Raw genomic sequence first — 57671 nt, 5'->3', positions numbered from 1 at the left:
AGGATTCTGTAATTACCTTCCATGAAGGCCCCGCTTTTAAAGATGATGGTCCTTTCCGTGATCAGCAAATTGATCTGACATTGAACATTCCTTTCGACAAACAATTTATCATCACCCGTAATTTGTGGTTTTCAATATCACACGGATACGGCAGCAATCGCCATTTAGATTCTTACGATCTGAACGATGACGATGTAAATTGGGAGCAACTACGCTGGACGATTAAACGGGATTCCGGCCTGGTCTGTATCAATTTGCCCGCAAAATATATTCGTTCAGATAATGACGATGACAATAACAGTAACGGTGCTTATTCTTTTGACGACGAAGACAGCGACATGGATATGGGAGAACGTGGAACATATATCAAACAATTTCCTGTAAAAGATTTCAAGAGAATTGATATCGGCGGAGCTTATGTCGTGGTAGTAAAACAAGGTGCCGAGTTTAATGTCTCTGCGGATGGCGAAGAAAAAGATGTTGACGATCTGAAAATTTATGAAGAAGGCGGTGTTTTGAAGGTAAAAAGAAACTCTCCTTTCAATCTTTTTGATAATGATTGGAAACGCATCGGAATTATTATCACGATGCCAACGATCGAAAGTGTTTCTTTATCAGGAGCTAACAAGACAAGAATTGTAGGTTTCAAAGGACTTCAAAAGCTGGATGTTGATGTTTCCGGTGCTTCAAAAACTGAGATTGATGTTGAAACAAATGAGCTGTCGGTTGGACTTTCGGGAGCTTCCAAAGCAACTTTGAAAGGTTCAGCGAAGTCAGTTGAAGTCGATTTGTCGGGTGCTTGCCAATTGGACGGGGTTGGAATGAATATCCAGAATGCGGATGTACATGCGTCAGGAGCTTCAAAAGCAGATTTCGGACGGGTTGATAATATGAAAAAAGATTTGAGTGGCGCAAGTAAAGTAGATGTTCAGCAATAATGTAAGCGTGCATGCAACCTTCAAAGAAGATTTGTCATCATTCAATCACATTAACCAAAACATTAAAGAATCACAGTCATGAAAAAATTATTTTTATTCGGAATCGTCTGCCTTTTATCCACTGCAATGGCGTTGGCTCAGGAAAGTAAAACTTTTCAACTTTCAGGCTTCAACAAACTTGCCATGGGAAGCGCTTTTAAAATTGATGTAAAAAAAGGCAGCCAGTTTAGTGTAACAGCTTCCGGACAGCCAGATGATATCAAAGACCTGGAAGCGAAAGTTACTTCCGGTATTTTGAAAATAGGATATCGTGGAAACAACTGGAACAAAAGCAGGAAAACGGTCAATATCAATATCACAATGCCAGCGTTGGAGGCAGTAGACTTTTCTGGAGCTTCAAAGGTGCAGGTTGGAAATTTTCCCAACTCTAAAACGATGGCTGTTGAGGTTTCCGGCGCATCCAGCGTTACAATGAACTTCTCAGCTCCCAAAGTTTCAATGGAATTATCCGGGGCATCTTCATTAACAATGATTGGTCAGTGTGATATTCTAAGTGGTGAAGTTTCAGGTGCATCGTCTTTCAAGGGAGAGAATTTTCCTGCCAAAGAAGTTAATATCGAAGCATCCGGAGCGAGCAGTGCTTATGTGATAGCTAATGCAACAATCCATGCCGATGCAAGTGGCGCAAGCCGAATCCGTTATAGCGGAAGTGTGAAAAATATCCATTCGAATACTTCCGGTGCGAGTTCTGTGAAGAGAGATTAGAAATTTGTTTTTATAGAAAAGTACAAAAAGCCGGCTTTGTCCGGCTTTTTGCTTTTAAGATATTCTGTAAATTCATACGAAAGTTATTTCTTACGTGATATATTTATGGACATTCTTACCTTCGCATCTAATTTAAAACGTTAAAGAAAAAGTTGCATCCTTCCATTTTGTGAAAGGCATGCTTATTTTACCCACTATACTTTAATATTCATGAAGCGTAATCAGTATCCAATGAAGCGCATTTGTACCTGTTTGATTTTCTTTATTTATTCTGTAATTTCTATTGGCTCCGTTAACTCTCAGACCCTTTCCGGGAAACGATATATGCCTCCCTTGGGCGTTTTCAGTTTAACAGGCGGTATGGGTGTTGCCTATTACATGGGTGAACTGCAAAGTGGAGTCTCTGAACATTTGGGTCTTGGCCCGTCAGTATCGGTTGGCGCGCTGTATCGCCTGACAGAACATTTCAGTGCGCGGGGAGAAGTAAGATTCTACGGTGTCTCAGCAGACCAGAAAAATTCTGCAAATAATCAGCAAAACTTATCTTTCAGGACACGAAATCCTGATTTGAATGTTGGAATACAGGCTGATTTATTTGCCTATAATCGTCATGAAACATTCAATCCATATCTGCTTGGCGGTGTTGGCGTAACTTATATGACTCCAAAAGCAGAACTTGATGGTAAATGGATTAGTCTTGCTCCCTTGCAAACGGAGGGTGTAAAGTATAATCGTCTGCCTTTGGTTTTTATGCTCGGCGCAGGATTTTCGAAGCAGATCGCCGAACGCTGGAGTTTGGGAATGGAGCTTGTCAACAACTTTGTCAATTCTGATTATCTGGATGACGTCAGTACAGTTTATCCGGATTTTAATACTTTATCCAGTGATCTCGCACGCCAGCTTTCTGATCGTTCTTCTGAAATAGGAGCAATTCCACAGGAACCTGGCTGGCACCGGGGAAGACCCGCACGAAAAGATATGTATCTGTTTCTGCAGGTTCGTGTCAATTATTTAATCGGAACAAGAAAAGAAGCGCACGAACGCAAAAGTGTACGTTGTCCGCGTTTCTAAAATAAATTATCAAAATCAGCCCAATGTTAAAAGCAAAAACCCCGCAGCAGTCGGAGGTGACCATGACTGAAATGGTACTTCCCAACGATACTAATACGCTAAATAATTTAATGGGGGGGCGCTTGCTTCACTGGATGGATATTTGTGCAGCCATATCCGCTCAAAAACATTCGAATCGTATTGTTGTAACCGCTTCTGTCGATAACGTTTCTTTCACAGAACCAATCCGTTTAGGGAATATTGTTACCATGCATGCCCGCGTTACCCGCGCTTTTAATTCTTCGATGGAAGTTTTTCTTGAAGTGTGGGCGGAGGATATTCCCGCAGGGTTGCGTGTCGCCACGAACCGTGCATTTTATACTTTCGTCGCTGTTGATCAAAACGGAAGACCAATTGAAGTTCCGCCGTTATTAGCCGAAACAGCAGCTGACCAGGAATTATTTGTCAGCGCTTTACGTCGCCGTCAGTTGCGATTGGTTTTAGCCGGAAGAATGAAGCCTTCCGAAGCGATTGAATTAAAAGCCTTGTTCGAAATACAGGAAGAAAAGCCATAACCCATCTTTTTTTGGTAATTTTGCCAAACCATAAGCGGTCTGCCGTTGTTGGTTGATTGTTTTCTCGTGGGGTTTGCATAGGATACGCGCTTCACAGAAAATTATTTATAAAACGCTTTCATTTATTTTTTATAAAAAATGGCAAAAGAGATCATATTTTCGGACAAAGCTCCTGCTCCAATCGGCCCGTATAGCCAGGCTGTAAAAGTTAACAACACGTTATATGTTTCAGGGCAGATCGCTTTTGAAGCTTCTCAGTCGGGGAGTATCAAAGTGGAAACAGGCAAGGTGATGGAAAACATCGGGCATATTTTAAAAGCCGCCGGGCTGGGTTACGAAAATGTCGTAAAATCAAATATCTATCTGAAAGATATGAATGACTTTGCCGTGGTGAATGAAGTTTATGGTCAGTTTTTTACCAACGAACCTCCTGCTCGTGAAACTGTTCAGGTTGCCCGTTTACCAAAAGATGTGAATGTTGAGATTTCCGTGATTGCGGTGGAGTTATAGTCGGGAAGTTGTCGGGAAATTGTCATGTGTTGTAAAGAAGTAGTCAGGGCTCGTCAACGATAAATGACAATTTCCTGACAATAAATGACCACCCTTGACTACACTTGACCACTTCCTGACAGATATATTTAAAGTTGAAATATTAATAATGAATAAATTACCAGTTCGGGTGAGATTCGCCCCAAGCCCAACAGGACCACTCCATGCAGGAGGTGTCCGTACCGCCTTATATAATTATCTGTTTGCCCGCCAGCAAGGTGGACAAATGTTGCTTCGTATTGAAGATACTGATCAGAATCGTTACGTTCCCGGAGCAGAAGCCTATATTCTTGAAGCACTGGAATGGCTTGGCATCGAAATTGATGAAGGACCGCAAAATGGTGGACCTCATGCGCCATACCGTCAGTCGGAAAGAAAAGAAATGTACCGTCAATATGCTGAAAAACTTATTGCGGACGGCAAGGCTTATTATGCTTTTGATACTGCGGAGGAACTGGATGTGATGCGCAAGCGTCTTGAAGAAGCAAAAGTTGCTGCCATCCAGTACAACGCCATTACCCGTCAGGAAATGAAAAATTCTTTGACGCTTTCCCCGGCAGAAACCAAAGCGCGTCTCGAAAGTGGCGAGCCGTATGTGATCCGGATGAAAATTATGCCGAAGGAAGATATCCGTTTCAACGACCTGATCCGCGGATGGGTGGTTGTTCATTCTTCACAGATTGACGATAAGGTTTTGTTGAAATCTGATGGTATGCCGACTTACCATTTGGCCAATATTGTGGATGATCATTTGATGGGAATCACGCACGTGATCCGTGGCGAAGAATGGCTTCCGTCTGCTCCTTTGCACGTTTTACTTTACAGATATTTAGGCTGGGAAAGCACCATGCCCCAGTTTGCGCATTTACCATTGTTATTGAAACCTGACGGAAACGGAAAACTTTCAAAACGTGATGCAGATCTTGGCGGTTTCCCTATTTTTCCATTGCAGTGGACGGATCCGGTAACGGGTGATGTGGCAAAAGGTTTCCGTGAAGAGGGATATTCCCCGGAAGCAACAGCCAATTTCCTTGCTTTGCTTGGCTGGAATGCAGGTACTGAGCAGGAGATTTTCAGTATGGATGACATGATCAAATCTTTTAGTTTCGATCGTGTTCATAAAGCCGGTGCAAGATTCGATATCCAGAAAGCAAACTGGTTCAATCAGCAATATCTGAAATTGAAAGATGATGCTTCGATCGTGGCTGAAATTAAACCACTTTATGCAGCAAAAGGAATTGAAGTAAATGACGGCCAGCTGATCCAGATTGTGCATTTATTGAAGGACCGTGTTCATTTAACAAAAGAGATTGTTACGGAATCAGAATTCCTTTTCAGTGCTCCGGAAGTTTATGATCAGGATGTTGCGATAAAAAAATGGAATGAGGAAGCTGTGAGCGCTATTTCCGGATTTAAAGATGCACTTGGAGATTTTGAAGGAGATTTTGTAGCAGACAATATCAAACACGTGCTTGCCGGAAAAATGGAAAGTTCAGGTATCAAAATGGGAAAAATAATGCAGGCATTACGTCTTGCGGTGACCGGTGCAGGGGCCGGCCCTGATTTGATGGTGATCATGGAAATTTTAGGAAAGCAAGAAGTAATCAGCAGATTATCGCAGGCGCTTGACCGTTTGCCTGCGCAAATTCGCCTGGCATAAGTCGAAAATTACCGTTCGATCAATTTGCTTTGTCAATGGGTTTATAGTCATATAATTTCGTAACAGTAATTTAGTTTACTGGCCTTCGGGCCGATAGCCAATTAATATTATGGCCAAAAAGAAACAACCTGATTCCGCTAAACCTGCAAATGAGAAACCTCGTGTGCACAAAGATCTGGACGGTTTTGACATCCAGATAAATTCGTTTGGAGAGATAACCACGAGCTTTGATATGGATCGTATCAACCAGTTTTTGAACAAAAACGTGGACGATAAGAAACTTCGTGACCGGGAAGATATTCCGGGAAGGAAAACCAAAAAAACAAAGGCTAAAAAATCCGGGGAGGAAGAAGAGGAATAGGGAAGTAATGTTTGTTTACGGCATACCTGCGTGATTTACTTATTACATATAAACTTCTAAAGCTAAATGATCTCACACGAAATCGATTACAAAATTATTGGCGATGATATTCAAATCGTTGAAATAGAACTCGATCCTAACGAAACGGTAATTGCCGAAGCCGGTGCTATGCTTTTTATGGAAGATGGTATTCAGTTTGAAACCAAGATGGGTGATGGATCTGAGGCCAATCAGAGTATTATGGGTAAGATTTTTCAGGCGGGTACGCGGGTGCTGACTGGTGAATCACTTTTCATGACACATTTCACAAACCGCGGTGTTGGGAAAAAAAAGGTCGCTTTTTCTGCACCATACCCCGGAACAGTTATGCCGATTGATTTGTCCAAAATTTACGGTAATGAACTGATCGTACAAAAAGACGGATTTTTGTGTGCTGCGCTTGGAACCAGTATGAAGATCCATTTTAATCAGCGATTCGGATCAGGACTTTTTGGCGGCGAAGGTTTTATTCTTCAAAAATTAAAAGGCGATGGAATGGCCTTTGTACATGCTGGCGGCGTTGTTATCGAACGTCAGCTGAACAATGAAACGTTACGTGTTGATACCGGATGCGTCGTTGCTTTTGAGCAATCGTTAAGTTTTGATATCCAGCGTTCAGGTGGCTTAAAATCGATGGTGTTTGGTGGCGAAGGTATGTTTCTTGCCACGCTTCGCGGATCCGGACGCGTGTGGATTCAGTCGATGCCAATTTCTAAATTAATTCAGAGATTATCCGTAGGCGGACCAAATGCCAGGAAAGAAGGCGGTTCGGTCATTGGCGGTTTAGGGAATTTGTTTGAATCGTAAAAAGATTTATTTTATAAAAATCTAAAATGGTAGGTGCCCCGGTACTTACCATTTTTGTTGTTAATAAAATAGAACCGTTTGTCCGACAACACCTGATTCGGTGATCACTTTAAGAAAATAATTTCCACTCGGTAGCGGATGCGCAGGCTCAACCCGTACCAAACCAACAATTTCTTTATCAGACACAAAAATAGGATGCTCATTTCCCCTGGCATCAAAAAGAGCGCACTTAACCAATTTTATATCTTCATCCGCTCTGAAATAAAAGTATTGTTTTGTTACCGGATTTGGGAAAATGACCAGATTGGCTGGTGAACCTTCCCGGAAAATTGAATACACCGCTGAATAGCCAACTTCACCATTCTCATATTCCAGCTTTAATCTGTAAAAACTACTCGTTTTGATATCGTTTTCGTCAATATGAGAAAAAACCTGAGAGTTGGTCTCATTGTCAGGATCAAACGTTTTCACGTCTGCGAACGATTCGCCGTCATTGTTCACTTGTATAACAATTTGTTTTAAACCAGGAACGGCAGCAATCAGCCAGGCCAGGTGTGTTTTGTTATCAATAGTCCTTGCCGTCAGTTTATTGATAAAATCAACTTTGGTATAAGCACTGCTGATTGAAAAATGATCAGACACGCTTCCGGTCAAAACAGGATTTAAACCAGTCAGACGAATGCGGTATTGCCCAGTTTTAATTGTTTCCGGAATTTGAATTTTCAGCGGAGTTTGCCTTCCGGCTCCAACGATTGCCACAAATCTTCCAGCACTATCCAAAAGCTCAGCTTGCAAAGAGGACATGCTGGCTGGTAGACCCGTCAGGTCAAAGGGTAAGGTAAACGATGCTCCGGGAAATACTTGCGATGGAGTAACACCTGTATGAATGGTATAGCTGGGTTGAAGCGGAGTTATTTCTTTCAACAAGGAATCAGTCAGAATACGGTTCCAGGCCTGCGCAGCCATGGTTAGTCCCTGAACACCACCGGCAATATTTTCGAAATGGCCTTGCTGTGGTCGCGGCATTTGGACAGTGTCGAGATTTGGCCCCGTATAGGTATTAAAACTATCCAGGGAGATCAGCCGATTTTGAGCCGTAATGATCGGAGCGTATGGTTTCGGCAGTGTCGAGCTGGCAGAGTTTCTGGCTATAATCCAGGGTATGTCCTTTCCGGTATGCTGTCGGCTATTGGTGATCAATGTTCGGATATTGGTAAAATAATTTTCCTCCGTGACCCCTTGTTGGGCGTCATTTTCACCATGCGACCAGAGTATCGCCCGCAATCCGAGTGAAGAGTTCAGGTAACGAACTGTGTTTATGATATTAGTATAGGGCTGACGATTCGGCCAAAACTTTCCTACATAGATATTAAAGGCATCTTTGCCCAACGCTCCATCACGATAATTTTCTGAATTCGCGGCAGCCCATGCTGCGTTTAGAAACATGACAGGCGTATTCAATTTTTTATTAAGCATATCACCAAGTTCTGCCCAGTACCAGGAAGTTTCTCCGGATGGAAAAATATAGTCTTTGGCTTTTATAGGCGCGAACTGGGGAGCCTGCATAGGTTCGTCCGGCGCGACAGTTATGTTTTCAGCGTTCAGGAATTTATTAATTGCATTGAATGAAACAACCTGGTCCGAAGAATTTTTAGAACCCAGATCCGGCAGTCCCATCGCATTTGAATTTCCCGCGACCAGAAAAACTTCCCCAATTCCTACCCGGGATGTTGCGGAGATATCAATTGTGCCATTTGCGGCGTATCCGGTTAGCTGCAATTCATACCAGCCTGTTCTCGCTTCAAAAGTTGCAGTTAAAAATCCCTGGTCAATCTGACTTTTGGAAAAAGACAAAGATTTTATTTCGGCAATATTACCCTGAATGGGCGTCAGTTTTGCTTCAATGGATTCGTAAGGGACGTAGGCGTAGGCAGTAACGGCTATTTCTGCAAAGCCGGATTGATCTCTTTGTAAAACCTGGTTATTAACCGGGTTTTTAATAACCAGTTGTGCATGCAGACAGGAATAAGAACTTAGAAAAAACAGAAAAGTAAGAAGCAGGTTCTGGAAAGTGAGACTAAGAGAAAGCCGATTATTGCAATACAAAACAAATTCCGCCATAGTGTGTTGGTTAATTATTCAAGGGCCAATTCCAGGAGTGGAAATTCTAATTGTAAAGTTTGCTAAAAATAAAACAAAAAAGCCAGCTCATAGCTTTATGCTAGCGAGCTGGCTCTATAAAATTCAGAAATTACTAGTTATAACCTGGGTTCTGAGGAGTCAGATTCGGGTTATTTTTCATTTCCTGTATACCTAATGGGAACAACAAATGTTTCGCCTGTAAAGCAACCCCGGAACCTACGTTCAGGTTAAGGTGACCAACGAAATTGTCAAATCCTTTTGTTTTTTCGTTGAAAACTTTACGCAAACGAACCATGTCAAACCAGGTAATTCCCTCGTAAGCGAATTCATACCAGCGTTCTCTCAAAACTGCATCGCGGAAAGATGATTGCGAGAATGAGCCAAGGCTAGGAGTGGTCAGTTTTGCTCTGTCACGCACTTTTTTCAAAGCGTCATAAGCTTCCTGAGTTGGTGCGCCAAGCTCGTTTTGTGCTTCTGCAAAGATCAAAAGAACTTCTGCGTAACGAATAAGCGGAACGTTCAGGTTGTTATTACGCGTTCCTGCTACACCCTCCATTCCATTTGAGGTCTGGTTGAAATGTTTGAAAACATAAGGAGCTCCAAGTGAAAAACGTGCTCCGTTTCCGTTTGTGAAATAAGTGGTATAGAACCATCCTTCCTGATCCACAGTACGAAGGTCACCCGCTTCATAAGAATTGTAGAAAGATAAAGTTGGTACTGTACTTCCTGTTCCACCCGGGCCTGAAAAAGTTACCGGTTTGAAGTTTGGCAAATAGTCTCCCAATGGGTTACCTGCTACTGCCACATTATACTGGATCTGGAAAATGTGCTCAACACGGTTTTTTAGGCTTTCCTGGTGAACTTGCTTGTAAGTATCAAACAGATTAATCACTGCTGGATTTGCTTTTGCATAAGTGATAACTTCCAAAGCTTTGTCGGCAGCAAGTTTATAATGTGTTGCTCCTTTGCTCAATGGAAAACCAGCCATTGTCAGATATACTTTTGACAAAAGAGATTTAACAGCCATCTGCGTAGCACGTCCGCTTGTTTCAGTTACTGGTAAACCGGCAGCTTCTGCGGCAACCAAGTCTTCAACAATAAGTTTGTAAATTTCTTCCTGAGGCGCACGAGAAGGCAAGAAATCTGTCGAATTCGCAGTTTGAGGTGTAGTAACCAAAGGAATATCACCCCAAAGTCTCACAGCGTAGAAATATGCCCATGCACGAAGGAAGCGAGCCTCACCGATCAACTTTGTTTTCTGAGCCTCGGTTGCCGGGGCAAGAAATGGAATAGTTGGAATTTTTTCCAGGGCCAGATTGGCGTTGGCAATTATTCTGTATAAACCATTGTACCAGTTATTAACATGCGCTGTATTTCCGTCGTACGTCAGAGAATAAAGGTTATTCAAATCTGAATTCTGACCTGTTTCTGTTGTAGCTGTTCCTGTAACAGCTTCAAGCAATTGCCAGTTTGCAGAGAAAATACCAGCTCCTTCGCCATAAAAACGTAGACCTGCATAGGTGGCTGCAACAGCCGCCTCTGCGTGATCAGGTATGGTGTAAAAGCTTTCCGGTGTTAAGTTAGATGGATCTTTCTCGTCAAGGAAATCCGAACAACTTGTAGGGCCAAGTAAAATGGATCCGCAGAGAAGTACCTTGGCTACATTTTTTAAATTATATAACTTCATAATCAATGTTTATTAAGGATTAATTTTTCGGCCAATTAGAATGCGATCTGTAAACCTGCCATGTAAGTAGTTGGTTTTGGATAGCCATGCCAGATCATACCTTGCGAGAATACGTTGCTCGCCTCATTTCCGTTTGTTGGTGTAACTTCCGGATCTCCATGTGGGTATTTTGTTAGCAGGAAGAAGTTCTGAGCAGAAACATAAAGTCTTAGTTTACTAAGTTTAAGTTTGCTTGTCAACTCAGATGGGAAGTTGTAACCTAACAACAAGTTTCTTCCGCGTAGGAATGATCCGTCAAAAATCCAACGGGAATCTACGTTGGTTACATAACCAGCTCTTGTTTCACGAATCTGGGCAATTGGCGTATTCTGGTTCGTTGGTGTCCAGGCATCCAGAACAGTAGTATAGCTGTTTGCAATGGAAACGCGGTCTTCACTTGGGTGAAGTGTCATGTCCATTACGTCATTACCGTATGAGAATTGTACGTCAAAAGTAAGGTCGAAGCTTTTGTATCGAACGGTGTTGGAGAATGTACCCCAAGCCTTTGGGCTACCATTTCCGATGATAGAACGGTCAGCATCCGTAATAGCGCCGTCCCCGTTGATATCTTTGTATTTGATATCACCTGGCAACATGGTAAGGTTGTTACGGTAGCTGGTAAATTTAGCAGCTTCATCTCTTTCAGCCTCGCTCCAAGTTCCTAAACGGGTCAATCCCCAGAACGATCCAACTGGTTCGCCGATACGGATAATACCTGTCTGGTTTGTAAAGTTAGGACCACCTACACCGAAGATATCAGAAGGTGTTGCCAAAGAAAGAACTTTGTTTCTGTTCAAAGAAATATTGAAGCTTGAATTCCAGGTGAAGTCACCTCTTTCAATATTTGTTGTGTTCAAAGTAAATTCGAATCCTTTATTCTGCATCGAACCAATGTTTCTTCTGATTACAGCGTAACCGCTTGAACGTGGAACCGGTGCATCCAGAAGCATGTCTGTAGTTTTTCTGTAATAGTAATCCGCTTCAACAGAAATTCTTCCTTTCAGGAAACTGATTTCCAAACCTGCATCCGTTTGTGCTGTTTTTTCCCATTTCAAATCAGGGTTAGCCAAACGGTTGATACCTGTTCCGCTTACTCTTGTATCATTGTAAATGGTAGCATAGGTAGAACTAAGCAATGACAATGAAGAATATGGAGGAATTTCAGAGTTACCAGTCAAACCGTAACTTGTACGAAGTTTCAAGTTAGAAATGATAGAATTTCCTTTAAGGAACTCTTCATCAGACACTTTCCATGCCAAAGCCGCAGAAGGGAAAAACGCGAATTTATGGTTCTCTCCAAATTTGGAGGATCCATCTGCACGTCCTGTGAACGTAACAAGATATTTATCAAGCAATGTATAGTTCACACGTCCAAAGTAAGAGTTAAACGCAAAACTTTGTTCAAGAGAACCTACTGCTGGCAATGTAGCACCAGCACCTAGATTGTCAAATCCGAAATAATCTGTCGAGAAGTTACGAACGCTGGCGTTAGTCGTTGTAATATTGGTTTTCTGCCATGAAATACCGGCAAGTGCGTTAAATGCATGAATACCAATTGTTTTATTGTAAGTCAGGTAGTTTTCCCATGACCAGAACGTTTCTTTTCTGGCATCTTTGCTCGCAGTACCAAATTCCGAAAGTGCAAGCGTACGTGTCTGAGACTGGTTCACTTCCTGGTTGATCACATTGATACCAAGTACTGAACGTAGTTCCAGACCTTTGGCAAGCGTAACATTACCATACAAGCTACCCAATGTAGTAGCCGTGTTTACGATATACTTACGGCCAGTTAATCGGTGTATTGAACTAAATGAACCTTCTGCCTGAGGATAATCTCTGTTGTTGGCAAAAGTTCCGTTCGGGTATCTTACAGGAAGAAAAGGAAAATCTTCCACCATCTGACGAGGAACAGCGTCATTTATATCAACCAGATTTTCACTTTGGTTGTTATAGCTCAAAGTAGCGCCGATTTTCAACCATTTTTTTACCTGGTCATCAATGCTGAAACGAGTCGAATAACGTTTCAGATAAGATTCTTTCAATAAACCCTGATCATCACGGTAGCCAAGAGAAAGTGCATAAGTCGTTTTTTCATTTCCACCGCTGAAGCCAAGCTGATGGTTTTGAGAAATTTTATTTTGCGTCGCTTCTTCAAACCAGTCTGTATCGTAGTTTGGTTTGTAGCTGCCGTCTGCTGCCAAAGTGAAAACATCAGGATGTTGTAAACTGAAAGCAGCTCTACGCGTCTGAGGATTCAGGTTGGCATATTTTCCGGAAGCCCAGCCAGCCGGGTCAAACTTTTCAATATTTTTGTAAGCAAGATCTTCCACATCAAGGTACTGCTGAGCGTTCAATGTTTTTGGTCTTTTTGGACCGATCGTCGGTACACTGACGTCAACATTGTAAGTAATGATACCTTCACCGGATCTTCCTTTTTTCGTCGTAACAAGGATTACTCCATTCGCACCTCTTGCTCCATAAATCGCAGTAGAAGAGGCATCTTTCAATACTTCAACAGAAACGATATCATTTGGGTTGATATAGTCAATGGCTGAACTATACTGGTTCTGAGTTCCCTGAGGAAGCATTACTCCATCCACAACATACAACGGGTTGTTGGAAGAGTTGATAGAACTGAAACCACGGATACGGATATTACTTCTTCCACCCGGGCGACCTGAGTTCACGTTTACCTGTACCCCTGAAACTTTACCTTGCAAAGCCTGATTCAAAGATGGAGAAGGTCTTTCTTTCAGCTGATCTTCTTTTACTGATCCAACAGCACCTGTTAAATCTGATTTTCTTGCAGTACCATAACCGATAACAACAACTTCGCTTAGTGCTTTTGTATCTGATTCAATGGCAACATCAATGGTAGAACGGTTGCCTACTGCAATTTCCTGGCTCACATAACCTACAAAACTGAATACCAACGTAGCGCCGCTTTCCGGTACAGAGAGCGTATAAGAACCAGTTGCATCCGTCGTAGTACCCGTGCTGGTTCCTTTGATCACAACGTTCACGCCCGGAAGGCCCTCAGCCTTATCTTTTTCGGTTACTTTTCCTTTAATTGTTCTGTCAGCAGTTTTCAAACCGGACAGTTTCGTATTGTTATGTTTGGCAGAGATCGTTTCAATAGCTCCGTTTGCGTATGTTCCAAAAGAACACGACAGTGCGAGAGCTACTAGAACTGTTTTTTGCATCGCTCCTTTGAGAGTTTTGCTTTTTCTGGTAATATTCCTTTTCATACAGTTGGTTGCTTTAATTATGAAAATGTAATGTATAGCCTATGCGCACAAGGTTTTATAAGCGTGAATGGCCTGTGATCTTTGATAACAGCCTAAAAATGTAGTCAGGGTTTTTTCTTTCATAAATTGATTTGATTTAAATTATTAAAAAGGACTGTATTAGCTAAATTAAATGCACGTTGGGCGAGGCATAACTTAAATGGCCGGTACAACAATACTTATCAGAACAGAAGCCGCCAAATACCAGTAAGCCTGCCTCTCGATGGGAAACTTTCCACTTTTTCTATCTTCGAGCTCTCTTAGTTTTATTTTTGTTTTGATTTTTTCCAGAATCGATTTGGAATATTCTTCACTTTTTGATTCTGGGAAAAGGGAATTTAATTCCGGTGAACTTTCAAATGACTGGTACCAGCTTTCTACTTCTTCACGCTCTTGTGGTGTACAGGTTCCGCTTAAATATTTATCTAATAATCCGGATGGTACAGGTGTCTTCATGAATACATTCGTTTTGGATAATAATAAACCGGATTAATGCAATTTATTTGATCTGTTATACAAGGACGTGCGAGAGGCTCTGACACCTTAGTTAAACGATAAAAAAAAGTGAGATTTTTTTATCACAAATTAAATCAGATTTAAATTTTGCTCTAAAATGCTCATCATGAAGGTTATGTAAGCAGCAGGTGAAAAGCTGCGAAGCTGATGGCGGATCGTATTTCTGGCTTTTAAAAGATGGCTTTCAATAGTTTTGGTAGAAACGTTGGAAGTATTGGCGATTTCCAGGATCGTCAGCCCGCTGTCAAAAAGTTCGTAGGCACTACGACATTTTTCGGGAAGATGGGAAAGGCTTAACTCATAGGCTGTTTTTAAATCGTTGTATGCTATTTCTTCATAGGTAGCCTGGTCGGTCTCTTTTTCAGCATAATCTGCAGGATACTCTGCGACCTTGTTATTCTTGCGGAAAAAAGAAATGACAGCATTACGAAGAGACGTGTGAAAATATGCATCAAACGATTTAGCAACTACAATTTGATGTCTTTTCGACCACAATCCTACGAACAGTTCCTGAACCAGTTCTTCTGACTGATCCCTGTCGCGAAGACGTTTATAAGCATCGTTCAGAAGTCTGTAAAAGTATCTGCGGTATAATTCTTCAAAAGCCTGGTGGTTGCCCAGCTTGATTTCAGATAAGAGTTCCTCATCATTAGATTCGATAAACTGAGTTCTATTTGCGCTCATAGATTTTACAGCTGTTTATCAGGATAGGGAAGTATAATTTTAACAATAGATATTTTAAAGTTTTAATTAATAGGGGCAATATTATAATAAATAAATATAATAATTAAATAGAATTTTAATATTGATAGTAAAAGGGCGGTGCAAACGTTTGCAAAAAATATCTTTTTACAGAATATCTCTATGTAACCGAAAGATATTTATTGAGTATAAACAAATTGTTAAAAAAAATAAATATTCGATTTCGTGAAGGTGGGGGTTTTGTATTGTCCTGATAATCAAATCAGGTGAAGAGAAAGTTGATGTGAGTATCCGATATGCATCGTTTTTTTTACAAAAAATGCACGGGTAGGAACAATGATATCTGTCCTCAGATCCGGAACAGATCGGTCAAATTAATTAATTGTTAAATATTTTTTTGGTTACAATAATTTCACCCTTGGTTATTGAAGCGTGGTAAGATTAATGACGGCTCAGAATACTATTAAAAATAAAACGGGTGCCAATGCTGACACCCGTTTTAAGCAAATGATATGTTTTTGATCTTACACCAGGTCTATTACTATTCCACCATTACGAACGGATTCGTCACAGGCGAAAGCGATTTGTAAACTTGTAACAGCATCTTCCAGGTGATCTGTCAAGTCGAGATCTTCCTTAACAGCTTTCAGGAAATAAGCCTGTTCGCGGTTACATAATTCCTGGTGATCCGGTTCGTCTTCCAGATTGATCCATGAATCTTCGTGAACAAATTCATCCTGATCATTTAACGCCGCATGGTGAATTCTTATGGATTCAGTTTTGGTATGAGCTTCCACGGAAGAAGATTTTCCAGTTCCGCCGGCATCTTTTGCAACAATTGAAACAGAACCTTTTGGCCCGATCACGTCTTTCACAAAAAATGCAGTTTCGCTGATCATTGGCCCCCAGCCCGCTTCGTACCAGCCAACCGAGCCATCTTCAAACCAGATCTGAAGTTGTCCATAGTTATAATTTCCCTCAGGAATGTCGTCGGTCAGACGGGCACCAATGGCATTCACGCGGACTGGCTTAGAGCGTGTCATCTGGCACATCACATCAATATAATGCACACCACAGTCAACGATCGGACTTAGGCTTTTCATCAGGTTACGATGCACTGTCCACATATAACCATGGCTTTGCTGATTCAGGTTCATACGCATAACCAGCGGTTTGCCAATATTTTGCGCTTCCTGCACGAAACGCTCCCAGGAAGGATGGTGACGAAGAATGTAACCAACAACAACTTTTTTACCGGCTAATTTTGCAGCCGTAACCACTCTTTTAGCACCTTCGACAGAGGCGGCCAGAGGTTTTTCTATAAATACATGAGCGCCTGCTTCCAAAGCCTGGATCGCAAAAGTTTCGTGCGTATCCGGATAAGTGGAAATACAAACAGCATCAGGTTTGGTTTCTTTCAACGCAGTTTCATAATCACTGAACAAGGCATAACCGCCGCCAAGTTTTTCGTTTAAAACTTCTTTGCTCTTTCCGGTCGATACGATTCCGCAGATTTCGAAACCATCCGACAACTGATAAGCGACTGCGTGGGATGCGCCCATGTTGCCACAGCCCACCACGAGGACGCGCAAAGGATTTTCATTCATTGAAGCAGACATACGAAATATTGTTATTTACAAATATTGGGTTGATAGGAATATTAACCCCAAAATTAAGGATTTAAATCCGTTTTGGGGAAATATCAGTTACTGATGATTCGATTGTCAGTAACAAAAGAATAGAAAAAATGTCTAAAATATAAGAATTGTAATGATGTTCTTTTTTTAATGAACAAAAGGTTGCATAATGCACGAAATTTAGCACTTCTTATAGATGTTCATCAATTTTCCTCTTGTGGTTCCTCTTACTGGAATCAGGCGTCTCGCTTACATTTGCGTTTTTTTTGCTCTTTCAATTTGTAACTGTGCGTTTGCGCAGCAAGATTTTAAACCAACGTATGGGATTGTTGACCGTGCATCTCTTGAAATGAATGCCTATCCGGCGGACAGCAGCGCGGAAGCCTTGGTGCTTTATGATTTTGGAGAACTTAGATTCACCTATCAGGATCATGTCGGACTCGTGCTGATAGCTGAATACCGCGTCAGAATCAAGATTTTGAAAGAATCCGCACTTGACCGTGCGTCGGTTTTCATTCGCTATGGCGAAGATGGAAATCCTGAAAGGGATGAAAGTATTACTGACATATCGGGTTTTACTTACAATCTCGTTGGGAATGCTATTGAGACGGTCGCCATGCCGAATAAAGCCATAGTGAGAGAAAAGCTGTCTGACAAATACTGGGTATGCAAATTTAACCTGCAAAATGTCAGAAAGGGATCTGTAATTGAATACACCTATACCAAAACCACACCTTTTGCTTTCCGTTCAGAGCCGGATGACTGGAATTTCCAACAGGATATTCCTTGCAAATGGAGTGAGTACAAAATTACAGTCCCTAATGTTCTTTATTACAAAATTACTTTTGGAGGTTATTTGCCGCTTCATATTGACAAGCGGGAGAATGTAAACATTGATATCGGGCATCGGCAAATTGATGGGCCCGGGTTGGCGTATCGATTTGTTGTTAAAGAAGCACCAGCGTTTGCAAATGAGCCTTACATTACAACCCAGAAGGACTACGTTTCCCGGATCGCATTCGAACTGGCCAGTGTCCATATCTATGGAGAAGGACTGAAAAGCTATTCTCAAACCTGGCCTGATGTGGATAGAACGTTGCTTAACACCGGCAGCTTTGGGGGACAGTTAAAAAATTTTTCATTTATAAAGGAAATTAATGAAGTTTTAGCAAAAAAGACAACGGACCCGGAAGAAAGAATGGCACTGGCGTATGACTACATTCGTCAAAATATAAGGTGGAACGGAGAGGCAGGTCTTGTATCTGAGGAGGGCGTCAAAAAAGCCTTTGAAAATAAAAAAGGGAATGTAAGCGACATTAATCTGATGCTTACCAGTTTACTGAGACAACTAGGGCTTGAAAGTAATCCTGTCGTGATAAGTACACGTTCACATGGAAGGGTCATTGAAGAAATTCCTCTTATTGATGGTTTCAATTATGTGGTGAGTCACGTAAAACTGGGTGACAAAGAATATCTGCTGGATGCAACGCAAAGAAATACACCCTTGGGAATGTTACCTGAACATGCGCTTAATACGAAAGGGAGGTTAGTTTTGAATAATGGAAAAGGCCTTTTTCTAGATTTAAAATCAAAAGTTGCACTGGGAAAATTTCAAAAGATTGATGCAGATGTCTCACCGGAAAATGGTTTGTTAAAAGGAAAATATTTTATGACCTTAGGTGGTTACGAAGCTTTGAGGTGGCGAGACAGATATCTTTTAGAAGCGGAAGAAAACTTTCCTGAACAAGTGAAAAAGACGAATCCTGACTGGGATATTGACAATTTTAAAGTATTAAACAAAAATGAAAAGTTAGGAGAATCATTAGAAATTTCCTACGATTTTGAAGCTGAAAGTGACGGATCGACATCTGACGTTTTTTACTTTAATCCAATGTTGGCCGGGAAGATTTATGAAAATCCATTCAAAGCGCTGAACAGGATATACCCGGTTGATCTGACGACGACGAGTTCAACTTCATTTATTGGAAATTTCAAATTTTCCGAAGGCTATTATTTAGAGCAAATCCCCAAGACGGTTATCATCGCATTGCCAGAAAAAGCAGGGAGATTCACTTATCAGGTAAAACAAGAAGGGAATGTGGTCTCTGTAAACAGTGTGCTCACAATTAATAAGTCCTATTTTACTGCATCGGAATACGAGCTGCTCAGAGAGTTTTACGACCGGGTCGTCGAAAAACATGCGCAGTCACTGGTTTTGAAGAAAAAGAAATAGCTTTAATTGAGATGAAGACGATCAATATTTTTTTGCAGAAGGAATTGCTGACCCTTTGTTTTTTTGCAATCCAAAGTTTTGCTTATGCGCAGGATTTTAGCGTTAATAAAATACCGCTGGAACTACTTAAAGATGCTAATGCTGTCATTCGTCTTGACGAAGAGACTTTTGAAATTTTATCTAAGTCGGAAGCTAAACAGCGCAACCGTTTAGTTGTGACCGTTCTAAATGAAAAAGGCGAAGATACGTATAGTGAAATGATGGTCCGTCATGATAAATTTACAAAAATCACAGACCTTGCAGCCAATATTTATGATGCAGACGGTAAGCTGATCAGAAAAATAAAAGGATCTGATATAAAAGAGTTTGGCTATGGTATAGTTGGAAATGATATAACAGATGCCAGGTTTAAGGTTGTATATTTTGGTCGGAAAAGTTACCCCTATCCGTATTCCATCGAACTTAGCTATGATACCAGAGATCGGAATATGATGTCTTATCCCAGTTGGGTTCCGACGAATAATGGCAGAAGCTCCATCGAATATTCTTCTTTCAAAATAAAAACACCCATTGGTTTTACATTTAGGTATAAAGAGTATAATGGTGCTTCTCCGGTAAAAAAAACGTTTGATACAGACGGTTTGCCACTGTATGAATGGACAATGCGAAATCATGCAGTTCTTGATAAAACACCATATCCATTACCCGAAAATGAATTTTTGCCAAGAGTATTGACAGCACCGGTTGCATTTGAAATTCAGGAATATTCGGGAGTTTTGAACAACTGGGAAGATTTTAGCAAATTTTATTATACGCTGAATAAAGACCGTGATCAAATGCCTGCCGAGACGATTGCAGAAATAAAATCGGTTGTGAAAGATGCCAGAACAGATCGTGAAAAAGTGTTACTCCTCTATAAATGGCTGCAGGCAAGAAGCCGGTATGTGAGCATTCAACTTGGAATTGGAGGGTGGCAAACGATCGATGCCATGACTGTCGCCGTGAAAGGTTATGGAGATTGTAAGGCATTAAGTAATTTTATGGCAGCGAGCCTAAAACAAGTTGGAATCACTTCTTATGTAGCTTTGATCAAAGCTGGTGATGAAGCAGAAAATAATCTGGACTTTCCAAGTAACCAGTTTAACCATGTTATTGCCTGCGCCATCTTACCAAAAGATACGATTTGGCTTGAATGTACCAGTCAGAATACGTCTGCCGGTTTTATGGGCTCATTCACTGGTAATCGTAAAGCTTTGCTTGTGATGCCGGAAGGAGGAAAGCTGGTAACGACACATTTTTACGAATCTGAAGAGAATGTAGTAAGTCGCATAATAAATGCTAAACTGGATGAAAAGGGTAATGGACAGTTAAGTGTCCGGACTAATTTCAGAGGAATGCAGCAGGAGGCCCGGGAAAGACTTTTGTATGTTTATACAAAGGAAGAACAAAAAAAATGGCTGCTAAGTAATTTGGAGCTGCCCAACATGGAGCTGGAAAATATTGAATATAGTAAGACCGATAATGAAGTTCCCGTGGTGACAGAAAAGTTAAAGATTTTGGTTCGAAATTGCGCCACAAGAACAGGCGAAAGATTATTTGTTAAGCCTAATTTATTGACAAGACAGTTAGCCTTGCCAAATTCTTCAAAAGAACAGACCACGGATTTTTACCTGCCTCCATCCGATTATAATTTTACAGATTCGGACAGTGTTTTCTTTGAAATTCCGGCAGGATTAAAGCTGGAAACTTTACTTCCGAACTTAAAGATTGAATCCGTTTTTGGGATGTATTCTGTCAAGGTAGCATTTGATAATAACAGACTGGTTTATTTAAGGAAAGTTACTATGAAAGGAGGCCGTTTCTCAGCCGCTGATTATCCAAAGTGGATTGATTTTTTAAAAAAAATCAGAAAAGCGGACCGTTCCCAGGTTGTTTTCATAGAGCGCAAAACCTAACAGTTCGCGTCGTTTTTACCAATATTGATCTGTTTGTCTTTTTGCAGTTGTTTCATAACTTTTAAGTATGAAGCAACTGCATTTATGTTAAAATATGTTTATTATTGATTAATACCTGAAATGTTTCCAGGCGATTCAGCGTCTACCTTTGTTAAAAATTCAGATTCTCAAATTTATTAAAACATATATCATGGACAAGGCATCATGGCAGGGCGTATTTCCTGCATTAGTTACACCGTTTAAATCTGACGATACGATCGATTTCGACATGTTTGCAAAAAATCTGACTGCGCAGGTTGAGGCTGGTATTACCGGTATTATCGTCGCAGGATCTTTGGGTGAAGCGAGCACGTTGACATCGGAAGAAAAATATGAATTGGTGAAATTTGCAAAAAAATCACTTCCTGCTGATATGCCCGTGGTTTTGTGTATTGCAGAACAATCCACAGCAGTTGCTGTTGAAATCGCTAAAAAAGCAGAAGAAATCGGTGCAGACGGATTGATGGTTTTACCTCCGATGCGTTATAAAGCGGATGATCAGGAAACCGTTGTTTATTTCACAACGATTGCGAAGAGCACTTCATTATCGGTAATGATCTACAACAATCCGGTTGATTATAAAATTGAAGTGACGTTGGATATGTTCGAGCAATTGTCGGCTTATCCAAATATTCAGGCGATTAAAGAATCTACGCGTGATGTAAGTAATGTAACACGTATTTTTAACCGTTTCGGTGATCGTTTCAAAGTTTTCTGTGGCGTGGATACTTTAATAATGGAAGAGGTAATGTTGGGCGCTGACGGTGTTGTCGGTGGTCTGGTTGATGCTTTCCCGAAAGAGACCGTTGCGATTTTCAACTTTGTGAAAGCGGGTCAATACAAGGAAGCTCTTGCAGTTTACAGATGGTATCTTCCGCTCTTGGAACTTGACATTCATCCTAAACTGGTTCAGAATATTAAATTGGCAGCAACACTTGCAGGTATAGGATCTGAATATGTGAGAGCTCCGAGACTGGTGTTGGAAGGTGCCGAAAGAGAAAAGGTTTTGGCAATTATCAATCATGCAATCGAAAATCAGCCTGTTTTGTCAGATTATTTAAATCTGGCCGTGGACTCATCCGTTGCATAATTTTGTTGTTCTGGTTGAATTATAATTTTAACCAAAAGTGCTTTTCTGATTAGGGTATAATATAAGGTACATTTTACCCTAATCAGAAAAGCTTGCGAAAAGCTTTTGGAACCAACCAACATTATAAACGCTGATAGCGAATCGCTGAAAGCCCCCATTATGGATATTTCAAAAGAAGAATTAGATCGTATCGTTCAAAAGGCCCAGGAGGCTTTTTTGATAAGTAAAAACTTCCCGCTTCAAAAACGGATCGCTTTCATGCGTGCCGTGGCTGATGAAATCGAAGCACTTGGTCCGGAGCTTATCCAGACTGCCATGACAGAATCTCATTTGCCGGAGGGACGATTGGTTGGAGAAAAAGCAAGAACAATTTTTCAGTGGAGAAGTTATGCCGATGCAGTTGAAAGAGGTGATTCGCTGGATGCGAGCATTGATACGGCAAATGCAGAACGCACTCCTCCAAAACCGGATATCAGAAAAACGGCTGTGCCGCTTGGTCCGGTTACTGTCTTTGGCGCAAGTAATTTTCCATTTGCCTTCTCGACAGCAGGTGGAGACACGGCCAGTGCGATCGCAGCAGGTTGTCCTGTTATCGTAAAAGCCCATGAAGGTCATCCGAAAACGTCTGGAATTATGGCTGATGCAATTTCGCGCGCCGTTGTAAAAAGCGGTATGCCGGAAGGGACATTTGCCCATGTTTACAGTTCGACATTTGAAACTGGTCAGCAGCTTGTAAGCCATCCATTGATGAAAGCCGTTGGTTTTACCGGTTCATACCGTGGAGGAAAAGCATTGATGGATCTGGCAAACCAACGTCAGGAGCCGATTCCGGTTTATGCGGAAATGGGAAGCATAAATCCGTTATATCTTTTGCCAAATAAAATTAAATCAGCACCGCAGGAACTGGCAAAACAATATGCCGGATCACTCACGCTCGGTGTTGGGCAGTTTTGTACTAATCCGGGATTGGTAATCGGCGTCGCCGGTGAAGATCTTAATTTGTTTATCGAAGCATTAAAACACGAAATTGCGGGTATCGCACCTTGTTCGATGCTTAATGAAAAAATAGCAGCCGGATATGCTGAGAGTCGTGAGAAAATGATCGGACAATCAGGCGTTGAAGTTATTGCAGTTTCCGTGACGGAAGCAGCAGAAGGACAAGGTTTGCCAACCGTTGCGACAGTTGCTGGTGTTGAACTATTGGTTAATCCTTCGTTGCTGCATGAAGTTTTCGGGCCTTTTGCATTAATTGTTCAATGTAAAGATGCCTCAGAATTGTTGGCAGTGACAGAAAAACTTGATGGGCAGCTAACTGTTTCACTTTTTGCGACAAATGAAGATTTGTCTGAAAATGAGGAAACCATATCCATTCTGCAAACAAAATGCGGCCGGATATTATTCAATAATTTCCCGACAGGTGTTGAAGTTTGCAAATCGATGCACCACGGCGGACCTTTCCCTTCTTCCAGCAACGGGGCTTATACTTCCGTAGGAGCCGATTCGATCAAGCGTTTCGTGAGGCCATTAAGCTTCCAAAACTGGCCGGATGAATTTTTGCCGGAAGAATTGAAAAACAGCAATCCGTTAAATATCTGGCGGACAATCAATAATGAAAGAACAAAAGAGGCAGTATAAAATAGTTTCTTCGACAATTTACAATAGCAAACGGAGCTAAAAGCCAATTGCTAAAAGCCAACAGCTAAATAATGCGTAAGACTTTTTTCTGTATAGATGCCCATACTTGCGGCAACCCGGTACGGGTTGTCGCAGGTGGAGGGCCTTTGTTGCAAGGTAACAGCATGATGGAGCGCAGGCTTCATTTTTTGAAAGAATTTGACTGGATCAGAAAAGGATTGATGTTCGAACCTCGCGGCCACGATATGATGAGCGGAAGCATACTTTATCCGCCCGTAGATCCTGAAAATGATATCGGCGTTTTGTATATTGAAACCAGCGGTTGTTTGCCCATGTGCGGTCACGGTACAATTGGTACTGTTACCATTGCCATTGAAGAAGGTTTGGTGACGCCAAAAGTACCTGGCAAACTTAGGCTCGAAACACCTGCTGGATTGGTTTTGGTGGAATATGTGCAGGAAGGGAAAAAAGTGAAATCGGTCAAACTGGTAAATATCAAGTCTTTTCTAGCAGCCGAAAAATTGACCGTAGAATGTCCGGATCTGGGTACTCTGACAGTAGATGTTTCTTACGGAGGAAATTTCTATGCGATCGTAGATCCGCAGGAAAATTTTAAAGGACTGGAAAATTATACTGCTGATCAGTTGATCAGCTGGAGCCGGGTTTGCAGGAAACGCATGAATGAACAATACACTTTCGTTCACCCGGAAAATGAACACATCAACGGACTGAGTCATTTTCTTTGGGCAGGCGCGGTGATTGATCCAACGTCCACAGCGAGAAATGCTGTTTTCTACGGAGACAAAGCAATCGACCGATCTCCTTGCGGTACCGGAACTTCGGCACGTATGGCGCAATGGCATGCAAAAGGCAAGTTGAAAAAAGGCGATAAATTTATCCATGAAAGTATCATCGGGTCTAAATTTATAGGTACTGTTGAGGACGAAGTCACCATTGGAGATAAGCCTGCAATCATACCGGGAATTGAAGGATGGGCGATGGTAACCGGATATAACACCATTATCATTGATGATGACGATCCGTATGCTTACGGTTTTCAAGTGTTGTAATAGAAAATTTTAACCGCTCCGACGCAAAAGGCGCAACGGTTTACGCAATGGACGCGAAATTAAAACTACAAGGTTGCGTCCATTGCGTTTAAATAATATGAAAATGGACACAAAAAAAGGTAAAGTTGTCATTATCGGTGGCGGAATTATGGGGTTGGCTTCTGCTTATTATCTGTTAAAAGACGGGTGGAAAGTGACTGTACTGGAAAAGGGAGATTTGACAAATGGTTGTTCTTTTGGCAATGCCGGTATGATCGTTCCCAGCCACTTTATTCCTTTGGCAGCACCAGGAATGATCTCGAAAGGGATAAAATGGATGTTCAACAGCCGCAGTCCTTTTTATGTAAAACCTTCCCTGGACTTTTCCCTGATTTCCTGGGGCTTGAAATTCGTGAAAAGTGCCACAGTGAGCCATGTAGAGCACTCCGCGCCATATCTTCGGGATTACCATTTATTAAGCCGCCAATTATATAAGGACCTTACCAATGAATCGGGCTTTAATTTTGGCTTAAAGGACAAAGGGATTCTGATGCTTTACAAAACCGAAAAGGCTGGTGAAGAAGAAATTCATGTGGGACGGGATGCGCAGAAACTTGGCCTGGATGTTGAGATTTTGAGCAAAGAACAAACCCAGGCACTTGAACCGCATACTAATCTGGATGTTATCGGTGCCGTACATTACCGTTGCGATGCGCATTTATATCCAAATGCACTGATCCCACAACTGATTGAATTTGTCAAAAAGAATGGTGGAGAAATTATAACAAACAGTGACGTCACCGGATTTGATATCCGCGAAGGCGAGATCAAAGCTGTTCAGACAAATAAGGGAAATGTGGAAGGTGATCTTGTCGTGATGACAGGCGGAACCTGGCTTCCTGAACTGGCAAAGTTAGCTGGCTTGTCAATTCCGGTGATGCCTGGAAAGGGATATTCTTTCATGGAACCGAACACTGAACACAAGATTATCCACCCATCACTTTTGATAGAAGCCAGGGTTGCGGTAACGCCTATGAACGGCCAGGTTCGTTTTGGCGGAACGATGGAAATTGCGCCTGTAAACGATAAGATTAATATGAACAGGGTGGAAGGGATCGTCAATTCCATTCCTAAATACTATTCGGATCTATCAACAGATTTGCCAAAAATAAAAGATATCTGGTACGGTTTCCGTCCATGTTCCCCGGATGGTTTGCCTTATCTGGGTTATAGCAAAAAGTTGAAAAATCTGATCGTTGCTGGTGGGCATGGGATGATGGGCCTAAGTCTGGGGCCGGCAACAGGCAAAGTTGTCGCTGAACTGGCTGATCGCAAAACGACTTCTGTGGACATTTCTATTTACGATCCGCAGCGTTATAACTAAGCAGATCATTCTACGCCTTTACCAATAATACTATTTTTATTTCCCAAAAACAGATTCAAGGGTTTGGGAAATAAAATTGTTGGATATTTGAGGAATGTATTAGAAAAGTTTGATAATAAGGTTACGTTAGAAACAATATTTGGTATTGCGGAGTAATTCAAATTTTGTTGTTATGATATTTTTAGTAAAACAGAAGTTTCATAGTTCTAAAATATTATTGTAGCTTTCATCAGTGAAAACCTGATCTCCATAACCTAACCCTTATATGTCACAAGAAAGTACGTCGGAAAATACTTCATTTAAACCTTCCCTGGGCCTAGTTGATGCCACCATGCTTGTAGCGGGTAGTATGATCGGATCAGGGATTTTTATTGTTAGTGCTGACATCACCCGAAATACAGGAAGCGTAGGCTGGCTGATGGTTGTCTGGCTGATTACTGGTTTCATGACACTGACTGCGGCATTGAGTTATGGAGAACTTAGCGCCATGTTTCCGAAGGCCGGCGGACAATATGTTTATTTAAAAGAGGCGTATAATCCGCTGATTAGTTTCTTATATGGGTGGAGTTTTTTTACCGTGATTCAAACGGCAACGATTGCTGCTGTTGCGGTAGCTTTCGCGAAATTTACCGCATACCTGTTACCTGTGTTTAGTGAAGATCTTGTCGCCATTGACTTTGGCTTTCTTCAGATAACCCCGGCGCAATTATTATCCATCGTAATAATCGTTTTTCTTACGTTTATTAATACACGTGGCGTTAATAGCGGAAAAATAATCCAGACAACTTTCACACTTGCGAAACTGCTAAGTCTTCTTGGGTTGATCATTTTTGGTCTTCTTTTTATGAAACCCGAAGTATGGAATATCAACTGGGATTCTGCGACAATGTGGGACTTGCACAAACTTAATTTTGACGGGAGTATTGAATCTTACACCACATTTGCGGCTTTTGGTGCAATTGCCGCTTCTATGGTTGGGTCCATTTTTAGCAGCGATTCATGGAATAATGTAACTTTTATTGCAGGAGAAATTAAAAATCCCCAACGTAACATCGGATTGAGTCTTGCACTTGGTACGATCATCGTAACGGTTATTTACGTACTCACAAATGTGATGTATACCGGAGTTTTGTCTTTGACTGAAATAGCTTCTGCCGATAAAGACAGGGTTGGGGTTGCAGCATCTCAGATGATTTTCGGGAATTCAGGTACGATCATTATTGCCATTATGATCATGGTTTCAACATTTGGATGTAATAATGGATTGATTATGTCCGGTGCGCGGGTATATTACTCCATGGCAAAAGATGGTCTGTTCTTCAAAAAAGTTGGAGAATTAAACAAGAATTCTGTTCCGGAATTTGGCTTATGGATCCAGTGCGTAATTGCTTCCTTATGGAGTTTGAGCGGCAAGTATGGCAATCTTCTGGATATGATTTCCTTCGTTGTAGTGGTATTTTATATGCTGACGATTATTGGAATTTTTATACTTCGTAAAAAGAGACCTAATGCGGAAAGACCTTACAAGGCGTTCGGGTACCCCTTTCTGCCGATTATTTACATTCTGATGGGAACTGCCTTTTGCGTGCTGCTTATCATCTTCAAACCTGAATATACCTGGCCGGGACTGATCATTGTTTTGCTTGGAATACCAGTCTATTACCTGATCGCAAAAAAGGATATTGTTTCTGCAGATTAATATCAAAGATATTTTGATCAATTTTAGAGGTAGGTAATGATAAAAAAAATTCGCTTCGCGGAAGATGTTACCATTAACAACTTTATTTTCAGGAGATTTGAATTTTATCAAGAAGAGGTCAAATGTTTGTCAATGGTTATGTTTTTCTAGCTTTTACCGAAAAATAACTTAGGGTTGAGATTCGCTTAGGCTTTCATATTTTTGTTTCTAAAAGCTTATGGCGTAAAATTTGTTCTATTTAGACTATCTTTCGTAGCCTAATTCAATAAGCTCTACAACTTTACAACAGATTGAACCGGTATTCATGGAATTTTTGCTGCCTCTTGTTTCGGTTTTTTTATTTTTTGTTCTTTTTTTTCTTATCACAAGGCGTAAGGGTGTTTACACCAACGCTCGCCTTTCCTTTATATTCTCCCTGATTGCAAACGGTGTTGTTGTTTTTGTATGTAACGAGTCTCTATCATTTTTTAACGCACTCAATCACACTTCGGCTTTGCTGTTTTGGCTTGTAGAAGTTATGATGCTGGGAAGTGTTTTGAGTTACTTGAATACGAAAGAAAAGATTTCATTTTCTGATTTAAATAGCCTGAAAAGCGTATTTCTGTTCAAAGGATTAAGTAGGACAAATAGGATAATCTCGGTAATTGGACTTTTATTTTTTGTATTACCACTTTTATTTCTTGCCGTTTATCCGCCTCCGAATAATTTTGATGCGCACAGTTATCATTTGAACCGTATTCTTTTTTGGATAACAAATGGTAATCTGGACCATTTTCCGACCCAGCATATACAACAACTTTATTTAAATGTTTTTGCAGAATATCTGGTACTTGACAGCGTGTTGCTTTCCGGGTCAGATGCTTATGCTGGTCTGATTCAGTATGGGGCGTTTTTAGGATCGCTTTGCGGAATCAGCTTATTGGCCAAAAAAGTGGGGATGAAAGCTGATGGGCAGTTGCTTGCCGCCGCTTTTTTATTGACTTTGCCAATAGGAATTTTTGAAAGCACAAGTGCTCAGGTTGATTATGTAGCTTGTTTCTTCTTCATTATGTTTGTATTTTTTGGTTTTGATCTGCTAGAAAATAAATCTTCGCTCACGCTTTTAGCATTTCTCTTATCACTCGCTTTCGGAGGATTTTCTAAGTATACTGTGTTTATTTTCGGTATTCCTTTTACACTTTATTTTGCAATTCGTATCCTTGGAAAATATGGGTTTTCCTATGCGCTAAAAGTTCTGGTTTTGGCAATCGTACTCATGGGTCTAACATTTGGCCCATTCTTTTACAGGAATTACGAGTTGTTTGGCAACGTCATGAGTCCGCCGACAGATTCACGATTTTTCTCAGAAAAAATACCAGTTGATAAACATTCTGTTGCATTTGCAGTTTCTGGTATCGTCAAAAATGTTGGATTGCACCTTGGACTTCCCAGCAATGGTTACAATCAGTTTATGAACAATAAGATCGTGGATTTTCATGATCTTATCGGCGTTGATGTCAATGACACAGCCTTGCGGTTGGATCCGTTTTCCGTGCGCTATTCTGTTCATGAAGATATGGTTCCGAATACCATTCATCTTTTCTTGATGGCACTTGCTTGTGTACCCTTATTTTTTATAAAAAATCAATGGAAAATCAAATGGGTTTGGATCTGTGCAATAATTGGATTTATCTTATTTTGTGTGATGATGAAATTTCAGCTTTGGAGCACAAGAACACATATGCCATTTTTCGCAATGGGTGGAGTTTTAGTCGCTTACATTTATAGTGAAGTTTTCAAACTCAAAGTTGCCTATCTGGTTCTTCCATTAATGCTGATTTCGTCGGTTTTTGTCTACGGTAATCCCAATAAACCACTTATACCCATGGGGTATTTTACTAAAAAAGTGCTTGGGCATATTCCTGTTGCCATTTGTGCAACCGACAGTTTGCAGGAATTAGCGTATCAAAAGGAATTAGGAGATGATTATGTATTTCCCGGCAAGAATCGCTGCCATCCGATAAAGACCTGGCCGGGGTATCGTAAAAGGAAGGAGATTTTTGAAGATCTGGAAAAACTGGGTTATTATGACGATGATAAATCAGCGACCATTTTTTCGACAAGCAGAGAGAAAATGTATTTTCTGAGTCATCTGGACAACTATTATAATGTCGAGCCTTTGCTGGATCATATTAACGGAGACAATAAAAATGTAGGTGTTTTATTTAGAAAGGAACTTGGATTTTATCATTATTGGAGCGCACTTTCCACACGGAAGCAAAGCCCTGGGAGAATGGAATATATTTACTTCAAAAAAGAATTTATGGTGTTGGAAAACGCCCGGAAGGATTTTTGTTACGACTACATTCTTGGCGACGATCCTGAATTGTTAAAGGATTTTGTTCCTGATGAAAACATTGAGGCGATGTATAAATCCCGTTTGTTTTATCTCATAAAGCTTAAAAAAACGAGCTGCGACAGGAAGTTGTTTTAAGATTATTTCTAAAATAAATCCACGCTTAAACCCAGTAAAACGAGAACTACCAGCCAACCTGCAATTTGTAATAAAACAGGATGTTTATAAGTGCCCATAATTCTGGATTTTCGGCTGGCGATTAGTAAAATTGTGAGTGCGATCGGCAATACAAATCCATTTAAAGTACCTACAAAAATCAAAACTTTGACAGGTTTTCCTACCAGAAGAAAGACGAACGTTGAGAGCAAAATAAAGAAAATCGTCAGATAGGTTTGGTTTTTTTCGAGGAATGGATGAAAGGATTTTAAAAAAGAAATGGAGGTATATGCTGCACCGACTACGGAGGTAATTGCCGCTGCCCATATCATCATTCCAAACATCTGACGTCCCGACTGCCCGGCTGCATTTTCGAAAATGGAAGCAGTTGGATTTTCAGGATTTATCTTTGCACCGCCCAGTATTATTCCCAACGTTGCAAGAAAGAGAAAATATCGGATGACAGCAGTTACTACAATTCCTGTTGCCGCGCCTCTATTCACTTGCGATAATGCAGCTTCTCCTCTAAAACCGGAATCCAAAAGTCTGTGCGCTCCTGCGAAGGAAATGTAACCTCCGACGGTTCCTCCAACCAGCGTCAAGGTTGATATAGCGTTAAACTTTTGAGGGATAAAAGTATGGTGAATCGCTTCGGCAAAGGGCGGATGCGAAGTGAAAGCAATATACAGAATGAGCACGATCATCACTAAACCAAGAATTTTGGTAAATGTGTCCATTGCTTTTCCCGCATCTTTAAGAAGAAAAATACCAACAGCCAGCAATGCACTAATTACAGCCCCTGTTTTAACCGGAATGCCTGTCATCGCCTCAACGCCCAGACCTGCACCAGCAACATTTCCAATATTAAAAGCCAACCCGCCAACGACAATTAACAGTGCGAGAAGATATCCTAAGCCTGGAAAAAGATCGTTGGCGAGATCCTGGGCATGTTTTCCGGACACAGTTACAATCTGCCAGATATTAAATTGTACGAACAAATCAATAACAACTGAAATCAGTATTATAAAACCAAAACTTGTAGCCAGCTGTTCTGTGAATACGGTTGTTTGTGTAAGAAATCCCGGCCCGACCGCCGAAGTCGCCATTAAAAATGCTGCACCTAAAAGGGCTTTGGAAGATTTTGAATCTGACATAGGTTTCGGTTTGGACACAGCGTTTCGCAGAGGTATTAAGAGTTTACTTATCTTTTTACTATTGGTTATTCAGATTTTCCATATCCGCCACCACCAGGCGTTTCAATGGTCAGTATGTCGCCTTTTTGTACTTGAATGCTGCATATGCCGGGAAGTTGCGTTAAAACGTGATTACTTGTTAAAGTGTGTTTTCCAGGTTTTCCGTCTTTTCCTCCGTTCAAACCATAAGGGGCGTATTTCCGATGCTGCCCCAGAACTGTTACCTGCAAGTTTTCACGAAATTCAATTTTTCTTACAATCCCGTCACCGCCGTCAAATTGACCATCCCCACCAGAATTTTTACGTATACCAAATTCAAGCAATCTTACAGGATATTTTCTTTCAAGTTGTTCAGGATCAGTAATTCTGGTGTTGGTCATGTGCTGGTGCACCGCCGACCTTCCCTTAAAACCTGGCCCTGCACCAACGCCGCCGCCAATGGTTTCGTAGTATCCAAAATTCTCGTTTCCAAAAAGGAAATTATTCATGGTGCCCTGGCTACATGCCGCCAGACCAAAAGCTTTCAGCAAAGTATCTACCAGCCGCTGACTTACCTCAGTATTCCCACCGACAACAGCCGGACATTTAAACGGATCATCGTAAAAATCAGGATGTAGGAAGCTATTATCCGGCAGAATGATTTGGACATTTTTCATCAATCCGTCATTCAGCGGAATTTCCTTATTGACGAGTAATCGCAAAACATATAAAATGGCACTGTACAGAATTGAGATATTAGCGTTCAGATTATTGGGATGGACAGGAGAGGTTCCGGTAAAATCGAACACCTGTTTTTCAGAATCTAGCGAAATTTTTACCTGAATCTGATGATCGTCATCCAGGAATTCGGTAGCCGCGAATGTCTGTCCTTCGATAGGTTTTAATGCATCTTGCAACTGCTGAATAGCACTGGATTTCAGCAGATTCATGTATTTTTTTACGGTTTCGATTCCATGAGAATCAGCCAGCTTCAAAAGTTGTTCACTTCCCTTTTTTAATGCTGATAGGGCCGCGGTAATATCCGCTTCATTGGATAGGAAATTACGCGTAGGATATTCACATTTGGTAAATAATTTATGAATAACATCCCACTGAAAAACGCCTGCCCTGACCAGATATTGAGGAAGTATGACAACGCCTTCTTCGGCCAGGCAAGTGGCATCAGGAGGCATCGATCCGGGTGTTTTTCCACCAATTTCTGCATGATGTGCCCGATTGATCACATAGCCCAAACATTCGTTTTTGTCAGTAAAAATGGCTGAAATCAATGTGATATCCGGTAAATGTGAACCTCCGTATTTTGGTTGATTGGTAATGATAACATCGCCTGGGCCAATAGAGATTGCATCTCTGACAAGTCTTCCGCATATACCCATGCTGCCCAAATGTACGGGTATGTGCTGGGCATTAACCAACAATTCGCCGTCCGCATCCAGAAGAGCACAGGAGAAATCAAGGCGCTCTTTCACATTGACTGAAAATGCAGTCCGCTGTAATTGGACACCCATTTCTTCTGCAATAGCTTTAAAACGATTGGTGAAAAGCTGTAAGGAAATTTCGTCGCTATAATCCTGTGATTGCGTAATATTTGTTTCAGTTTTAAACGCAATCGCATCTCTATTTTCCTGAATAACAAGCGTCCAGCCTAATGGAATAAAAGCGGTGGAAGTATTATTGAGTAAAATAGAAGGTCCCTTAATTTCATCGCCGGAATTTAAAATATCCCATTCATACAGCGCCGTGATTTCTGTATTGACAGTATCATCAGATTTGTTTAATGGTTCAACCTGCCGTAAAGCTCCAACTGTTTTTCCATTTTTTAAAATGGATTTTGGAGTAATCACATCAGCTTTTTCCTGGACTTTCAGCTTCAGACTTTCAAGTTCTACAATTGCATTTTCCGGATAATAACCGAACTGATCGGTATATGTTTTTTTGAAATTTTCCAGTGTCTGGCCTTCTTTAAAAGGTATCTCAATTGTATTTTCCTGTCCGGAGAAACGTAAAAATGTTGTGAAAAAAGCAATATCATATTCGTTGATATTTTGCTTCGACAATTCATTTTCAGCGTTAATTAATAATTCCTTTTTCCAGCCTGAGATCTGACTTTTTGCCTTTTCCCAGGGAAGCATTATTTGTTTGGAAACAAGAGCGCTGATCAATGCCTGCCCGATTCCAACTGCGCTGAAAAGTCCTGCATCGTAAGGAATAATCACATTTTCAATTTCCAATAAATCTGCAAGCTGGCAGCTGTGCAATCCACCGGCTCCTCCAAATGTTATCAAGGCATATTCGGCAGGATTTATTCCCTTTGCTACTGAAATTTTTCTGATCGCATCGGCCATTTTTTCGTTCGCAATTTTTTCCAGCCCGACAAGGATTTCTAATTCTGAAAGCAGGTTATTGGTATTTTCGAAAATTGAAGTTTGAAGGTTTTTCAGCGCTGATAGTGCTGCTTCCGGGCGAATCGGAATTCCGAATTTTGCCGGATCCAGTTTTCCCAGCAAGAGGTTTACGTCTGTAATCGTAAGTGACCCGCCAGCTCCATAACATGCCGGGCCTGGTGATGCGCCTGCGCTTTCAGGGCCGACTTGTAAAGTAAACCCGTCAAACCAACAAACGGAACCGCCGCCGGCTGCAACGGTTTCAATAGCGAGAGTAGGATTGTGAAACTCGATTCCGTCAATTTCAGTAATATATTTTAACTCAGGCTGTCCGTCGATTCTTGCGACGTCGGTGCTTGTTCCTCCCATATCGAAGGTGAGCACCTTTTGGAAACCCAGAAGTTTTGCAATATTGGTTGCCGCGACCATGCCGCCGGCCGGCCCACTTAATAAGCTGTCTTTTGCTTTGAAGCCATTGAGTTCGGACAAGCTTCCGGTACTTGTCATGACTTTCAGACTGCCATCGGGTAAGGAATTCTTGATATTGTTGAGATAAACATCTAAAACAGGATCAAGATAGGCATTGACGACAGCCGTTTGTGTACGTCGCAAATAATGTGAAAATGGAAAAAGCTGTGAAGACGCTGAAACATATTTTGCTCCATTTTGTCTGAACGCGGTGGTTAAGGCTGTTTCATGCTGATCGTTCTTATATGAATGAAGCAAAGAAATCGCTATCGATTCAAAATGTATGCCTGGAAAAAGTGTAAAGTCATGACTATCCAGTTCTTTGATCACGTGGCCGTCGGCAGCCACCCGTTCATTTAACTCAATCACATCTGAGTAAAGCAGATCAGGTTCCGGAATGTTCAGTTGAAATAACGACGGACGTTGCTGTGTTCCAATATAAAGTAAATCCTTAAAACCTTTTGTGACGACCAGAAGTGTTTTTGCGCCTTTTCGTTCCAACAAAGCATTCGTTCCTTTGGTGGTACCCAAGCGCATTTCCAAAGATGGAAGTGGGTTTTTTAGCGGCGTTTTGGTTAACAATCTTGCTGCGAGAACAGGTGCTTCCTCGCCGCTAAACAATTCAAAATCCGTGTTGGCAATATCTGAAAGCTCAGTATCTAATGTCAAAATATTTTTGTCGAAATCAACGCCGGTCAAAAATGCCGATTCGTTCGTGTCGTTAATATGGAAGGTGTAAGCCGCCAGCAACTCGCTCTCATATTTCCACGGCGACGAAAACTCGTATGTAAAAGCAGTGACTTTTTTTACAATTCTCCCTCTCAATCGTGCAGAGCTCAGCACTTTAATTCTTGTCGTTTTTCCATCTGGATCAACCGCGAGACAGTCTGTGAAAGTACCGCCAGTGTCAATGCTGATTTTCCAGATTGGTGTGTTTGAAGTATTCAAAATAGTCTTTTTAGCGCAGTAATGGATTCAGTTACCAAATTACACCGGATTTTGAATAAAACCGATCTTGAAAAGTGTATATGACCGAAAAAGCTTAGGTTGTATTTAAATTCTTTGTCGTAATAATTAAAATCACACACTACTTATTCAATTAATTATGAAAAGAAATGATACGCTTTGGAAAGGTATACTGGAAAATATATTCGGAGATTTTCTGTTGTTTTTCTTCAATAATGCTGACGAAGTATTTGATATTAAAAAAGGCTTTCAGTTTCTCGACAAAGAGCTGGAACAGCTATTCCCGACAGAAGAAATTCTATCGCCAAAGTTTGTCGATAAGCTGGTTAAGGTTTTCACAAAATCAGGAAAAGAAGAATGGATTCTTGTACATATTGAAGTTCAGGGTTACCATGACAAGGATTTCGGAGAGAGAATGTTTGCATACTTTTATCGGATACTTGACAGATATGGTAAACGTTTGACAAGCATTGCGATTTTTACTGATGCGCAGAAAAGCTTTAAACCGAAAAGATATTCATATGAATATCTGCGTACGAAACTTAGTTTTGAGTTTAATACCTACAAAGTAATTGAGCAAAATGAAGAAATGCTCCTTGAAAGTAATAACCCATTTGCAATAGTAATTCTGACAGTTTTACTATCAATCAGGAAAAGACAATATAATAACGACGAAAAGCTTTTTCACCAAAAGTATTTACTGGCGAAATTGCTGCTAAGCAAAAAGATTTCAAGAACTAAAATTGGATATTTATTGATTTTCCTTCAAAACTACGTGACTTTTGCAGATCTAAAATTTAATGCTAAATTTGATAAGGTAATTGAAGAATTAACAGAAAAACGCACAGCTATGGGAATCAGGGAATTAGTGCTTGACTTGAAGGAAAAAGAAGGGATTGTTAAGGGCAAAGAAGAAGTTGTCCGTAACCTGTTATTGGCAAAAAGGTTTACAATTTCTGAAATCGCCAACTTCGCTAGTGTAACTGAATCTTTTGTTCTAAATGTGCAGCAAAAGCTATCATAAATTTTACTTAATGTAAGAAAAAATTTGAAGGCTCCCCGTGGAGTCTTTTTGTTTTTAATGATTATCTTACAATTGTATTTTTCTTGCTTGCCCATATCAAATTTAATATCATCCTTCACCTAAATTATGAAAAGAAACGCTCTTTTTTACAAGCTTTTCATCACGCTCCTGTTATTAAATTCTTTGGCAGTTTTTGGACAAATGCCAGATCCTGTCAGGTTCGTGGTTACTATGAACAATCCCGGTAACCATACATTTCATGTAACGATGGAATGTTCTGTGGGATCTCAGGAAACATCTACGTTGAAAATACCTGCCTGGTCGCCGGGATATTATCAGATCATGGATTTTGCCGACGCAGTCACCAACTTCTCAGTAAAGGACGGAGATGGAAAAAATCTTGAATTCAGGAAGAAGGATAAAAATGGCTGGCATATAGAGAAAGGAAAAACCAGAACGTTGAAGGTGGAATATGATGTTATTACTTCACGGGAATTCGTTGGAACCAGTTTTCTGGATCAAGAGCATGGTTATATTATTCCCGCAAGTGTTTGCCTTTATCTGGAAAATGAAATAAAAAGACCGGCAGAAATTACAATTACGCCGTTTGCAGACTGGAAAAATGTTGCGACAGGACTTGATTCAATTGCTGGAAAGGCGTTTACATACACAGCACCTGACTTTGATATACTTTATGACAGCCCGATTTTAATCGGGAATCTGGAAGAACTGCCGGCCTTTGAGATAAAAGGGATCCCGCACCGTTTTATTGGTTTCAAAATGGGTGATTTTGACAAAGCGCAATTTATGCAGGACCTGAAAAAGATGATCGAACAAGCATCCGGTTTGATTGGCGACATTCCTTATAAACGCTATACATTTCTGGCAATTGGCCCTGGAAGAGGCGGAATTGAACATTTGAATTCTACGGCTGTAAGTTTCAACGGAGCAGATTTAGGTACGCAGGCGGGTAAAGTCAGATTGCTTAGCTTTTTAACACATGAATATTTTCACCATTATAATGTTAAAAGAATCCGCCCGGTCGAACTTGGGCCATTTAATTATGACCGCGGAAGCAAAACAAATTTGCTGTGGGTTTCGGAAGGTTTGACGGTTTATTATGAATATCCAATTTTGAACAGAGCGGGGTTGATGTCGGAAAAGGAAACCCTGGACGCATTTAAATCTTTAATATTGCAATTGGAAACGCAGCCAGGAAGATTGTATCAGTCTCTGGCACAGGCGAGTGCAGAAACCTGGTCTGACGGGCCGAGTGGTCGTGTCAATGATGAATTCAATAAGACGATTTCCTATTACATCAAAGGTCCAATCGTCGGTTTGCTGTTGGATTTCAAAATTCGTCATGAAACCAAAAACAAAAAATCGCTGGATGATGTGATGCGTACGCTGTATCAGGAATATTACCAAAAACAAAAACGTGGATTCACGGAAATGGAATTCCGGAAAGTGTGTGAGCAAGTTGCCGGCGCTTCAATGGATGAAATTTTCCACTACGTATATACAACCAAGGAACTAGATTATGTGAAGTATTTCAATTATGCCGGACTCAACATTGACGTTGCTCGAAAACAGCTTCCTGGCGGATATTCAGGAATAAAAACAAAACTGATAAATGACAGCCTCGTAGTAATAAGTGTTGACTGGGATTCGCCGGCCTGGAAAGTGGGCGTTCGAAGAGGAAATGTAATTCAGGAGATTGATTCAACACCAGCGACTGAGAAAAATGTTGAGTATCTGTTTGCCAATAGAAAATCAGGTGAAAAAACTCATTTGAGCCTCATTAAAAATGATACTAAAATAGCAATTTCGGTTGTACTTGGTACAAAATCTGAACGGTCATTTGATATTACTCCGATGCCAAATCCGGACAAGCTCCAATTTGCAATTTTGAAAAGCTGGGTGAAGTAACTGGAATGTTAGTTAGTTCATGTTAAAGGTACAAGTAGCGGCGCGAACTATGTCACCCTTTCAGGGTTTTAATTAACTTTTTCACGACACTTTCTATAATAATATCATCCTTTCAGGATTGTAATAAATCCAGCATAATATTTGCCAGACTGATTATTGATTAGGAAAAGGATAGAGCGTTTCAGCATTTTCTATAATAATATCATCCTTTCAGGATTTTTATAACCTAAATTGGGTATTCGAAAGACTTACCTTTGAGAATAAAGGATAAGCCTCTTTTCCTCACCTTTACCATTAAAAATGGCGACTATTTCCTAGCGTGAGCATGAAATAGTCGCCGTTTCAGCATTAACAATTAACCATTAATTAACTCCTGTCCTCGTATCCCACCACATTTGTTTTCCCCACAAGTTGTCTTTTACGTCAGCAACAGAAGCTGCACTGTTTGCTCCATTGAGAGTCGTTTCTTCTGCCGGGTATGGGTAGCGGAAAGGCGGACGTGTATGTCCGGGGAATGGAGATCCACTCGCGGCCGGAAGCAAAGGAACATCGGTTCTTCGTGATTCAGCCCAAGCTTCGTGGCCGTCTTTAAATAATGCAAGCCATTTTTGAGTATATAATTTGGTTGTCGTTCCATCCCATTTCACACCGGTTCCGCTCAGATATTTTGTGATGACGGCTGCATCTGTAATTCCATTTTCCTGTAAAGAAGCCGTAACAGCACTTTCATAAAGTTTTTCAGCCGTTTGTCCGCCGACGTTCCAGCCTTTCAAGGCTGCTTCCGACATAATGAAAAGAACTTCTGAATAACGCATGAATGGAGAAAAACCAGCGGCGTTTTCACGGAATCTGACACCTATCCTTGAAAAGCGAGAAATTGTAGGAGAGCTGATCGGGCCGATTTCAACACCTCGGTAAACATTATCATCAGGTGCTGGTTTCGCATAAACTGGTAAACGCGGATCGTTCAAAGTTGTCAAAGTATTGATCAAAGGAGCGCTTGGTCCATGGTCGTCACGTGAGCGGAAATCGTTGTTCCATGGCTCAATGTATGGATTTGTACCAACCCAGTTAAAAAATGCGTTATCCGTATTGCTGGTGAAAACAGGATATTGGGTCGGGTTTGCAGCAATTTCTTCAATGATCGATTTCGAAAGAGCCGGGTTAATTCCTGAAATCCGGATCGCCACACGCAGGCGCAATGAATTACAGAATTTCTGCCAGTTCGCTACTTTTCCTTTGTATAACAAATCTCCTTCACCAAGCGGATCTGTTCCGCCAGCCGCGAAAAGATCTGCCGCTGTTTTTAGTTGTGCAATTAGTAAAGGATAAATATCTTCCTGCTTGTCATACTTTGGTGTGATAAAACCCTGATCACCTTTAATCGCTTCGGTGTAAGGCATATCTCTCCAGCGATCCGTTGCGATCTGCCCGATATAGGCCTGAATTGTCATCCCTGTCGCTTTCATATTGGTAGCTTGCGTTTTATCCGCCTGGTCAATCACCGCCTGCGCATTTTTCAGATCGCGGTATACCTTTTTCCAAAGATCGCTGATCGTTCCGCTGCGGTACATGTAACGCGCTTCGTCAACATACTGGATTTTTCCAAGGTGGCCGCTGTATGTTTCCGGTTCGTTCATATTTCCCCAGGCATCAAAATAATTTGCTGCGAAGTCTTCAATCACATAAGCCAGCACGTTGGTTATCGGTGCTTCAACGGGACTGTTTGGGTTTGTATTGATTTCTTCAAACTCGTTGGTGCAGGACTGGGCAGAGAAACCCAAAAGTCCGATGCACAGTATATAGGATGATAGTTTTTTCATATCGAAATTAGAATTTAACATTAAGTTTTACACCGATGCTTCTGTTGGAAGGAATCTGATATTGTTCAATACCAAGCCCGTCGTTGCCAACACCAAAACCTGTTTCCGGATCGATGTGTGCCACGTTGCTTTTGTGCGTGTAAAGCAATGCAACATTGTGAGCAAAAACAGACAATCCCGCGCCTTTCAACCAGGTAGCTTTGTTTGTAAGAGAGGCGGGAAGCGTATAACCAAGTTCGATCTGACGTAGTTTTACAAAACTTCCGTCTATAATTGCAGTTTCTTTACCACCCCATAAGCTTTGGAAATAATCTCTCGCTCCGACACGGATATTGTTTGCTTCGCCGTTTTCAAGCATTACTTTTTCGTCTTTCAAAACATCTTGTCCGACGATCAAACCGTTTTCACGAATTCCTCCCGCAACAGTTGGTTCCAAAACACCGGATTGAAGTCCAAACCACTGCGTTACGCTGAACACATCACCACCTTTACGCATATCCAGAAGGAAACTCATTCTCACATTTTTGTAAGAAAAACTGTTGGTGATACCGCCGACCCAGTCAGGCATCACGTTTCCTACTACTTTTGGAGACGAAGTATATTTTGGCAAACCATCACTTCCGATAATAATTGCATTCGTTGCTTCATCACGCAAGAATGCATTTCCGCGCATCACTCCATACGCTTGTCCGGGTATTGCATCAACAGTTAGGCTCCATGCAGAGGTGATCGTGTAGGCTTCGAGTTTTTGTTTCGTAACCGGATCTTCATATAACTTGTTAACCTTACTGCTATTTTTTGCCCAGTTCACGTTCATATCCCAGTTAAAACCTTCCGGTTTGCGGATGATTCCCAGGTTTAACTGTAACTCAACTCCTTTGTTCTGGATCTCACCAGCGTTCAATTGTAGTTTTTCAAATCCTGTCGAATTAGAAATGTTAACCTGCATGATCTGGTTGGTCGTCACTTTATCATAATAAGTCGCATCCAGACCTAAGCGACCGTTCAGGAATTGCAATTCCGTACCAATTTCGGTACTGTTCGCTTTTTCAGGTTTGAGGTTTAGCGGGGGCAATGTACTTGAAATGCTGTAAAGTGTTGTTCCGTTAAATCCCGCAGCGTTTGCGATGTATGGTGCTTGCAGTAAATAAGGCGATCCGCCATTTCCAACACTCGCCCAGCTCGCTCTCAACTTACCGAATCGTAGAATATTTGGGTTAATATCCAGCATGTTTGTGAATACCCAGCTCGCACTGGCAGAAGGATAGAAGTAAGACCAGTTGTCGCTCGGCAGCGTCGAGTTCCAGTCGTTACGTGCCGTAAGGTCCAGGTAAAGGGATTCTTTATAACCGAAAGAAGCCTGACCGAAAATACTGTTTGATCGCAACATTGTCGTGTTCATACTTGTAACCGGAGAACCTTTTGTATTGCTGATTGTGAATAAGTTAGGTACTGTAAGCTGATCTGCTCCCAAAGAACTATTGATCTGCTGATTATTTCTATAATTGGCACCCGCGGTATAGTTCAAAGAAAAATCTTTACCGATATTTCCGCCACCTGTCAGGATCAGGTCCGCGTTAAATTCACTGAGGCTATACTGCCACTCTTTGAATTTACCGCCACCCCAGGTTTTGTCTGCCATACTGGTCAGCGTTGAATTCGATTTGTTATAAGTAATCTCGTTACGACGCTCGCTCGACCAGTCTTGTCCAACTCTCACCATCGCTGTCAGCCAGTCATGGAATTTGTAAGTCGCGCTTACATTTCCGTACATTCTGTCTTTTTTGCGGCCGTGGGTGCTGTTATAAACATTGAAGTAAGGATTGTCGTGGAAGTTATTGTTCCAGTTATAAGGCATTCCGTTGGCAAATGTTTTCTCATAATTTGCTTTAAGATCATTCATGTCAACCTGACGGCCAAACCATCCCCCGATCGATTGCATCGGGTTATTACTGTTATATCCCTGACCTACCAGATTATCATTTTCTGTACGAACATAATTGATCAAAGCGTTGGTCTTCAATCGTTTTGTCAGCTGCTGCGTTGTATTTAACTGAATCGTGTAACGTTTCTGATCTGTATTAGGAATTGTTCCAACTTGTTTCTGGTTACTGAAAGCCAGACGCGTATCTCCGTTTTCAGTGCTGTTTGTTACGGCAAGGGAATTGTCGATGGTATAACCTGTTCTGAAAAAATCTTTCACGTTATCAGGATGTGAAATCCAGGGTGTTGCTGTACGATCTCCATTTGCATCAAGAGGGCTGTTGTACTGTCGGATATTCAATCCTGCATCCAGGCGAGGTCCCCAGCTTTCGTCAACACCGTCATTTACGCCATTTCCAAGTCCGTCTTTGTATGAAAAACCAACCTGCTGTGCCCAATCCTGATAAGTAGCGGGAGATAAAGATTCATCTGCGCCAATGTCACCCAGTGTGATCGCACCGGATTGATATTGTTTCCACATATATTCTTCACCATATTTTCCCTGTCCATACTGATTCTGATATTTTGGAAGGATATATGGTTTCTCTGTTGAAAAACCTCCGGAATAGGAAACTGACATTTTGTTACCTGATCCTTTTCCGTTTTTTGTTGTGATCAGGATAACGCCATTTGCGGCCTGGTAACCATATAAAGCTGCGGCATTCGCGCCTTTCAGCACTGACATCGAGGCGATATTGTTTGGATCAATTTCTGAAATGGCACTACCATAATCTACGGATCCGCCGGACCCTAGATTTGTTGAAAAATTGCTGACAGGAACACCATCGACAACAAATAATGGCTGGTTATTACCAAAAGAGTTATTACCTCTTAACACTATACGCGACCCGGAACCTACGGCTCCACTTGCCGAAGTAATCTGCACACCGGCCACTTTTCCGGAGAGTGAGTTCAATACATTCTGCTCATTACTTTGAACAAGATCGTTTCCTTTTACTTCCTGGATCGAGTATCCAAGCGATTTTTTTTGCCTTGTCATACCCAGCGCAGTAACAACAACTTCATTGAGCTGCTTTAAATCCGACACCAGAATAATATCAAGATTTTTACGGCCATTCACCTGAATTTCCTGTGAAATAAAACCGATGAAGCTGACAACCAACGTACCGTTTTCGGGAACAATAAGTTTGTATTTCCCATCTGCGTCGGTGGTTGTTCCATTATTAGAACTTCCTTTAACCAATACGGAGGCACCTGGAAGTGGACTGCCGTCGTCTTTGGAGGTAATGATACCCGATATTTCGATATCAGCTGTTTTTGAAAATTGTTTGACCGGTGCTGCCCTGACGAAATCCATCGGAACGCAGAAAAGCGCTATGAATGCTGCCACGCATAAACGCTTTGATAAAATAAAAAAGTTAGGTCGTTTCATACTTGTAGATAGGTTGTAACAAATTAGGTCCTTGGGCAACAGCAATTCTTCCGGAGAAATATTTCACCGGCATTGGCATTTCCAGAAAATGGAAGATGTCAGGGAGTCGAAACCGTGATTAGTTCACTAAATAAATGACAACAGTAGCTCGTATTGTTCATGCACATCGTGTTAGGTAAATGACTGTAAGTAATGAGTGTAAAATTACCTGCTACGTTTTGCAAATTATTCGTGTTAATTGCCGGATAGTTTACCGATATTAACTTAGTATTATAATTAATTTTGCATTATGTGTATTATGTAGTGATTTATATGGAATATTTAAAAAAGAGGCAAATTTAAACTCGTAGATTGAAATGTTGGATTTTCAACTGGTTGGATGTAAATTTTTATAAAATGATCAATAATCAGACAATCAGCCAGTTGTCGGGCGTATATGCTTTCTGTACTTTGAAGATTTATCCAGTGAAATAGTTAATTATAGCAGCTTTTTGAAAAAATCACGGTGATATTCACGTGGTGATTTTCCGACTGTCTTCTTGAATACACGGTTGAAATTGGTAACATTGTCGAAGCCGGTTTGATACGAAACATCGGAAATGCTGTCAAATTTTCCGGAAACCACAATCTTACAGGCTTCATTTACACGCACTTCATTTAAAAAACTTACGAAGGTTTTGTCTGTATGTTTTTTGAAATAACGACAAAAAGCCTGGGGAGTCAGGTTTGCAACGGAGGCAATTTCACTGAGCGTTATATGGTTTTTGTAATTACCGATCACATATTGGAAAATCTGATCCATCCGGATTCCCTCCACATCAGAAATGATTTGCTCGTTATTATTTGTCGATAGTGGTTTCAGGTTTTTCAGGGTAGAAAAGGATTGGAGTAAATTGATGAAAGTAGAAATCCGAAGACTGTCCGAACTCTTCGTAATTTCAGTCATCGTTTTCTTTACCAAATCATAAGAACTCTCGGGGAGCTGCAACCCATTTTGAACACCTTCTACAAATTTCCTTATGACGGCCATTTCCGGAAGTTTTAGAATATTTTGGAAAAGATGTGCAGGATTAAAGAAGAAAGAAATTTCGTGGACGCTTTTGTTTTGTTCAGGATCGTAATAAATATCGTCGCTTTTGAAAACGTGCGACTGGTTCGCTCCGATAATATAAATATCCCCACTTTTGAACCGTTGCATATAATTACCGGCGATAAGCATTCCTTCTCCCGACTTGATCCAGGTGATCTGAATTTCAGGATGACGGTGCAGGTGATTGTAGAAATGGGGGATAATATTATCCTGAACTACAATCGTGCTTTCTTTGGCAACGGGTATAGTGAACTGAACTACTTTCATCGGGTAGATAATTTAGCAGGCTATTGATGTCGATACGCTAACATACCAGTTTCAGAATTAATAAACACGAAAAATGGTCGGAAATTATCTGGAAGATTTATTTTTTCGGTGATTATAGGTTAAAATAAGTTTGTTATTGCATTTTGATAAGACAAAAAAACTGCGAAGTATAGAATAACTATACCTCGCAGTCAAAATCAGTGAAAAACAGAAAACTATCTCAGCGCTATTTTTTGTGGCGCACCAAAAATCATTTCACCAACACCGGCCGTTTTCACACCGATCCGGACAAATACATAGTCTCTGCTTGCGAGTGTATTCGATAGGCTGGCCGTCAATGTTACCGGTTTGGTCAGGTCAGTCAGATCTGCTGCAACTTTCTGAGCATTTCCTGCATTGTTATTGGCGTCCACGATGGTTGTGGTTCCAACATAAAGGTTAACACGTTCAATTTGACGGCTGGTGCTAATTTGCTGTAAATTAAAGGTGGCCGAAACCGCTTTTTCCCCTTTTTGATACGTATCATTTCTGATGACAAAATAAGGCGTAACCGGCACATCTATTTCAAGTGATCCCTTCAACTGAACATCAACTGAATCAGTATTATCGATCCAGGGACCGTTGCCGCGTAATCTCACAAGTTTATAATTTCCGTCAAACAGACTGGCTGAAAATGTTCCGTCCTGGTTTACATAAACCGGAATCTTGGTAAATAACTGATAACCGCGCTGCCATAATTCCAATTGAACACCGTTTGATCTAACGCCAATTGCTTGTCCGTCGTGAACAATTCGGCCCTTTAAAACAGATTTCGGCTGCTGATAGTTATCTTTTTCGCATCCTGAAAATATGACTGCCGAAGCCATCATGAAAAATGCTATTAGTGTCGTTTTCATATCTTTTAATGGAATGGATTACGGACGATTTTTGGATTATTGTCTATAACAAGCTGCTCGATGGATGAATAATAATTCCCCATCTGGAAGAAGCGTGGCGCACGGAAACGTGGTGCGACAAGTTTGTCAAATACGTATTTGCCATGAGTAGGATGCCCCGGGCGAACAACGCGGTATGGATACAGTGCATAAATAACTGCATCCGGATTTGAAGCATTTCCGTTCCAAACCTCATGCGCAATCCGCCAGCGTTTCAGATCCCATACGCGATGATCTTCAAAAGCAAGTTCAACACGACGTTCGTTCTGAAGTTTTTCTATAGAAAGTGACTTCAAACTATTTGCGCCAAAACCAGCTCTTTCACGAATGATATTCACATATTTCAAAGCATCAGCCGTTTTACCCAATTCCAGAGCAGCTTCACTTGCGTTCAGGTAAATTTCACCCAAACGGAACCTTACCCACCACATATCGCTACGGATACCACGCGTACTGGACATGGCTGTCTGGTCAACATATTTTCTCAGATAAAAGCCAGAGTTTGTAACTTCTGTCTGCGAACGCTGCGGTCCGGACGAGCCTGTCAGCAGACCGCCGTCTTCGTAAGTTGAACCAAGCGTATTAGACTCAACATTCTGAAAACTGTTTGTCGATGCGTTCCACAATTTGACACCAGCCTGAATCTGCACAGGAGTTCCACGGAATGAGGTTCCCGGATAAATTACAGTACCGTAAAGACGGGCATCTTTATTTGCAAAAATATCCTGAAGATTGTCGTAATAAACATAATCCGAGCCAGCGGCATTTCTGGTACGCAACTCACCCGAAGTTCCGTCCAGATATTCATAGTCTTCAACCAGATTAAGCGATGGCGTTATGGAAGAGGATGAAAGATTATCTTCCCGAACATTTCTGGCGATATTGTCGTACGTAAAACCATGTCTTTTGTCTTTGCTCGTCAGATAATCCTGAGCAAGAATCACTTCCTGATTTGACGTTTTTTTAGTAATTGCATCATAAAAATTTTCACCAAGGTTCGGGTTGGTCTGATACAATCGGTACATTCCGCTGTTTATCACTTCTTCGGAAGCAGCAAGTGCTTTTGTGTAATAGTCCGCTGCTCTGGCTGCCGGAATCCCAACCTCTCCGCCAGGTGTTGAGATAGGAGAAGCCATTTTACTGTTATACCTGGCAATCGAACCTGCGTATAACATAGCACGGCTTTTCAATGCCATTGCCGTAAATTTGTTTGCACGCGTATTACTTCCGGCGTTTCCCAGCTGATCTTTTATAGCATCAAGCTCTGACGCAATGAAATCATAAACTTCTTCTTCTTTATTTCTGGGTTGCTGCAAATAAGATGGGTCTCCGTTGAAATCATAGATTAATTGTTTGGTGACAATAGGAACACCGCCCATTCTTTTTACATGATCAAAGTAAACTAAGGCTCTGACAAAACGTAATTCAGCTGAAAACTGACTTTTTTGAATTGCTGAAAGTTTCGTACTGAATTTTTCAATGTTTTCCAACGCCAGATTGATATCCCGGATCAATCCGTAATCCCATAAGCGCCAGCGATCAAAAGGATAGGAAATAATGTTATTTCTTCCATCATCATTGTTTGACCACATGGCTTCATCATAGGCCGCAAACTCTGCCCAGCCTGTATTTAAAGTGGTATGGGCCGGCAAACGATCATAATAATTGGCCAGCAAACCAGTGATCAGTTTCGGGTCATTCCATATCTGATCTTCAAGAATTAAATTTTGTGGCTCTCGGTCCAGCCAGTTCTCAGCGCATCCTGAAAGGAAAAAAAGCAGGAGAACGAATGATGTATATTTTGATAGTGTTTTCATGGTAATCAGATTAAAAAGTAAGATTGAAACCAACATTCAACAAGCGCTGCTGCGGATATACCAAAGCATTTCCGGATGAAATTTCAGGGTCGATTTCGTATTTTTTTACATTATCAATAGAGAATAAATTGGTTGCATTTACGTAAAGGCGAAGGCCCGACAAACCAATTTTTTTCGCAAGTTTCTGATCGAAATTATAACCAAATTCTATGTTCCGAAGACGGATATAACGCACGTTCGTAATCCAGAAATCACTCCTGCGGAAGTTTACGTGGCTGGTGTTATCTTTTCGTAAAGCCGGATAAGTCCCTGGAATCCATTTGCTGTTAGGGTCAAACGGATCTTCGCGATGCCAACGGTCTTCGAGCATGAAATGTGGAGAAGTTCCGTTATTTTGGTAAGGTATTTTCAATTCCCAGTTTCTCTGAAAACTTTGCATCGACGCGCCGGCGAAGTCGAAGAAGAGGGAGAATCCTTTATAAGCCAGACTTCCGTTAAAGGCAAAACTCAAGTATGGATTCGCTCCTTCGGCATATCCGATCGGTCTTTCGTCGAGGTCGTTGATGATGCCGTCACCATTGATATCCTTGTAAATAAAGTCTCCGGGCAACTGCGTTCTGTTTCCCTGCCCATCATTGTCGATCGTATGGCTTTCTATTTCCTCCTGTGACTGAAACTGGCCTTCTACCTGGTAACCCCAATTGATGTTTCCCCAGCGGTCAACAAAAGAATTACGATACTCATTGTAAGAATTTCCAAAACGGGGTTTGTAGAAATCAAGATCTTTACGACGGGAAAGCGTAGCGTTCGCACTGAAAATATAATCGATCTGGCCAATGGAACTTTTGTAGGTCAACACGGCCTCAATTCCTTTGTTTACATCGGAGTTCAAGTTTTCGTTTGGTAAGCTGTATCCAACTTCTGATGGAAGCAAAACGTCATAACGTGCTGCTGGCAAGCCTTCGCGTTTGCGTTGGAACACATCAACCTGACCGTTTAACTTTCCGCCCATAAAGCCAAAATCAATCCCGAAATTGGTGGAAACATTGGTAATCCAGGATAACGTAGTAACTGGCAAACCTCTCGGGCGAACACCAATGTTATAAGCACCATCAAAAATTGCGCTTCCCTGCAAGAAGTTATATCCGGGTAAATAACTGAATGGATCAACGACAAACGGATCGTTTGGAAGATGCGTCAAACGGTCACTACCAGTCCGGCCATAAGAAGCGCGGATTTTAAGGTTGCTGAAAACATTTTCCAGTTTCCCTTTGAAGAAATTTTCTTCTGAAATTCGCCAGCCGGCCGAAACGCCTGGGAAGAATCCGAAACGTTTTCCAGGTGCATAAAGGAAAGATCCATCGTAACGACCCACTGCTTCAACAAGGTATTTTTGTTTAAAAGCATAATTTACCCGACCAATATAACCTGCCCGAGCCTCTGTGCTCCATTCATCCAAAAGGTAATCCTGGTTGGCGAAAGACATCAAAGGGATATAATTATTGGGTGGTACCGTATGGACGATCATATAGGTATTTACATTATCCGACTGCTCATAAGCACCGACCCCTGAGATTTCATGATCACCGAAAGTTTTGTTATAACTTAGCTGAAATTGAGCGAAACGATCAACGATATTCCGCTTGCGCCGCTCTCTCCACGGATTCTGGTTTCCACCACCGACCACTACGTCGTAGGTATCTTTCTCTGCGTTATAAGTGTAGGCGTCATACGTGTATTCAAAACCGTCGAAGTCGAAATTGGTAAACCCATAGGAGTACGTTCCTTTGGCTTTTAAACCAAAACCGAAATCGTATTCTGCAAAAAAGTTGCCTTTTACAACGCGTGTTAATTCATCTATATATCCTGTAATTTCCTTTGTATAGGTGGCAGGGTTGACATTAACATTATGCGTTTGGTTGATATAATTCGGGTTATCATTCGCATAAGGACGTTCCGTAGGCCACATGGTAAAAATACTGAGGAACGGATTGAAATAATCGTCAAGACCCGGAACTCCAACCTGCGATCTGTTTTCAATTCGACCGTTGATCTGTGTTCCGACTTTTAGTTTTTTAGTAATATGTGCCTCAATATTCGCCTGGATATTTGTTCTTTTAAATTTATAATCTTTGATTAAAGCATCCTGGCTCAGCTGTCCGAAAGAGAGATAATAATTGATTCTTTCCGTTCCGCCTGATACGTTTGCATTTCCATAATATTGCGGAACATTCGGACGCATGACCATTTTGTAATAATCAAAACTCTGGAATCCCTTTTCTGTTCCGGTTTTCCACTTTGCCAGTTCTTCCGGCGTGATCGAAGGCGTGCGGCCCTGATTCACGTCCGATTCGACCAAGCCGCGCATGTGCTGATAAGCGTTAGCCGGTTTTGGATACCGGGTGAAATTTTGCAAACCATAGTAACCCGAAAGATTGATTTTTGCTGGTCCGTCTCCGGCTTTTCCTCTTTTTGTAGTAACCAGAATTACGCCGTTCGCCGCCCGTAAACCATAAATTGCGGCGGAGGCATCTTTCAGAATTGAAATACTTTCAATATCATTTTGACCTAAATTATTGAAGTTGGTCGCGTCAGAAGGAATCCCGTCAATTACGTAAAGTGGCGTTCCCATGTTACGGATCTGGATAGAAGTAGCATTTCCCGGACGGGCATCTGCCTTCCGTGCGGTGATTCCCTGTACCCGCCCAACCAGCGCATCTGAGGTTCCGATCGAAGGTGTCCGGATCAGGTCTTTTGCCTGGATATTGCTCACAGCACCCGTAACCGTAGCGGCGGATTGTGTTCCGTAACCAACCACAATCACTTCCCGAAGTTCCTCATTGCTCGGAACCATTGTAACCTTAATTGTCGATTGATTCCCTATGGCAACATCCTGAGATGTGTATCCAATAAAAGAAAAAGTAAGCGTCTGGGCGTCGTTTGGAATATTCAAAACGAAGGCTCCGTCCGCACCGCTGCTTGTTCCGATTGAGGTTCCTTTTACAACAACACTTACGCCGGGTAATGGATTGCTGTTCTCATCGACTATTGAGCCTGAAATCGTTTTGTCAATGTAATTTTTCCATTCATAGGTATTTATCGTTTTGTTTAAAAATTTTGGATTTATATGCGCCAGGGTGTCCTGTGGGCATAAACAGGCGGCCGTTATGAAAACGCCCAGGGCTTTGGAAATACCCCATTCCGGATATCCGTTACGTTTTTTCATTGTGTAAAATATTAAATTAGAGATGAGATAGTAATTATTCTTAGTGTTAAATATTTGTATAAATCAAATATTTGTTGAATAAACCATATTGAAATTTGGATGTATTTTTCCCACGCAACATTTCCGAAGAAATAGTGCTCTGCCAGGTGAAAAGTACATTCTTATGGTTTAAAGAAGAGGGTTTTTTGAACGCTGATTAATAAACGTTCCTGCATGCTTTTGTCGATGGTTTATTCATAGGCCATAAGATTAGTATGAGAGATGAGTGTAAATAATCTTATAAAAATATAGTATTAAAAACTGGCCGTCACCGAAGCAACGGCCAGCTTATTTTTTATTCTTTCACTACTTTCATAACACCTGTCATCAGGCGCCAGTGGCCTGGGAAGGTGCAGACGTAAGGATAGTCACCAATTTCTTTTGGTACCACGAATTTCAAACGATAGGTTTGTTCCGGGTTCACCAGCGGCGTCGCTGCAATAATTTGAGGGATATTTGGTACATAATTTTTCTCAGCACCATCTTTTGCAGTGATCATTTTATCAGCGGCTGCACCAATAATAGCTGTTGTTTTTGGCTTTCCAACGACAATATTGTGCTGCATCGCATCCGGGTTTTCGAAGATGATTTCAACCGTTTTTCCTGCTATTGCGGTAAACTCGGTAACACTGAATTTCATCTCCTCGCGAATTGCCTTGATACGAACGATCTGAACATTTGGATCAGAAGCGACTTCATCCTTGATACCGTAAGACTCCATAAGGGTTGTGAATTTAGTGCTTAGGTCATCCTGGATATTTCCTTTAACAGAAGCAAGTAAAGTGCGGTTGGCATCAGAAAGCGTTTCTTTACGCTTTGGATTCCAGGCGCCAAGAATTCCTTTCAAAACCGCATTTCTTCCCTGCGGGTCAAGTGATTCTGCCGTTTTGATCATATCAAGCACTTCGTCACCCGAAGCATAAGAAGTGTAACCACGTGCAGCTCTTTCCAAAGCAAAGTCAGACAGACGGTCCAGACGTTTCACTTCGAAACTTTTGCTCATCGTATTATTTTTGTTCTCGTCTTTTTCAGGAACCACGTTGTCAACATCAACCGTTGCCGTAACGCTAACTTTTCCTGACTCATCTGAAGTAAATCCGAAACCGGCTTTCCACGGACCGTTGTTGCCTTCGGTCAGTTTAATCGTTTCGCCGGGTGCAATACCTGCATTTAACTGACGACTAACATAATTGGTGTTCAAAGAACGGCTTCTGATACCCACATTCACAACAGGAACCAAGTCTTTCGGTACGGCAACACTTCCCTGGTTTGTAATTTCAATCACAACCCTTGCATATTCCCGAACATAAGGCGTCGCAGGTTCGATGGTAATATTCGTAATGGCAAGCTCTGCAGAGCCTTGAACGGTCACTTTATTTGCTTCATGATTGTCATGATTCATTTTTGAATGATCCATCACTGTTTTTTTAGCATCCGTTCCGGCTGATTTTTGAGGTCCTGACTTGCTTACGCGCTGAGCCAAATATGTCTTGCGCAGTTTGCCGTCATGTGCGTTCAAAATAGCAGCGAAAGCATCCGGCATCCAACGGTCGTCAGCCTGCGCGTAACTATCCAGAAGTCCAAGAACAGCCGTTTCAATTTGTGGTGTCAATGGAATTTCACAGAAAGCTAAAAGTGTATTTAAGACAACCAAAGGTTCTTTGTCATGAATAGCATCAACAGAAAGCAAAGTCTGGGCCGAGGCAGGAGTACGAGCCAAAACCTGAACGGCAGTTTTACGAACCGCATTACTTGGGTGTTGGAGCGCAGCGTTTACAGCGGAAAGAACCTGTGGGTCTTCAATGGCGTTCAGTCCGTGCAATGTCCATAAGGCATGAATTGCAGCCGTATTTAACCCAACTTCATCAACAGATTTGTCGTTTACTAAGGCAACAAGCTGAGGGACCACGTCTTTCTGTCCACGTTCTACCAACAATCTTTGTGCATGGCGTCGCCATAACATATTGGTATTTTTCAAAGTCGCAACCAATTCTTCCGGACGACTTTTGCTCAAAGTAAGAGGTTTGTATTCCGGTGCTTTTTTATAGGCGACACGGTAAAGACGACCATGTGTAAAGTCTCTCAAAGGCGTTTCATAAGCATTTCCTGCACCATTTTCAGATCCTTTCGGTGTAGGGTTATGCTGGATAATGTAGCTATACCAGTCAGCAATCCAAACGGCGCCGTCCGGACCTACTTCTGCAAAAACAGGGGCAACCCATTCGTCAGCACCAGCAAGTAAGTTGAAGCCAAGTTTATCTTCGTAATCCGTTCCATTTTTCTCCATAAAATTCTGGTGAAGAATATGTCCCGTTGGTTCAGATACAAATGCTACGTTATTCCAATACTTTTTAGGATAGGCACGGGCAGTATAGAAATTATGTCCGGCAGCAGCAGTAAAACCTCCAAAAACGTCAACCTGACGAACTTTCGGCGTGATCGGCTGCATGTCTTTGTGCGTATCGGTACTGCGGCTTCCGTTATCCACTTTGCTTGCTCCAAAATAACGGTTTGGGATTGCGCTGTACCAGCCATGCGAATTATTAGCCGTTGAACCAAACAAATCGCCCGCTTCGTTAAAGCCTAATCCCCAGGTATTATTTGAAGTTTTTGCAACGATTTCCATGTCAGAACCATCTGGTTTGAAACGGAAAAGTGCTTGTCCAAAATCCAGGTTATCGCTTTTACCAACTTTACCTTTAAAACCGGAATATCCAACTGATCCATAAACCCAGTTATCAAAACCGTAATGAAGGTTTGAAGGTCCGGCGTGCGTATCACCCGTTCCGAATCCGCTGAAAAGAATTTTCTTAACATCCGCTTTATCATCTCCGTCAGTATCCTGCAAGAACAACATATGAGGTGCCTGAGAAACGATCAGACCGCCATTAGCGAAAACCAATCCAGTAGGAATACTCAGATCATCCGAAAATTTCGTGAATTTATCAGCTTTCCCATCTTTATCCGTATCCTCGCAAATCAGGATATAATCGCTTCCACCCGTATCTTTTCTTTCGTTTGGATAATCTTTTGTGATCAATACAAATAACCTTCCGCGCTCATCCCAAGTCATCGCGATCGGGTGCATCACGTCAGGTTCATGTGCGAAAATGTCCAATGTGAAATCAACCGGAATCTGGATATGTTTCACAGATTCTTCTGGAGAAAGCGGCAATTGCTGCATCTGAGCACCAGGACGTTGTTCGTAGTTCGGAAGTTTTGCTTCTCTGTATTCGAAAGGTTTTGGGGCCAAAGCTGCAAAGGATTTTTTCGCATCATCATTAACAGCCCAAAGAATTCCTTTTTCAATCAGATCGTGAAACCCAGGAACGGCCCAGGTGCGTTCATCGTGGCCATATGCCGTGTAAAAAACACGTCCTTTTCCATGCGTACGAACCCATGTGTAAGGCTCTTTCTCAACACCAGGCTTATCTTTTTCCTGATCTTTCTGAATAATGCGCTCGGTAAGGATCACATTGTCAGGTTGTAATAATTTGTGTAAATAAGTTTCGTCAACCGTTTTAAAAGACTTTACACCGGCAAGTGCCGGATGTTCAGGTTTTGTCCAGACAGGCTGAATGGTATCCCAGGTATGTCTCCAGAACTGACCTCCGATTAATTTAACAACCTCAGGATTGTTACGGAAACAATAAGATGCGCAGTGAACCGGAATAAATCCTTTGCCGCTGGCAACGTAATCCAATAATGCTTTGGCCTGCTGCGGAGCGATCGAGTCCCAGTTTGCATAAAGCATTAATGCATCGTATTTGTTCAATGTTTCCGGGTTCAGGTCATTCAAATCGTCCGTATAAGTGAAGTTTATTCCCTTAGGCCCAAGAGCCGCCATGATTTGAGGCGCACGTTCAGAGGATTTGTGATGGCCGATCGTATCTCCCAGGAAAAGCACCTCAATCCTGCGGCCCTTTGTGGCCTCAGTTTTACTCACAGCATTTTGTGAGGATTGCTGGACGGCACATCCGAGAAGAATAATGCCTATTATAAAAGATAAAGCTTTGGTTTTCATTTAGTTATTAAGGATTTATTTGTAAGTCTGGTAATGTAAAATTCATTTAATTATCCCATTCGGAAATTTGTTGAAAATCGAATAGGTATTTATCCTGAAAATCAATTTTAAAATCGGTCAACATTTTTATATATTCTTCTCTGAATGTGCGTGTCTTATGATGTACTTCCTGATTATCAATGTATTTGATCACTGCATCAATGTGCGAGCGACTATATGAAAACGCACCGTATCCTTTCTGCCAATTAAAAACAGCCAGTTTGTATTTAGCTTTTAAAAATTTGTTTGACGACGTTTTAATTTCTTCAACTAAATCAGGCAATGTTATTGTCGGATTATATCCCATGAAAATGTGAATATGATCCGGCATACCGTTAATTGCCAACGGTTTGGATTTTTTGCTTGAAATGATTCCTCCGATGTAAGCATACAGATCATTCTTCCAGGCTTTTTTAATTATACTTTCCCGGCCCTGAACTGAGAAAACAATTTGAATATATAGTTGTGTGTAAGTATTTGCCATTTTGATTGGTGTGTGTCTTGAGATTTAAATTTTTATCTGGGTAAACCTAACAATATTTCGGTGCTCTGCACCTTTTGGTGAACGCATTTATGTTTGTTTCTACAAATATTTCGGTGCTCTGCACCTTTTGGTGAACGCATTTATGTTTGTTTCTACAAATATTTCGGTGTTCTGCACCTTTTGGTGATCGTGTTTTTGTTTGTCTCTACAAATATTTCGGTGCTCTGCACCTTTTGGTGAACGCATTTATGTTTGTTTCTACAAATATTTCGGTGCTCTGCACCTTTTGGTGAACGCATTTATGTTTGTTTCTACAAATATTTCGGTGTTCTGCACCTTTTGGTGATCGTGTTTTTGTTTGTCTCTACAAATATTTCGGTGCTCTGCACCTTTTGGTGAACGCATTTATGTTTGTTTCTACAAATATTTCGGTGTTCTGCACCTTTTGGTGATCGTGTTTTTGTTTGTCTCTATAAATATTTCTGTGCTCTGCACCTTTTGGTGAACGCATTTATGTTTGTTTCTACAAATATTTCTGTGCTCTGCACCTTTTGGTGAACGTATTTATGTTTGTTTCTACAAATATTTCTGTGCTCTGCGCCTTTTGATGAACGTATTTATGTTTGTTTCTACAAATATTTCGGTGTTCTGCACCTTTTGGTGATCGTGTTTTTTGTTTGTTTCTATAAATATTTCTGTGCTTTGCACCTTTTGGTGAACGTATTTTTGTTTGTTTCTACAAATATTTCGGTGTTCTGCACCTTTTGGTGATCGTGTTTTTTGTTTGTTTCTATAAATATTTCTGTGCTTTGCACCTTTTGGTGAACGTATTTTTGTTTGTCTCTATAAATATTCTGGTGCTCAACACAACACTATCTTTTACGAATTATCTTGTGCTTGAAAATGGTGCAGAGCACCATAATATTTGTAGAAAACGCCCGTTTTTAGTTCAAGTTCCAAAGGTGCAGCGCACCGTAATATATATCAATCAACAATCAGATTTATGCATTTTTAAAATCAGGCAACTGAATCAAAGCACCGCCTTGTAAAGCCGATTCATGCGCCAGGATACCAACACTTGTCCAGTTTGCAGATTGCCATGCATTCGGGAACGGGTCACGATCTTCGATCAGCGCGGCAATAAATTCATTTGCCAAATGTGGATGCGATCCCCCATGGCCACCTCCTTGTACAAATGAAAGGTGAGAATTATCATCAGCATCATATACTCCATGTCCCGTAAACTGCTGAATTTCCTCAGGCAGCAAATGCGCGTAATCCGGCGTTTTTACATGCTCAGCAATCTCATGTTCCGGTTTTTTAGCCGTATGGATCACAGGATCTTCTCCTTCGATCAATGGCCATTCGAAAGATTTTTTGCTTCCGTAGACCTCAAAACTTTCACGGTACTGACGCGCTACGTCAAACAGTGACCGGTATACATAAGCCGACAAATCGCTATCCTTGAATTTAATATGTGCAGATTCCACGGCAAAAGGCGAGTTGTGTATTTTTGCCAAATCTTCACTGATCGTCCCTGAACCGAAACAGGATACATATTCAGCTTCCAATTTTAATAATCCGGCTACCGGACCAACACAATGTGTTGCGTAATGCATCGGAGGTAAACCTGGCCAGTAGTCAGGCCATCCCTCCATATCCTGTTGGTGACTGGCTTTCAGGAATTGTATTTTACCCAGTTCTCCTTTTTCATATAATTCTTTCACAAAAAGAAATTCGCGCGCATAAACCACCGTTTCCATCATCATGTATTTCTTGCCGGTTTCCTTACAAACCTTAACAATTTCCATACAATCTTCAACGCTTGTTGCCATTGGAACCGTACAAGCGACGTGTTTTCCCGCACGAAGCGCCTTTAAAGTTTGCTCTGCATGATTTGGAATAGGCGAGTTGATATGAACTGCGTCTACTTTTGGGTCATTCAAAAGGTCTTCATAACTTGTGTAACGAACATCGATACCATACTGGTCGCCCACTGCGTTTAATTTTGACTCTGTACGCTGACATATTGCATACATATTAGCGTTTGGGTGACGCTGATAAATAGGAATAAATTCAGCTCCGAAACCGAGACCAACAATGGCAATGTTAATTTTTTGTGACATATAATAGTAAAGGATTAAAGATTCGGATAAAGTAATTAGGGCATAATCGAAAGCATTGACACGGCGTTTTGAGGATATTCCCAATGTCACCTCTTATAACGAATTGTATTTTGCCTCGCTCTTTTATTAACA

At 41.3% G+C, this 57671-nt stretch carries 35 protein-coding genes (1 of these 35 cut by a window edge); 18 read left to right on the top strand and 17 right to left on the bottom strand.

Going from position 1 to position 57671, the window contains the following annotated elements; genetic code table 11:
• The 8 genes from AC1XUO_RS14975 to AC1XUO_RS14940 all read left to right on the top strand — a co-directional run.
• Positions 1-938, top strand: partial view of a PspC domain-containing protein gene (locus tag AC1XUO_RS14975; RefSeq protein ID WP_483330600.1) — the 3' end only. Its footprint begins 1594 nt before the window's first position; 938 of the gene's 2532 nt are visible here — the last part of the coding sequence; its start codon lies off the left edge, out of view; its stop codon occupies positions 936-938.
• Positions 939-1016: 78 nt separating this feature from the next.
• Positions 1017-1703 carry a head GIN domain-containing protein gene (locus AC1XUO_RS14970; RefSeq protein ID WP_483330599.1) on the top strand — a complete coding sequence of 229 codons (687 nt, stop codon included), beginning with the start codon at positions 1017-1019 and terminating at the stop codon, positions 1701-1703.
• Between the two features lie 210 nt (positions 1704-1913).
• On the top strand, positions 1914-2774 hold the full coding sequence (locus AC1XUO_RS14965) for an outer membrane beta-barrel protein (protein ID WP_483330598.1): 861 nt from the start codon (positions 1914-1916) through the stop codon (positions 2772-2774).
• Positions 2775-2797: 23 nt separating this feature from the next.
• Positions 2798-3328 carry an acyl-CoA thioesterase gene (locus tag AC1XUO_RS14960; RefSeq protein WP_483330597.1) on the top strand — a complete coding sequence of 177 codons (531 nt, stop codon included), beginning with the start codon at positions 2798-2800 and terminating at the stop codon, positions 3326-3328.
• Between the two features lie 138 nt (positions 3329-3466).
• Positions 3467-3838 carry a RidA family protein gene (locus AC1XUO_RS14955; protein ID WP_483330596.1) on the top strand — a complete coding sequence of 124 codons (372 nt, stop codon included), beginning with the start codon at positions 3467-3469 and terminating at the stop codon, positions 3836-3838.
• Positions 3839-3986: 148 nt separating this feature from the next.
• Positions 3987-5537: a glutamate--tRNA ligase gene (gene gltX, locus AC1XUO_RS14950; protein WP_483330595.1), complete on the top strand. Its 1551-nt coding sequence runs from the start codon at positions 3987-3989 to the stop codon at positions 5535-5537.
• 109 nt (positions 5538-5646) lie between these two features.
• On the top strand, positions 5647-5898 hold the full coding sequence (locus tag AC1XUO_RS14945; protein ID WP_235151790.1) for a hypothetical protein: 252 nt from the start codon (positions 5647-5649) through the stop codon (positions 5896-5898).
• 66 nt (positions 5899-5964) lie between these two features.
• Complete coding sequence (locus tag AC1XUO_RS14940; RefSeq protein WP_483330594.1) at positions 5965-6744, top strand: TIGR00266 family protein; 780 nt, start codon at positions 5965-5967, stop codon at positions 6742-6744.
• 60 nt (positions 6745-6804) lie between these two features.
• Here the strand turns inward: AC1XUO_RS14940 and AC1XUO_RS14935 are convergent, their stop codons facing one another.
• From AC1XUO_RS14935 to AC1XUO_RS14910, 6 genes are all read right to left on the bottom strand, one after another.
• Complete coding sequence (locus AC1XUO_RS14935) at positions 6805-8865, bottom strand: sialate O-acetylesterase (RefSeq protein WP_483330593.1); 2061 nt, start codon at positions 8863-8865, stop codon at positions 6805-6807.
• Between the two features lie 133 nt (positions 8866-8998).
• Positions 8999-10573, bottom strand: coding sequence for a RagB/SusD family nutrient uptake outer membrane protein (locus AC1XUO_RS14930; protein WP_483330592.1), 1575 nt, complete (start codon positions 10571-10573; stop codon positions 8999-9001).
• 35 nt (positions 10574-10608) lie between these two features.
• Positions 10609-13860: a SusC/RagA family TonB-linked outer membrane protein gene (locus tag AC1XUO_RS14925; protein ID WP_483330591.1), complete on the bottom strand. Its 3252-nt coding sequence runs from the start codon at positions 13858-13860 to the stop codon at positions 10609-10611.
• Between the two features lie 195 nt (positions 13861-14055).
• On the bottom strand, positions 14056-14355 hold the full coding sequence (locus AC1XUO_RS14920; protein ID WP_483330590.1) for a hypothetical protein: 300 nt from the start codon (positions 14353-14355) through the stop codon (positions 14056-14058).
• 129 nt (positions 14356-14484) lie between these two features.
• Positions 14485-15099 (bottom strand): RNA polymerase sigma factor, encoded by a 615-nt coding sequence (locus AC1XUO_RS14915; protein WP_483330589.1) that lies wholly within the window; start codon positions 15097-15099, stop codon positions 14485-14487.
• A gap of 542 nt (positions 15100-15641) precedes the next feature.
• Positions 15642-16736 carry a Gfo/Idh/MocA family protein gene (locus AC1XUO_RS14910; RefSeq protein WP_483330588.1) on the bottom strand — a complete coding sequence of 365 codons (1095 nt, stop codon included), beginning with the start codon at positions 16734-16736 and terminating at the stop codon, positions 15642-15644.
• A gap of 214 nt (positions 16737-16950) precedes the next feature.
• Between AC1XUO_RS14910 and AC1XUO_RS14905 the strand changes: the two genes are divergently transcribed.
• The 8 genes from AC1XUO_RS14905 (at position 16951) to AC1XUO_RS14870 (ending at position 30311) form a co-directional block, all read left to right on the top strand.
• On the top strand, positions 16951-18987 hold the full coding sequence (locus tag AC1XUO_RS14905) for a DUF3857 domain-containing protein (RefSeq protein WP_483330587.1): 2037 nt from the start codon (positions 16951-16953) through the stop codon (positions 18985-18987).
• A gap of 11 nt (positions 18988-18998) precedes the next feature.
• Positions 18999-20942: a DUF3857 domain-containing protein gene (locus AC1XUO_RS14900; RefSeq protein ID WP_483330586.1), complete on the top strand. Its 1944-nt coding sequence runs from the start codon at positions 18999-19001 to the stop codon at positions 20940-20942.
• Between the two features lie 190 nt (positions 20943-21132).
• On the top strand, positions 21133-22071 hold the full coding sequence (locus AC1XUO_RS14895) for a dihydrodipicolinate synthase family protein (RefSeq protein ID WP_483330585.1): 939 nt from the start codon (positions 21133-21135) through the stop codon (positions 22069-22071).
• 105 nt (positions 22072-22176) lie between these two features.
• Entirely contained in the window at positions 22177-23706 is a 1530-nt protein-coding gene (locus AC1XUO_RS14890) for an aldehyde dehydrogenase (NADP(+)) (protein ID WP_483330584.1), read from the top strand.
• A gap of 71 nt (positions 23707-23777) precedes the next feature.
• Entirely contained in the window at positions 23778-24776 is a 999-nt protein-coding gene (locus tag AC1XUO_RS14885; RefSeq protein ID WP_483330583.1) for a 4-hydroxyproline epimerase, read from the top strand.
• Positions 24777-24879: 103 nt separating this feature from the next.
• Positions 24880-26139 carry an NAD(P)/FAD-dependent oxidoreductase gene (locus AC1XUO_RS14880; RefSeq protein ID WP_483330582.1) on the top strand — a complete coding sequence of 420 codons (1260 nt, stop codon included), beginning with the start codon at positions 24880-24882 and terminating at the stop codon, positions 26137-26139.
• A 265-nt stretch (positions 26140-26404) separates the two neighbouring features.
• The gene (locus AC1XUO_RS14875; protein WP_483330581.1) at positions 26405-27838 is read left to right on the top strand and encodes an APC family permease; all 1434 of its coding nucleotides are present in this window, start codon (positions 26405-26407) and stop codon (positions 27836-27838) included.
• Positions 27839-28142: 304 nt separating this feature from the next.
• Positions 28143-30311, top strand: coding sequence for a hypothetical protein (locus AC1XUO_RS14870; RefSeq protein WP_483330580.1), 2169 nt, complete (start codon positions 28143-28145; stop codon positions 30309-30311).
• An 8-nt stretch (positions 30312-30319) separates the two neighbouring features.
• Here the strand turns inward: AC1XUO_RS14870 and AC1XUO_RS14865 are convergent, their stop codons facing one another.
• Together AC1XUO_RS14865 and AC1XUO_RS14860 are read right to left on the bottom strand one after the other, a co-directional pair.
• The gene (locus AC1XUO_RS14865) at positions 30320-31483 is read right to left on the bottom strand and encodes an NRAMP family divalent metal transporter (protein WP_483330579.1); all 1164 of its coding nucleotides are present in this window, start codon (positions 31481-31483) and stop codon (positions 30320-30322) included.
• Positions 31484-31548: 65 nt separating this feature from the next.
• Positions 31549-35322 (bottom strand): hydantoinase B/oxoprolinase family protein, encoded by a 3774-nt coding sequence (locus tag AC1XUO_RS14860; protein WP_483330578.1) that lies wholly within the window; start codon positions 35320-35322, stop codon positions 31549-31551.
• Between the two features lie 157 nt (positions 35323-35479).
• Between AC1XUO_RS14860 and AC1XUO_RS14855 the strand changes: the two genes are divergently transcribed.
• On the top strand, positions 35480-36364 hold the full coding sequence (locus AC1XUO_RS14855) for a nuclease/transposase family protein (protein ID WP_483330577.1): 885 nt from the start codon (positions 35480-35482) through the stop codon (positions 36362-36364).
• A 126-nt stretch (positions 36365-36490) separates the two neighbouring features.
• Complete coding sequence (locus tag AC1XUO_RS14850) at positions 36491-38293, top strand: M61 family metallopeptidase (protein ID WP_483330576.1); 1803 nt, start codon at positions 36491-36493, stop codon at positions 38291-38293.
• A gap of 362 nt (positions 38294-38655) precedes the next feature.
• Here AC1XUO_RS14850 and AC1XUO_RS14845 read toward each other — a convergent pair whose 3' ends face one another.
• The 9 genes from AC1XUO_RS14845 to AC1XUO_RS14805 form a co-directional block, all read right to left on the bottom strand.
• A complete protein-coding gene (locus AC1XUO_RS14845; RefSeq protein ID WP_483330575.1) occupies positions 38656-40116 on the bottom strand; it encodes a SusD/RagB family nutrient-binding outer membrane lipoprotein in 1461 nt (486 codons plus the stop codon).
• Positions 40117-40123: 7 nt separating this feature from the next.
• Entirely contained in the window at positions 40124-43450 is a 3327-nt protein-coding gene (locus tag AC1XUO_RS14840; RefSeq protein WP_483330574.1) for a SusC/RagA family TonB-linked outer membrane protein, read from the bottom strand.
• Positions 43451-43970: 520 nt separating this feature from the next.
• Positions 43971-44849, bottom strand: a complete 879-nt coding sequence (locus AC1XUO_RS14835; RefSeq protein WP_483330573.1) for an AraC family transcriptional regulator — start codon at positions 44847-44849, stop codon at positions 43971-43973.
• A 215-nt stretch (positions 44850-45064) separates the two neighbouring features.
• The gene (locus tag AC1XUO_RS14830; RefSeq protein WP_483330572.1) at positions 45065-45745 is read right to left on the bottom strand and encodes a DUF3823 domain-containing protein; all 681 of its coding nucleotides are present in this window, start codon (positions 45743-45745) and stop codon (positions 45065-45067) included.
• Between the two features lie 5 nt (positions 45746-45750).
• Positions 45751-47601, bottom strand: a complete 1851-nt coding sequence (locus AC1XUO_RS14825; protein ID WP_483330571.1) for a RagB/SusD family nutrient uptake outer membrane protein — start codon at positions 47599-47601, stop codon at positions 45751-45753.
• 10 nt (positions 47602-47611) lie between these two features.
• Complete coding sequence (locus tag AC1XUO_RS14820) at positions 47612-50827, bottom strand: SusC/RagA family TonB-linked outer membrane protein (protein WP_483330570.1); 3216 nt, start codon at positions 50825-50827, stop codon at positions 47612-47614.
• A 334-nt stretch (positions 50828-51161) separates the two neighbouring features.
• On the bottom strand, positions 51162-54890 hold the full coding sequence (locus AC1XUO_RS14815) for a PVC-type heme-binding CxxCH protein (RefSeq protein ID WP_483330569.1): 3729 nt from the start codon (positions 54888-54890) through the stop codon (positions 51162-51164).
• Between the two features lie 46 nt (positions 54891-54936).
• Entirely contained in the window at positions 54937-55413 is a 477-nt protein-coding gene (gene tnpA, locus AC1XUO_RS14810) for an IS200/IS605 family transposase (protein WP_483330568.1), read from the bottom strand.
• Between the two features lie 1001 nt (positions 55414-56414).
• Entirely contained in the window at positions 56415-57539 is a 1125-nt protein-coding gene (locus tag AC1XUO_RS14805; RefSeq protein WP_090341048.1) for a Gfo/Idh/MocA family protein, read from the bottom strand.
• Positions 57540-57671: the final 132 nt, after the last annotated feature.

It is taken from the genome of Dyadobacter sp. HNCC25DJ186 (assembly GCF_056895235.1).
Note: the sequence above shows the minus strand (reverse complement) of the source record. Positions and strands in the feature narration are given on the sequence as shown.

What these genes read in the sequence shown, in the direction of transcription:
- AC1XUO_RS14970 (WP_483330599.1), top strand. Translation starts at nt 1,017, where the DNA reads ATGAAAAAATTATTTTTATTCGGAATCGTCTGCCTTTTATCCACTGCA.
- AC1XUO_RS14965 (WP_483330598.1), top strand. Translation starts at nt 1,914, where the DNA reads ATGAAGCGTAATCAGTATCCAATGAAGCGCATTTGTACCTGTTTGATT.
- AC1XUO_RS14960 (WP_483330597.1), top strand. Translation starts at nt 2,798, where the DNA reads ATGTTAAAAGCAAAAACCCCGCAGCAGTCGGAGGTGACCATGACTGAA.
- AC1XUO_RS14955 (WP_483330596.1), top strand. Translation starts at nt 3,467, where the DNA reads ATGGCAAAAGAGATCATATTTTCGGACAAAGCTCCTGCTCCAATCGGC.
- gltX (WP_483330595.1), top strand. Translation starts at nt 3,987, where the DNA reads ATGAATAAATTACCAGTTCGGGTGAGATTCGCCCCAAGCCCAACAGGA.
- AC1XUO_RS14945 (WP_235151790.1), top strand. Translation starts at nt 5,647, where the DNA reads ATGGCCAAAAAGAAACAACCTGATTCCGCTAAACCTGCAAATGAGAAA.
- AC1XUO_RS14940 (WP_483330594.1), top strand. Translation starts at nt 5,965, where the DNA reads ATGATCTCACACGAAATCGATTACAAAATTATTGGCGATGATATTCAA.
- AC1XUO_RS14935 (WP_483330593.1), bottom strand. Translation starts at nt 8,865, where the DNA reads ATGGCGGAATTTGTTTTGTATTGCAATAATCGGCTTTCTCTTAGTCTC.
- AC1XUO_RS14930 (WP_483330592.1), bottom strand. Translation starts at nt 10,573, where the DNA reads ATGAAGTTATATAATTTAAAAAATGTAGCCAAGGTACTTCTCTGCGGA.
- AC1XUO_RS14925 (WP_483330591.1), bottom strand. Translation starts at nt 13,860, where the DNA reads ATGAAAAGGAATATTACCAGAAAAAGCAAAACTCTCAAAGGAGCGATG.
- AC1XUO_RS14920 (WP_483330590.1), bottom strand. Translation starts at nt 14,355, where the DNA reads ATGAAGACACCTGTACCATCCGGATTATTAGATAAATATTTAAGCGGA.
- AC1XUO_RS14915 (WP_483330589.1), bottom strand. Translation starts at nt 15,099, where the DNA reads ATGAGCGCAAATAGAACTCAGTTTATCGAATCTAATGATGAGGAACTC.
- AC1XUO_RS14910 (WP_483330588.1), bottom strand. Translation starts at nt 16,736, where the DNA reads ATGTCTGCTTCAATGAATGAAAATCCTTTGCGCGTCCTCGTGGTGGGC.
- AC1XUO_RS14905 (WP_483330587.1), top strand. Translation starts at nt 16,951, where the DNA reads ATGTTCATCAATTTTCCTCTTGTGGTTCCTCTTACTGGAATCAGGCGT.
- AC1XUO_RS14900 (WP_483330586.1), top strand. Translation starts at nt 18,999, where the DNA reads ATGAAGACGATCAATATTTTTTTGCAGAAGGAATTGCTGACCCTTTGT.
- AC1XUO_RS14895 (WP_483330585.1), top strand. Translation starts at nt 21,133, where the DNA reads ATGGACAAGGCATCATGGCAGGGCGTATTTCCTGCATTAGTTACACCG.
- AC1XUO_RS14885 (WP_483330583.1), top strand. Translation starts at nt 23,778, where the DNA reads ATGCGTAAGACTTTTTTCTGTATAGATGCCCATACTTGCGGCAACCCG.
- AC1XUO_RS14880 (WP_483330582.1), top strand. Translation starts at nt 24,880, where the DNA reads ATGGACACAAAAAAAGGTAAAGTTGTCATTATCGGTGGCGGAATTATG.
- AC1XUO_RS14875 (WP_483330581.1), top strand. Translation starts at nt 26,405, where the DNA reads ATGTCACAAGAAAGTACGTCGGAAAATACTTCATTTAAACCTTCCCTG.
- AC1XUO_RS14870 (WP_483330580.1), top strand. Translation starts at nt 28,143, where the DNA reads ATGGAATTTTTGCTGCCTCTTGTTTCGGTTTTTTTATTTTTTGTTCTT.
- AC1XUO_RS14865 (WP_483330579.1), bottom strand. Translation starts at nt 31,483, where the DNA reads ATGTCAGATTCAAAATCTTCCAAAGCCCTTTTAGGTGCAGCATTTTTA.
- AC1XUO_RS14855 (WP_483330577.1), top strand. Translation starts at nt 35,480, where the DNA reads ATGAAAAGAAATGATACGCTTTGGAAAGGTATACTGGAAAATATATTC.
- AC1XUO_RS14850 (WP_483330576.1), top strand. Translation starts at nt 36,491, where the DNA reads ATGAAAAGAAACGCTCTTTTTTACAAGCTTTTCATCACGCTCCTGTTA.
- AC1XUO_RS14845 (WP_483330575.1), bottom strand. Translation starts at nt 40,116, where the DNA reads ATGAAAAAACTATCATCCTATATACTGTGCATCGGACTTTTGGGTTTC.
- AC1XUO_RS14835 (WP_483330573.1), bottom strand. Translation starts at nt 44,849, where the DNA reads ATGAAAGTAGTTCAGTTCACTATACCCGTTGCCAAAGAAAGCACGATT.
- AC1XUO_RS14830 (WP_483330572.1), bottom strand. Translation starts at nt 45,745, where the DNA reads ATGAAAACGACACTAATAGCATTTTTCATGATGGCTTCGGCAGTCATA.
- AC1XUO_RS14825 (WP_483330571.1), bottom strand. Translation starts at nt 47,601, where the DNA reads ATGAAAACACTATCAAAATATACATCATTCGTTCTCCTGCTTTTTTTC.
- AC1XUO_RS14820 (WP_483330570.1), bottom strand. Translation starts at nt 50,827, where the DNA reads ATGAAAAAACGTAACGGATATCCGGAATGGGGTATTTCCAAAGCCCTG.
- AC1XUO_RS14815 (WP_483330569.1), bottom strand. Translation starts at nt 54,890, where the DNA reads ATGAAAACCAAAGCTTTATCTTTTATAATAGGCATTATTCTTCTCGGA.
- tnpA (WP_483330568.1), bottom strand. Translation starts at nt 55,413, where the DNA reads ATGGCAAATACTTACACACAACTATATATTCAAATTGTTTTCTCAGTT.
- AC1XUO_RS14805 (WP_090341048.1), bottom strand. Translation starts at nt 57,539, where the DNA reads ATGTCACAAAAAATTAACATTGCCATTGTTGGTCTCGGTTTCGGAGCT.